Source organism: Neptuniibacter marinus (genome assembly GCF_001597725.1).
Taxonomy (GTDB): Bacteria; Pseudomonadota; Gammaproteobacteria; order Pseudomonadales; family Balneatricaceae; genus Neptuniibacter; species Neptuniibacter marinus.
This window is the reverse complement of record NZ_LUTR01000001.1, coordinates 346,029-403,699: the sequence shown is the minus strand read 5'-3', so window position 1 is coordinate 403,699 and position 57,671 is coordinate 346,029. Positions and strand designations below refer to the sequence as shown.

The following is a 57,671-nucleotide window of genomic DNA, read 5'->3' as shown; positions in this document are numbered from 1 at the left end:
ATGGGCGGTTTTGCATCAGGTCCGGGGGGCGCTGCTGCATGGTTGTTAGGTATCCCTCTTATTATTCATGAGCAGAATGCTGTCGCGGGGATGACAAATAAGGCTTTATCTCGATTTTCTAAACAGGTTCTGGAGGCATTTAAAGGTGCTTTTGGTCCATCTTTGAAAACAGAGTCGGTTGGTAATCCTGTAAGGGGCGCCATACTCGACATGTTGCCTCCTTCTGAGCGAATGGATAATCGTTGTGGGAAGATCAGATTACTGGTTGTTGGTGGTAGCTTAGGTGCAAAAGCGATCAATGATCTTTTACCCGAAGTGCTATCTGAGATTCCAGAGGAACAGCGACCTGATGTTTGGCATCAGACGGGTAAACGTAATATTGAAGAGACGTTGGAGCAATACAAAAAATTCAATATCTCTGGTTGTAAAGTCGAGCCGTTTATTGATGCAATGGATGAAGCTTATGCATGGGCTGATGTGGTGTTATGCCGAGCGGGTGCTTTGACTATAAGCGAACTCAGTATTGCGGGTGTTGCATCAATTCTGGTGCCTTTCCCTCATGCTGTGGATGATCATCAGACCAAAAATGCAGCCTTTTTAGCAGATAATGATGCGGCAATTTTGATACAGCAAAGTGATTTGAGTCGAGATGTTTTGAAACGTTTACTTACAGAGCAGCTAAATCAGCGTACTAGATTGATTGAAATGGCGAATAAAGCGCGCGCTCTTGGTAAACCAGAGGCGAGTGAGCAAGTGGCAATGGTTTGTCTTGAGGCGATAAAAAAATGAAAGAGCAAAATGCTTTTACACGATTTGAAATACCTGAAATGCGTCGAATTAGCCGTATACACTTTATCGGCATTGGCGGTGTGGGTATGTGTGGCATTGCAGAGGTGTTACTTAACCAAGGCTATCAAATTTCTGGTTCGGATTTGAAAATATCTGCTACGACGAACCGTCTTAAAAAATTAGGAATGTCTATTTTTATTGGTCACGGTGCAGAGAATGTGGCTGATGTTGATGTGGTTGTTGTATCGACTGCGGTTAATGAGGAAAACCCAGAAGTTAAAGAGGCCCGAGCGCAACGTATACCCATTGTTCGCCGTGCTGAAATGCTAGCTGAGTTGATGCGTTATCGCCATGGTATTGCTGTTGCTGGCACGCATGGTAAAACGACTACAACAAGCTTACTAGCTTCTGTTTTTGCTGAAGGGAAGTTGGATCCCACATTTGTCATTGGTGGGCGTTTAAATAGCGCTGGTACCAACGCAAAAATGGGCACAAGTCGTTATCTTGTAGCAGAAGCTGATGAAAGTGATGCATCCTTTTTACATCTACAGCCGATGGTTTCTATCGTTACTAATATAGATGCAGACCATATGGAAACTTATGGTAATGATTTCTCTATATTGAAGAAGACCTTCATTGAGTTTCTACATAATTTACCTTTTTATGGTTTGGCTGTTATGTGTGTGGATGATCCTGTTGTGCGTGAGATTTTGCCGGAGATTAGTCGTCCGATAATCACTTATGGCGTGTCAGACGATGCGGACTATCGTGCAGAAAATATTTGTCAAAAGGGCATGTATACCCGATTTACGGTAAAGCGCCCAGAAGGCTTTGCTGATCTGGATGTGTCGTTAAATATGCCGGGCCATCACAATATGTTAAACGCACTGGCCACTATAGCGGTTGCTACAGACGAAGGTATTTCTGATGAAGCCATTTGTAGTGCTTTAGCTAAATTTGAAGGTGTAGGTCGTCGATTCCAAATATTGGGTGATGTTGCAGTTAAGGGCGGAAATGCGATGTTGGTGGATGATTATGGGCATCATCCGCGTGAGGTCAGTGCAGTTATAAAAGCGATTCGTGAAGGATGGCCAGACAAACGATTGGTAATGATTAATCAGCCACATCGCTATAGCCGCACACGTGACCTTTATGAAGACTTTGTTGAAGTGTTATCTGAAGTTGATGTGTTGTTATTGCTGGAAGTTTATGCCGCAGGGGAAGCGCCCGTTGCTGGCGCCGACAGTAGAAGTCTATGCCGTAGTATTCGTCAACGTGGACGTATAGATCCCGTTTTTATTAGTGATAAAGATTTAGTGGCTGATGTTTTAAAGGGTATTTTGCAGCCAGGTGATCTGCTGCTAACACAAGGGGCTGGCGATATCACGGCGTTAGCACATCAATTAAATCAGTTGTCTTTAGTTGCTGAGGATTGATATAGATGAGTTTTGTGATCGATTCGCATTTGAGAGAGTCTTTTGGACGTGTTGCGGTAATTTATGGTGGTAACTCATCTGAGCGTGAAGTGTCTCTAAAAAGTGGTGCAGCAGTGCTTGCTGGGTTACAGCGTGCGGGTGTAGATGCGTTTGGGATCGATTTATATGGTCCATCTGCGGATTTGGAGCCATTGCGTCAGTTACAAGAGGAAGTATTTGATCGTGCTTTTCTTATTCTTCATGGCCCAGGTGGTGAAGATGGAACGCTTCAGGGCGCTTTAGAAATGTTGGGTAAGCCTTATACAGGCAGCGGGGTAGCTGCATCGGCTATAGGTATGGACAAGTTACGAACCAAGCAGCTTTGGTTAGGCGCCGGTTTACCAACGCCTCCCTTTGCTGTTTGCAGCGGAGAAGAGTCTTTCGAAGATGTCATCGAGCGTCTAGGTGTTCCTATCATTGTAAAGCCTGCGCATGAGGGCTCGAGCATAGGAATGAGTAAGGTTGATAGTGTATCGGGCTTAACGGAAGCACTAAAAACGGCCGCAAAATTTGACCGTACTGTTATTGCTGAACGGTGGATGAGCGGTGATGAATATACAGTGGCTGTTTTAGATGGTGAAGCGCTATCCCCAATATTATTAGTCACTAATCATGAGTTTTATGATTTTGATGCGAAATACGTAGCTAACGATACAGAGTATCGATTTGATCATGGTTTAAGTATCGAGAAAGAGAAAGCGCTGCGTGAGCTCGCGGAAAAAGCATTTGCTGCCGTAGGATGTGCCGGTTGGGGGCGTGTAGATGTGATGCAAGATGAACATGGTGATTTTCAGCTGCTTGAGGTTAATACGGCCCCAGGCATGACCGATCATAGCTTAGTGCCTATGGCAGCTAAACAGCAGGGTGTTTCGTTCGAGCAGTTAGTTGTTGAAATTTTAAAGACGGCTCATTGAGATGAAGTTTTTTGACTTTTTTAAGTCTAAAAAAAGTGTGCAGAGTGAAGATGAACCTGTTTTAGCGCCTCGTGGGGCTAGCCGTGAGGCGGTGAGCTCTAGTGTTAATAAGGACTCTAAGATAGATGTTGATTTAGATGGCTGGTGGAAACCCTTTTGGACGATCTCATCGTTGATTATTTTTATCGGTGTTGTATGGGGTGTTAGTCATAATGTGTGGAAATGGTTAGATCAACCTGTAGAGCAGATTGTTGTAATTGGTAATGCTCAGCATTTAGATCGGAAAGATTTGGCAGAAGATATTGCTGCCCGGTTAAAGCAGGGCTTGCTTAGTGCTGATATCGGGGTGATACAGGAGCTGGTTCGAGAATATCCTTGGGTGCGTGTAGCAGCTATTAAGCGTGACTGGCCAAATCAGTTGATTGTTGAAATTGAAGAAGAGGTACCTGTTGCACGTTGGGGTGAGCGGGGCTTATTAAATCATCAAGGTGATATTTTTTGGCCGGAGTTGAAAGAGGAGTATCGTTCTCTCCCACGATTAAGTGGGCCGGCCCCGGAAACAGAACGAGTTATGGCTCAATTTCATGATTTTAATCAGATGTTGAGGCAGGTTGGATTGAATGTGGTAAGCCTTAATTTAGAAGCTCGAGGTGCGTGGACATTTGAGCTTGATAATCAAATTAAGGTGATAGTGGGACGTGAAGCAATTGATGAGCGTTTGCGGCGGTTTTTGGATCTTTATCAGCTGAGGTTGTTAGAGCAAGTTGATGAGATAGAAGCAATTGATATCCGTTATACCCATGGTGTTGCGGTTAAGTGGCGAGAAAAAGCCGAAGATGAAAATGCAGGGTAATAGAAATGAATAATTCGATGGATAACAACATGATTGTTGCCTTGGATATCGGTACATCTAAGGTGTTATGCCTAGTAGGTGAGATCGGTGTTGATGGCGCCATCGAAATAATAGGTATAGGTTCTCATGCCTCAAGAGGCCTTAAAAAAGGCGTTGTTGTAAACATAGAGTCGACAGTTAGCTCAATCCAGCGTGCAGTTGAGGAAGCTGAATTGATGGCTGGGTGTAAAATTCATTCAGTAACTGTCGGGATTGCAGGTAGTCATATAAGCAGTTTGAACTCGCACGGTATTGTTGCTGTACGTGATCGAGAAGTAACTGAATATGATCTGGAACGTGTAATCGATGCTGCAAGAGCTGTAGCGATTCCCGCAGACCAGAAGATCTTACATATATTGCCTCAAGAGTATGAGATTGATAGCTCTGAGGGCATTAAAGAACCCTTAGGGATGTCAGGTGTTCGATTAGAAGCCAAAGTCCATTTGGTGACGGGATCAGTGAATGCTGCACAAAATATTGAGAAGTGCGTACGTCGTTGTGGTTTAGAGGTTGATAGCTTAGTGCTTGAGCAATTGGCATCAAGTTACTCGGTATTAACTGAGGATGAGAAAGAGCTCGGCGTTTGTATGATTGATATAGGTGGCGGTACGTCCGATATATCAATTTTTACCGGCGGGTCGATTCGACATACCACTGTTATACCTATTGCTGGGGATCAGGTTACTAACGACATCGCTATGGCGCTACGTACCCCGACTCAGCATGCGGAAGAGATTAAGATTAAATATGCCTGTGCGCTTGCGCAGCTCGCGACGGGTAGCGAAACAGTCAAAGTTCCAGGTGTTGGGGATCGCCCTGCAAGAGATCTATCCAGGCAGGCATTAGCTGAGGTTGTTGAACCGCGCTATGAAGAGTTGTTTACACTTATTCAGGCGGAATTACGCCGTAGCGGATTCGAAGATTTGGTGGCGGCGGGCATCGTATTAACCGGCGGTACATCAAAAATGGAGGGAGCTATTGAGTTGGCAGAAGAGATCTTCCATATGCCGGTACGTTTAGCGACCCCTCATGGTGTGAGGGGGATGGCAGATATTCTTAGCAGCCCGATTTATGCTACTGGGATAGGGTTATTGCAATACGCACAGCATGATCATGTGGACGGTAGTGTAGAGACGATCAATCAAGATGTAGCTACGGTTCCACGGATAGGTGTTTTGGACAAAATGAAAGCTTGGTTTAAAAGTAATTATTAAACCAACTTAACTCGATTTTAATGTTTTGGCGGCTGATGATAATCAGTGGCGAATTAGGTGATAGTGCTTGGCTTGAGCACTCAAGGAGCTAACAATGTTTGAACTGTTAGATAGCGTTCCACAAAATGCAGTAATCAAAGTGATTGGTGTTGGTGGCGGTGGCGGCAATGCTGTCAAACACATGGAAAGTGGTGATTTGGAAGGGGTTGAATTTGTATGTGCGAATACAGACGCACAAGCGCTTTCCTCAATGTCTTCTCAAACTGTTATTCAGTTAGGTAATACGCTGACAAAAGGCTTAGGGGCTGGTGCTAATCCTGAAGTGGGGCGCCAAGCGGCAATGGAGGATCGGGACCGTATTGGTGAGATGCTGAAAGGCGCGGATATGGTCTTTATTACAGCAGGAATGGGAGGGGGTACAGGTACAGGTGCGGCACCTATTGTAGCTGAAGTTGCTAAAGATATGGGCATTTTAACGGTCGCTGTTGTAACTAAGCCGTTTCCGTTTGAAGGCCGTAAGCGTATGGCTATAGCTGCCGATGGCATTAAAGAGCTGCGTGATAGTGTTGATTCGTTGATCATTATCCCTAATGAAAAACTAATGCAGGTTCTAGGGCGTAATTGTAGTTTGTTAAATGCATTTGAATCAGCAAACGATGTGCTTAGAGGTGCAGTACAAGGTATATCTGACCTCATTACCCGTCCAGGCATGATCAATGTGGATTTTGCAGATGTGCGTACTGTTATGTCTGAAATGGGCATGGCGATGATGGGAACGGGTCATGCTAGAGGTGAACATCGTGCTGCAGAAGCGGCAGAAAAAGCGATTAAGAGTCCTCTGCTAGATAATGTTGATCTTCGTGGTGCGAGCGGTATTTTAGTAAATATCACTGCTGGCATGGATCTGAGCTTAGGCGAGTTTACTGAAGTAGGTAATCAGATTGAAGAGTATGCCTCTGAGAATGCAACTATAGTCATTGGTACGGTTATTGAGCCAGAGATGTCAGATGAGCTGAAAGTCACTGTAGTTGCTACCGGCTTAGATAAACCGCAAGAAGCTGTGCGTCCTGTGCAAGATAATATGAAAAAAGTGGACGGAAGTTTGAACTTAGAGCAGATTGACTTGCCTACCATTCTCCGTAGAAGAAAGAATGAAGCGCTGGATGGTCCTGCAGAGTTTGCCGAAGACGCATTGAAGCAAACGGGTACAGAAGGCGATGCTGGTTATTTAGATATACCTACATTCTTAAGAAAGCAGGCAGACTAAACTGCATAAGCGTAGAGTGGTCAAGGATTCATCTTTCTAAAAGGTGAATTTTTTGTTAGTATTGCGCGCTAGGATGGCCCTTTTATTTTTGGCAGATGGCATGATTAAGCAGAGAACGTTAAAAAACAGTATTAAAGCAACAGGTATCGGTTTACATACAGGTCAGAAAGTTTACCTGACACTTAAGCCGGCGCCCGTGAATACAGGTATAGTATTCCGTCGTGTAGATCTTGATCCAGTGGTTGAGATTTTAGCGCACGCACACAACGTTGCTGACACAACGCTGTCTACAAACTTAGCCAAAGATGGTGCACGTATTGCGACCGTTGAGCATCTGCTTTCTGCAATGGCTGGTTTAGGTATTGATAATGCGTATGTGGAGTTAAGTGCCGAAGAAGTACCTATTATGGACGGTAGTGCTGCTCCATTTGTATTTCTTATTCAATCGGCAGGCCTCGAAGAGCAGAATGCGGCGAAAGAGTTTATTCGCATCACTAAAGAGGTTACTGTTGAATCGGACGGTAAGTCGGCCACATTTAAACCGTTTGATGGCTTCAAAGTCGGTTTTAAAATTGAGTTTGATCACCCTGCATTTGAAGGACGTAAGATGGAGTCATCGTTGGACTTCTCTAGTACCTCTTTTGTGAAAGAGGTGAGCCGTGCCCGTACCTTTGGTTTTATGAGTGATTATGAGTACCTTCGTTCACAAAACCTTGCTCTAGGCGGTAGTTTTGATAACGCAATAGTTGTTGATGATTATCGTATTCTTAATGAAGATGGTCTTCGTTATGATGATGAGTTTGTTAAACACAAAGTGCTTGATGCCGTTGGGGATTTATATCTGTTAGGAAAAAGCCTAATTGGTGAATTCTACGGTGATAAATCAGGACACTATTTGAATAATCGTTTACTACGTGAACTCTTAGCTAATGAAGAAGCGTGGGAAATTGTCACTTTCGAAAATAATGAAGAAAGTGCACCGATCTCCTACCAGAAGCCTGTTTTAGCTGTTTAAACTTCTAATTTTTTTGAAAACCGAACTCTATGTTCGGTTTTTTTTTTGCATTTTTATGTAAGGTTTTTATTTATTCGCCCTTTTAGATTCAATTTCTGCCCCAAATAAAGGTAGAATGCTGAGTTAATTTTTTTCCTCCTCCGAAGAGTTGAGGATCGTTTTAGACTTCATAGGTATAAGTCAAGATATGCTGACAGGATTGTTAAAGAAAGTTTTTGGTAGTAAGAATGATCGTGAACTAAAACGCATGGGTAAAATCGTTAAGGCGATTAATGCATTAGAAGTCGATCTTGAAAAACTAACAGATGAAGAACTGGCAGCCAAAACGGTTGAGTTTCGTCAGCGTCTTGAGGAAGGTTCTAGCCTTGATCAATTGTTGCCAGAAGCTTTTGCTGTTGTTCGTGAAGCGTCCAAACGTGTTATGGGTATGCGCCACTTCGATGTTCAGTTAATCGGTGGTATGGCTTTACACGATGGTAAAGTAGCAGAGATGCGCACGGGTGAAGGTAAAACACTGGTGGCAACTTTAGCTGTATATTTGAACGCATTAAGCAGTTTGGGTGTGCATGTTGTGACGGTAAACGACTATCTTGCTAGTCGTGATGCTGAATGGATGCGTCCATTATATGAAGCATTAGGTTTGACAGTCGGTGTTGCGCTTTCTGGACAGGATCCAGCTACAAAACGTGCTGCTTATGCGGCTGATATTACCTATGGAACCAATAACGAATTCGGTTTTGATTACCTTCGCGACAATATGGCATTTAGTCTTGATGAGAAGGTGCAGAGAGATTTTAACTTTGCGGTTGTGGATGAGGTTGATTCGATTCTTATTGATGAAGCTCGGACGCCGTTGATTATCTCTGGTCCTGCCGAAGATAGTTCACAGATGTATGTCACGATTAATCAATTGATTCCAAAGCTTAAAAAGTTTGATGGTGAGATTGATCCGCAGGATGAGTCGCAAGATATTAGTGAGCACTTTGCGGTTGATGAGAAAAATCGTACTGTTGAATTAACAGAGGCAGGCCATGCCGCTGTTGAAGAGTTGCTTACAGAAAAAGGTCTGCTGAATGAAGGGGAAAGTCTTTATGCCCCTCATAATCTCAACTTACTGCATCATGTCTTGGCGGGTTTACGTGCCCACTACTTGTTCCAGAAAGATGTGGATTATATTGTCCAAAACAATGAAGTCGTCATTGTTGATGAGCATACCGGCCGTATTATGCAAGGTCGCCGTTGGTCTGAAGGCTTGCATCAGGCGGTAGAAGCTAAAGAGGGCGTGTCTGTACAAAATGAAAGTCAGACATTCGCATCTACAACGTTTCAGAACTATTTCCGCTTATATACAAAACTGTCAGGTATGACCGGTACAGCTGATACCGAAGCGTTTGAGCTTCGTCAGATTTATGGCCTAGATGTTGTGGTCATTCCTACTAATAAGCCTGTTTCGCGTAAAGATGAAAACGATCTTATCTACATGAGTGTAGAAGAGAAGTATGAAGCGATCGTTAAAGAGATTCGTGCTTGCCAAGAGGCTCTGCGTCCAGTCCTAGTGGGAACGGCGTCTGTAGAGTCTTCTGAGCTTATTTCTACACTGTTGAAGAAAGAGAAAATCGTTCATAACGTACTGAACGCTAAAAATCATGGTGGTGAGGCCTCGATTATTGCTCAGGCCGGTCGTCCAGGTGCTGTGACTATAGCAACCAATATGGCAGGCCGTGGTACAGACATTGTTCTAGGCGGCAAGTTAGAAGCCGAGTTAGCTGAACTTGATAACCCAACGGATGAGCAGATTGCAGAAGTGACTGCAGCTTGGGAAAAACGTCATCAGCAAGTTCTTGAAAATGGCGGCCTACATATTATTGGTACAGAGCGTCATGAATCACGTCGTATTGATAATCAACTACGTGGTCGTGCAGGTCGTCAGGGTGATCCAGGTTCTTCTCGTTTCTTCCTATCGTTGGAAGATGACCTTATGCGTATCTTTGCGTCAGATCGTGTTCGCCAGCTCATGCAGGCGCTAGGTATGGAACGTGGTGAGGCGATCGAGCACAAGATGGTGAGTAACGCTATCGAAAAAGCACAACGGAAAGTTGAGGGACGTAACTTTGATATTCGTAAATCGCTTCTTGAATATGATGATGTTGCTAATGATCAGCGTACAGTTATTTATGATCAGCGTAATGAAATTATGGCAACGGATGATATATCTGAAACCATTGATGCTGTTCGTGAAGAGGTTGTTGCGAACAAGTTTAGTGAATTTGTTCCCCCTCAAAGTTTGGAAGAGCAGTGGGATATAGCAGGTCTCGAGCGCTCGCTTGAAGCTGATTTCTCAGTAAAACTGCCGGTTCAGGAATGGCTTGATCAAGACGATAGCTTACATGAAGAAACGCTTTATCAAAAAGTTCAGGACGAGATCTTAGCGGTTTATAAACAGAAAGAGCAGCAGGTGGGTGAGTCCACTATGCGTAACTTTGAAAAGCAGGTAATGCTGCAAGTTCTTGATACGCTGTGGAAAGAGCATCTGCAAACTATGGATCACCTACGACAAGGTATTCACTTACGCGGTTATGCTCAAAAGAATCCTAAACAAGAATATAAGCGCGAATCTTTCCATCTATTTCAGGAGCTATTGGATAATATTAAACGTGATGTTATTCGTATTATCTGCCATGTACAGGTACAGCAGCCTGAAGAGATTGAAGCGATGGAGCGGCTGCGCCGTGAGCAAGCTGAAAGTCAGCAGATGGATTTTACTCATGATCAAAGCTCCGCAATGGCTGATGATAGTGATGATGCTGAAGCGGTAGATGAGCAAGGTGAAACTTTTGTCAGGGATGGGCGAAAAGTAGGTCGAAATGAACCTTGTCCTTGTGGCTCAGGTAAAAAATATAAGCAGTGTCACGGTAAACTATCTACATAATTTAGATACAGTTTTAATACAGTTAAGAGAGCAGCCTGTTGGCTGCTTTCTGCGCTAAGGAGATTATAAAATGGCCGTAGGTCCAGCTACATTCCCAGCTAAAATGCACAATGTAAGTGGTTTTGAATTAGGTACAGCGTCTGCGGGTATTAAAACCCCAGGACGTAAAGATGTTGTGCTAATGCGAGTTTGTGAGGGTGCCAGTGTCGTCGGTGTTTTTACTAAAAATTCTTTTTGTGCAGCGCCTGTCTCCATCTGTAAAGAACACCTAAGTAAAACAGCGGCTCGCTATCTTATAGTCAATACAGGTAATGCTAACGCAGGAACTGGAGAGGAAGGTTGGAATGATGCTGTAGCTACTTGTTCTGCGGTAGCTGAGCTCTGTGATGTAGATATAGCAGCAGTGCTACCATTTTCTACAGGTGTTATTGGTGAAAAGTTACCGGTCGAGAAACTTATTTCTGCTTTGCCTAAAGCAAAAGCCGTTTTATCAGAAAATGGCTGGCTAGATGCCGCAGAAGGTATTTTAACGACAGATACGCGCCTTAAAGGGGCTTCGCAGCAGTACACTTATAAAGGCAAAACCGTCACGTTAACTGGCATATCTAAAGGCTCTGGCATGATTAAGCCGAATATGGCAACCATGTTGGGTTATGTAGCGACTGATGCGGGTGTTGAACCTGAATTGCTGCAAAAATTATTGATAGAAGCGACAGACTGTTCATTTAACCGTATTACCGTTGATGGTGATACGTCGACCAATGATTCTTGTATGTTGGTGGCAACAGGAAAGTCTGGCGTTGTTGTCTCTGAGAGTGATCAAGAGGGGCTTTCAGCTTTTAAACAAGCATTAACTGCCGTAATGCAAGAACTCGCTCATGCGATCATTAGAGACGGTGAAGGTGCAACTAAGTTTGTGACAGTTGAGGTAGAGTCGGCTGCGAGTCAAGATGAAGCGCTACGTACGGCTTTTGATATTGCTCATTCGCCCTTAGTTAAAACAGCACTGTTTGCTTCTGATCCGAATTGGGGCCGTATTTTGGCTGTTGTAGGTCGTGCAGGTATTGAAAATTTAGATTTGAATGCACTGCAGATCTTTTTGGGTGATGTTTGCATAGTGAGCAACGGCGGTCGTGATGCGGGTTATACCGAAGAGGCGGGGCAGGCTGTAATGGATGCTGAGGAGATATTGATTAGAGTTGTACTTAATCGCGGAGATATCACCGAAAGGGTTTGGACAACGGATCTATCTCACGACTATGTCAGCATTAATGCGGATTACCGCAGCTAAGTTGCCTTATTGGTTGCTCACTATCAGTTATTAAACGAGTGTTATGAATAGATGAAGCGTAAATTGATTCATGTTGCCGCGGCGGTTATTAAAAACTCAGCAGGCGAAGTTTTAATAGCAAGACGCTCGGAAGATCAGCATCAGGGTGGCTTGTGGGAGTTTCCCGGTGGTAAAGTGGAGCAGGGTGAAAGTGCGCTGACGGCCTTATCTCGAGAGTTGAATGAGGAGATAGGTATCGAGGTAAAAGAGGCTAGACCGCTGATAAAAGTACCCTATCATTACAGTGATAAATCGGTTTTGTTGGATGTGTTTGAAGTAAGTGCGTTCGATGGGGAGGCTTGGGGAAAAGAGGGGCAACCGATACGTTGGGTCGCTAAAGGCGAGCTTGATAGTTTTGCCTTTCCAGCAGCAAATAAGCCTATTCTTAATGCATGCCTTTTACCTAAGCTTATCGCGATAACCCCTAATTTATCTAATGTAGATACAGTGGTTCACTTTGTTGAACAGGCTTTATCTAACGGCGCTGAAGGGATTATGCTGAGAAACCATGATCTCGCTGTGGATACGTTTGATATCGTATATAAACGTATTAAAAAGTTGTTAGCAGGACGGTCGATACCGCTTATCGTGAATAGCTCAATTGAGGTTGCTGAGGCTTTAAATGCTGATGCTTTACATCTTAGTTCATTGCGGCTAACGGAGCTTAAGCAGCGAAATCAATTTAGCGGACGATGGTTAAGTGCCTCATGTCATAATCCTGAGCAGATGGCGATGGCGGTCGATAAAGGGCTAGACTTTGTTACTTTATCACCTGTATTAAAAACCCAATCCCACCCTCAAGCGGTTCCCTTAGGCTGGGAACTGTTCCAACAGATGGTCAGTGATTGCTCTATTCCTGTGTATGCCCTTGGTGGGGTAGATAGTCGCTTGCTTGATAAGGCTGTTAGTAATGGTGCTCAGGGGGTCGCAGGTATTAGTGCATGGTCTCAGGACCTTGAGGAATAGGTCCATCTCGGTCTACATGCTCTTCATTTTCACCACTGCTATAGTCGCTAGCAGATTTTGATTCAGGAATTTGATACTCCTCATTTGCCCAAGCGCCTAAGTCGATCAGTTTGCAGCGTTCACTGCAAAAAGGTCTAAATGGGTTGTCAGTACTCCATGTCTGCTTTTTTTGACAAGTAGGGCATTTTACTTGGGGCTTAGTCATGATTATGAGCCTGTTTAGCAAGCGTAAGTAATTTAGAATGTAAGGCGCTAACTTTCGTTTCAAGAGTTGCTAAGTCCGCGCTATTATCAATGATCGTATCAGCTTTTGCTATCTTTTGGTCTCTAGGCATCTGTGTTTGGATGATAGATTTTACTTGTTTTACGTTGTTTTTATCGCGAGCAACCGTGCGCTCGATCTGTATTGCCTCAGGTACATCAACAACCACGATATGATCGGTGAGTTGATGCTGATCTGTTTCAAGTAGCAGGGGAGAGGCGAGTACTGCATAGTTAGATCGGGTGTTTCCCAGTTGTTGAATAATACGTGCTCGGATCACCGGGTGAAGTAGTTGCTCTAACCATCTTCGCTCTTCAGGATCACTAAAAATTTTTGCTCTCAGTGCTGCACGGTTTAGCTCACCTGAGTCTGTGAGTATTTGTGAACCAAAGTGCTGTGCGATTTTCTGAAGGGCTTCTTCTTTTGGTGCTACTACTTCTCGCGCGACTATATCGGCATCAATAACGTTAATTCCGAACTGCTCTAATTGACGAGTAACAGCGCTTTTTCCTGAGCCTATTCCGCCTGTTATACCGACTATAAACATCTATAAACCAGCAAATTGAAGGTAGAGACCGGTAATATTATCGCCCCAGATAAGGGCAACCCAACCGGCAATGGCGAGATAAGGGCCAAACGGCATAGGTGCTTGTTGTTCATGCTTTTTCGCTGCGATCATCGCGATGCCTAATATAGCACCAACCAAAGAGCTCAATAGAATAATAAGGGGTAACTGTGCCCATCCAGCCCAAGCTCCGAGAGCGGCCAGTAATTTAAAATCACCGTATCCCATACCCTCTTTGCCTGTTAATAATTTAAACGCCCAATAAACACTCCATAAACTTAAGTAGCCAGCAATAGCACCATATACAGCGCTTTCCAGAGAGGTGAATAAGCTGAAGCTATTTACGAATAAGCCTAACCACAGTAAAGGTAGTGTAATGCGGTCAGGTAATAATTGATGATCAATATCGATAAAGATTAGGCAGATTAACCCCCAGGTCAGCAGTGTCAGGCTGAGGCTGACTAGGTTTACACCATAGATATAAACAATAATAGCCCCTGCTATCGCGGTTAATAGCTCAATAACGGGGTAACGAAAAGGGATATGTAAACCGCAGGAAGCACATTTGGCTCTTAGGTATAGGTAACTAATTACAGGAATATTTTCGTACCATCTAATTTTATGCCCACATTGTGGGCAGGTGGAGGCGGGCGCTGAAAGGTTAAATGCTTCCTGTTGTTCGGTATTTTCTGCCTCATGTTCAGCTAACCATTCCCGTTCCATCATAATAGGTAGGCGGTGAATAACCACATTTAAAAAACTGCCGACGCAGAGGGATACAATAAAAGCGCAGGCTATAGCCCACGCTGGATCGATATTAAGGATCATTAGTAATCTTCTAAATGATTCGTTTACTAGGGCGCTTTTTGTAATATTTCCATCAAAAAACGTTATCTAAACCACATTACCTAGCTGGAATATAGGTAAGTACATGGCGATAACTAAGCCACCAACTAATACCCCGAGCACAGCCATGATAAGAGGTTCTAGTAAGCTAGAAAGATTATCAACCGCGTTATCAACCAGCTCTTCATAGAAATCGGCCACTTTCTCTAGCATCATCTCCAGTGAGCCTGCTTCCTCACCGATGGCGATCATTTGCACGGTCATATTAGGGAAAATCCCTGTCATGGTCACCGCATCTTTTAGTGATTGCCCTGTTGATACCCCATTTCTGATCTGGAGTATGGCATCTCGGTAGAGTGCGTTACCCGAGGCTCCTGCAGCAGAGTCCAGTGCATTAACTAAAGGCACACCGGCAGCAAAGGTTGTAGCTAAGGTTCTAGAAAAGCGGGCAATTGAGGCATTGTGTAAAATTTGGCCAATCACTGGGATTTTAAGCATCGCTTTATCTACTGCATCCCTAAATCTCTTTGACTTGGTTTGGGCTTTATTAAAAGCATAACCGGCGAAGCCTATAGCGATCAGTACAATCCACCACCACTCTTGAGCGACTTCGGATAGATGAATAACAAAGAGAGTAAAGGCAGGGAGGTCGGCACCAAAGCTATCAAATACTGATTCAAATTGCGGCACCACTTTTACCAGCAATATAGCGGATACGACAATACCTACGATGATAACGGCGGTGGGGTAAGTTAAGGCTTTTTTGATTTTGGCCTTTAAGCTTTCCAGTTTCTCTTTGTAGGTGGCAATACGATCGAGCATCTGTTCTAAGGCACCCGATTGTTCGCCCGCGCTTACAAGGCTACAGTAGAGGTCGTCGAAATGCTCAGGATATTTGGTTAAGGCGGTGGAAAAATCAAGCCCCCCATTTACATCGTTTTTAATGCCGTAAATAATATCTTTAAGCTTGTCTTTCTCGACACCACCGGCGGTAATGTCTAGGCCTTGTAGTAGAGGAACACCGGATTTAAGCATAGTAGCCACTTGGCGAGTAAAAAAGGCAATGTCTACTGGTTTTATAGGTTTGCTTTTAGCACTAAAAAGCCCAGCCCCTCTCTCCTTAGCTACTTTGGAGGGTAATATACCCTGTTTACGTAGTTGAGCTTTAGCCATTGCAATATTGCTGGCATCAACTTTCCCTTTACTGGCATTGCCGCTTTTATCTTTTCCCTGCCAGGTAAATGTATGTAACTTGGCTTCTTTGGCCATAGCAAATATATCCTGTTATTAAACCTTAATGACGCGATTCATCTCTTCGAGGCTAGTCACACCTTCGGCAACTTTCTTCAGACCTGAACGTCTTAAGCTTTGGAATCCTTGAGTGTTGGCGACCTTTAGTATATCCAGAGAGTTTCCGTTTTGCATAATGACCTCAGCAATCTCTGGGGACATAGCAAGCATCTCGTAGATACCAACCCTACCTTTATAACCTCTGTTACACTTATTGCAACCCTCATGATTTGCTTCGAAGAGGGTCATATTCTTGATCTCTTCGTCGGTAAAGCCCTCTTCACGTAGGGTAACTTCAGGTAGTGTAATGGGTTGTTTACAGCTTTCGCAGAGGCGTCGGCCCAATCGTTGGGCGATAATTAAACTCACTGAAGTGGCAATATTAAAGGCGGGTACGCCCATGTTTCTTAGTCGGGTTAGGGTTTCTGGGGCGCTGTTTGTGTGTAGCGTGGAGAGCACCATATGGCCGGTTTGTGCGGCTTTAATCGCAATTTCTGCGGTTTCAAGATCTCGAATCTCACCCACCATCACTACATCAGGGTCTTGGCGGAGGAAGGCGCGTAGCGCTTCCGCAAAGGTAAGGCCTACTTTTGAGCTTACATGAACTTGGTTGATGCCTTCTAGGTTAATCTCTACAGGGTCTTCAGCCGTAGATATATTGCGCTCTTCAGTATTAAGTATATTTAGACCTGTATAAAGACTAACGGTTTTACCACTTCCGGTAGGGCCTGTGACGAGTACCATGCCTTGTGGTTTATGTAAGGTGGAAAGGTACATCTCTTTTTGGAAATCAGCGAACCCTAAAGCCTCAACCCCCATTTGAGCACTGCTCGGGTCTAATATACGCAGTACGATCTTTTCTCCCCAAAGGGTCGGTAGGGTGTTAACACGAAAATCGATCGCTCTATTTTTGGAGATCTTCATCTTAATACGCCCATCCTGGGGGACGCGGCGTTCAGAGATATCCATTTGGGCCATAACTTTTAAACGAGCAGATAAGCGGGAGGCTAAATTAGACGGCGGTTTCGCAATCTCTTGTAAAATTCCATCAATACGGCTTCGTATACGATAAGTTTTTTCGTAGGGTTCAAAGTGTATATCTGAGGCGCCGTTCTTAATGGAATCCAGCAATATTTTATTTACAAAGCGAACAATGGGGGCATCATTGGCAGCATCTTCTGCGGATTCTTCTTGTGGCGCATTATTTAGCGAATCATCAATCTCTAAATTATCAAGGTCGCTATCTTCTAAGTCATCTAAGGCTGAATCTTGATTGTCGAGGAAGGACTCTATCGCTTTGGTAAGCTTGTCTTCTTCAACAATAATCGCTTCAGTGGTGATACCACTTTGAAACTTAAATTCGTCTAATGCTTGAATATTGGTGGGATCGGATATAGCTACAAATAAACGGTTATCCCTTTTTTGTAGCGGGAGTGCGTGATGCTTACTGATCAGCGAGTCATTAATTAGCCCTTGGGGAAGCGTGGCCATGTCCATGGCATCCAAATCTAATAGTGGAATACCAAACTCTTCTGATGCTGCTGCGGCGGCTCTATAGGCGCTAACAAGGCGTTGTTCAATAACATAAGCGATAAAGGTTTGCTGTTTCTCTCGGCACTGCAACGCCGCATCAGCGGCCACCTCTGCAGAGCAAACACCTTCATTAACTAACCGTTTTGCTAGTCCGCTTAATGGTTGGCTCGGCTGCAAAATAAAACCCCTTACTATCGTTCCATGAATTGACACATATCATACAGATAAAATAGCATTTGCATCATCGTTTGAAAATGCGCACTATAAGGTTTATAAGATAAAACTGATTTGGTAACTGGCGTGTCATAAAAAATACGCTACAATCAAAGGACTTGGTTGATCCCAAGGATTTTTTTTCGCTGGAGATAAAATAATGAAAATGAACAAACAAGCACAAGGTTTTACCCTAATCGAATTGATGATCGTTGTGGCGATCATCGGTATTTTGGCTGCTATCGCACTGCCTGCTTACCAGACCTATACTGCCAAAGCGCGTTACTCAGAAGTAATTAATGCCACTGGTGGTGTGAAAACGGCGGTTGAAGTATGCGCTCAAACTGAGGGTAGCTTAGAAAATTGCAACACTACTAACAATAATACGGTAAATAAAGCTGTTGCGGGTGCTGATGTAGGACAGTTTGTTGCTTCTGTTGGTGTATCAACTTCAGGTACTGGCTCGTCTGCGACGGCAAGCATTACGGCACAGGCAATCCCAGGAAGTGGTTTGAACGGGGCAGACTACGTTCTAGATGCTGAATTTGATAATGGTGCCGTTCGTTGGGAAGTAAATAGTGGTTCTGGGTGTGTAAGTGAAGGCTTGTGTGACTAATCACTTTGTAGTGTAAAGTTAGCATCAAGAAAAAAGGCGCAAACTATTTGCGCCTTTTTTGCATCTTATTTATTGATAAGTAGAAACGCTGTAAATGAAACGAATAATCATCATTATTTTGATCGCCGCTTGTGTCGGTGTTACCTGGTATATCTCTAATTTAACGGAGCCTCTGTCGCCGCAAACTAAAAGCGCAGTAGAAAATGCATTGCTGGAGTTGGAAGAGTTTCCTGCCCGTCCTGTTTGGTGGCAAGATGACTCAGTGTTGGCGATTGGTGTGGTTGCTGGTCAAACAAATCCGCATCATGCGGCTGATAAAGTCTGTAAAGTTTTAGCGGCTAAGGGCGTCAGCTCTGTATCTGTTGAAGTGTACGATATAGTTAAAATTCAGAAAGAGGACGAGTGGCGTAAGTTAGCATCAAGTGCATGCCGGTAACTTTTGACTTTTTTGAAAACAGGTTCAAAGAAAAGAATAGCTAAAGCTGAAGAGAGGAAAGGCTAAAGATAGGGCACTTTAGCCTTTTTATTGCCCAACGATTTTTAATGGCTACTAATAAAATTAATGTGCTTAGTGTTCAATTAATCGCATTGACAGATCAACCGCTTGGCAGTGCTTAGTTAACGCACCAATTGAGATATAATCGACACCCGTTTCAGCGATAGGGCGCAATGTCTTATCAGTAATATTGCCTGATGCTTCTAATTTGGCTTTTCCTTTTGTTAGTTCTACCGCTTTGCACATCTCATCGAGTGAAAAATTATCCAGCATTACAATATCTGCACCAGCGTCTAGGGCTTGTTTAAGCTCTACCATAGATTCAACTTCGATCTCTACTGGCTTATCAGGTTCATTATTTTGTGCGGTCTGTATCGCTTCTTTTATGCCGCCGCAGGCCATAATGTGGTTTTCTTTGATTAGAAAAGCATCAAAAAGCCCGATGCGGTGATTAAAACAGCCACCACAAGTCACTGCATATTTCTGTGCAAAGCGTAGTCCCGGCAGGGTTTTGCGTGTGTCGAGTAGTTTTACGTGGGTGCCTATCACTTTATCGGCATAAAACTTACTAATGGTTGCGGTGCCAGAGAGTGTTTGTAGAAAATTTAAAGCCGCGCGTTCTGCGGTGAGCAGGTTACGAGCGGAGCCTTTTGCGTAAAACAATACCTGATCACGTTGTACTAGATCACCATCATCCACTTGCCATTCTAATGTTAAGTTAGGATCAACTTGTTTAAATACTTCATTAACCCAATCGACACCGCAGACAACAGCTTCTTGGCGACTGATAATGCGAGCGGTAGCGGTTTGCTCTTCAGGAATAAGTTGGGCCGTAATATCACCGTTACCAATATCTTCATTAAGTGCATAAGTTACGGCGTCTGGAATAAGGTGCTGTATGTCGGCACGGTTCAACATAATAGGTTCCTGATGAGAATAAGGTCAAAGAGGGCTGGCCTCTGTTATTATTGGATAACGATGATTAATAGGTCGCTAATTCTAACGAATCTAAGTAATAGCGGATAGAGGATGATGGTTGTAAAAAACGAAAATGGTTGGTTGTTTGGTGTGAATCGGGTGTTGTCGCCTAATTTTAATGAAAGGCCTGAAGGCGAGAGTGTTTCACTTTTAGTTCTTCACAATATTAGTTTACCGCCGGGACAGTATGGTGGCGGATATATAGAGCAGTTTTTTACCAACCAGTTGCCTATAAATGATGATCCGTTTTTCCAAGAGATTAAAGATCTACAAGTATCATCCCACCTTTTAATAGAGCGCACGGGACGGGTTGTTCAATTTGTGCCTTTGCATAAAAGGGCGTGGCATGCGGGTGTTTCTTGTTATGAGAATGTTGAAAATTGTAATGATTTTTCCATAGGTGTTGAGCTTGAAGGTACAGATTCTGAGCTTTATACGGCAGAGCAATATACGCAATTAGTCGAGCTTACTTTAGCTATTCAAGCTAAGTTCCCAGCTATTATGGATGACAGAATCGTTGGTCATTCTGATATCGCTCCGGGTAGAAAAACAGATCCTGGGCCAGCTTTTGATTGGGATTGTTTTTTCACTCAGTTAAAAAATAGAAAATTAGACGGGGAATAGTCGGGAAAGCAGGGCGGGTACGGCATTTTCAACTCTTAAAATTCGCTCGCCAATATGGATGGCGTTAAATCCGCAGTTATTAAGTTTTTCGACCTCATAAGGGATAAATCCGCCTTCGGGGCCGATCGCTAATGTTGTTTTTATTGCTGCACTTTGAGGGCAGGGAGTGGCGTTATAAGGGTGGGCGATCAGCGCTCTTGTGCCTTGTGCCAAAGAGGGAAGCTCATCCTCGATAAATGGTTTAAAGCGTTTTCTTAAATGAACATTGGGCATCACTGTATCGCCTGCTTGTTCCAGCCCTAGTTGTAAATTTTCTATGATCTGTTTTTCTAAAATAGGGCTGCCCCAGTAGCTTTTATCAACACGATAAGAATTGATAAGGTAAAGCTCCTTAACTCCCATAGATGCTACTGTTTGTAATATACGTTTCAGCATTTTTGGTCGAGGCAGGGCTAAAAGAAGAGTTAAAGGCAGTGGATGTGGTGGTGTTTGGTCTAATGTTATTTGTAACCTGATAGCACTGTCTGATAATTCAAGTACAGTACCTTTGCCTATTAGCCCATTTAGCATGCCAATCTTTAATTGCGAGCCGATTTCGGGTTTATGGATCGTCTTAATATGTTGGAAACGCCTGTCATCGAGTTTTACTTGCCCTTCCGCAATTAAATCATCTTCTGTGAGGAGTATTAGGTTCATATATACCGTTGTGTGAGTTTGGTCGTAGGGTTGGATAGTTTATCGAGCAACATTAATAGATGCGACCATTAATCCAGATCAATGATTAGTTATTTAATCTTAATGAGAATGTTTATCGGTAGCATTATCTTTTGTGTTGTGGTAATTTAAGCTCCTCAAATTAAAGCTTCTCTATTTGTTTGTCCTTGTAAGGGGTTTACTGTGAAATTTACACGCGTTGTTTCTACAATGGCTATGGCCGCTGTTTTTGCTACAGGGTTTTTGCCTTTATCTGTATCGGCCGATGATAATCTTGTTAATGTTTACTCTGCACGTAAAGAAGCGCTTATAAAGCCTTTGTTTGATCGTTTCACTGCTGAAACAGGCATTGCTGTTAATTTAGTAACAGGTAAAGCTGACGCACTTTTAAAACGCTTAGAAGTTGAAGGTGATGCTACACCAGCCGATCTTTTTGTCACGGTTGATGCAGGGCGTTTGTATAGAGCGAAAGATGCGGGTGTTCTTCAAGTAGCGACGAGTGAAACCTTAGATAAGCTAATTCCTGCACATTTAAAAGATGTTGATGGTTATTGGTATGGTATGTCGCAACGTGCACGGACGGTGTTTTATGTTAAAGGTAAAGTAGATCCTGCTGAATTAACATCTTATGAGGACCTTGCTGATCCTAAGTGGAAAGGACGTATCTGCATTCGTTCATCAAGTAATATCTATAACCAATCACTCGTTGCATCCATGATTGATGCCAATGGCGTAGATGCGACTGAAACTTGGGCTAAAGGGCTTGTAGCTAATTTTGCTAAGCCACCTGCAGGTGGTGATACGGATCAATTAAGAGCAGCAGCTTCAGGTGTTTGTGATCTGGCAATTGCTAATACTTACTATTACGCACGATTAGTTCACAGTAATAAAGAGAGTGATAACGAAGTCGCGGCTAAATTAGGCACTGCATGGTTAAATCAGGATGGTCGTGGCGCACATGTTAATGTGAGCGGTGTTGGTGTGACTAAATACGCTTCTAATGTGGAAAGTGCCATTAAACTGATGGAGTTTATGGCTTCTGATGAGTCTCAAGTTTGGTATGGTGCTGAAAACAACGAATACCCAGTTGTTGAAGGTGTTGAGGTTTCACCCGTTTTGAAAGGCTTAGGTGAATTTAAAGCGGATGACATTGAACTAAGTAAGTTGGGAACTAATAACCGCGCTGCTGTTGAGCTTATGGACCGTGCTGGTTGGAAATAGCTCTAATTACTACCATTTCATATTCTAATAAGTGTTAGAATGATGCTTTTAACGCCCGCAGATTTATATGCGGGCGTTTTCTGTTTTTCTGAACGGGATAAATGTTTGTAGTGACTCCCTTAAAATCTCCTTATCGAGTAAACTGGCTGACATCTAGTTCGTTTGTGATCGCTGTATTATTAGCCCTGCCTATCTTTGTGATTGCGGGGTTTGTTTTTAGTGGTTCTGCCGATGTTTTTACGCACTTGTATCATACGGTGCTGTTCGATTATGTCAGTAATTCCCTATTATTAATGCTTGGGGTGGGTTTTGGGGTTTTATTGCTTGGGATCCCTACCGCTTGGTTGACAAGCGTTTGTGATTTTCCGGGACGTAGGATTTTTGCTTGGGCATTATTACTTCCCTTAGCTGTACCGGCTTATATCATTGCTTATACCTATACTGGGCTTCTAGATTTTGCTGGTCCGGTTCAAATGGCCATACGAGAGCTCACAGGCCTAGGCTATGGCGAGTATTGGTTTTTTGAAATCCGATCATTGGCTGGGGCTATCTTGATGTTAGCACTAGTGCTTTATCCTTATGTTTATCTGTTAAGTCGCGCTGCTTTTTTGGAGCAATCGGCCAGTACGCTAGAGGTTAGTCGGACGCTAGGTTATAACCAATGGCAAGGTTTGTTTAAGCTAGCACTGCCTCTTGCTCGTCCAGCGATTATTGCCGGTTTAACCTTAGCATTGATGGAGACCTTAGCTGATTATGGTACCGTGCAATATTTTGGTGTAAATACATTTACGACCGGTATATTTAGAACTTTTTATGGGTTTGGTGACGCTGTTGCGGCGGCCCAGTTGGCTGTTTGTCTTTTGAGTTTTGTCGCTTTATTAGTACTGGTTGAAAAATACTCCAGACGAAAATCCCGTTATCACTCATCTGCAGAATTTAAAGCTAAAGCAAAATTAATCTATTTATCCGGCTGGAAAGCCGCAGTAGCATTTTTGATCTGCTTGTTGCCTATAGTATTTGGATTCTTGATACCTGCAGGGCAGTTGGCTTTTTGGTGCTTAACCCAAGCAGATCTTTCCGATGGCTCTTTCTTTCAATTAGCGTGGAACTCGTTTTACCTTGCTTTTTTAGCTGCCATCATTGCTGTGAGCTTTGCGTTAATTTTGGCTTATGCCTCTCGTTTGAACCCTAAAAAGGTGGTGAGGTTTTCAGTTGCTACGGCGGGGTTGGGATATGCGCTACCGGGAACTATTATTGCTATCGGGGTGATAATTCCATTTGCTTGGATGGACCATCAGTTAATTGCAATGGCAAAGAAATGGTTCAGTGTTGATATTGGTTTAGTGTTATCGGGCACTTTAGTGGCGCTTTTATTTGCTTATACGGTACGTTTTTTGGCGGTATCTTTAGGTGCCGTCCAGAGTGGCCTTGATAAAATAAAGCCGAGTATTGATGGTGCTGCACGTACGCTTGGTTACACACCTATGCAGGTTTTAAAACAGATACATGTTCCCTTGATGAAGAGTTCTGTTTTGACCGCCTTACTTATCGTTTTTGTTGATGTGCTTAAAGAGTTACCAGCTACATTGATTCTGAGGCCTTTTAATTTTAATACCTTAGCTGTTAGGGCATTTGAACTGGCATCTGATGAGCGTTTGATTGATGCAGCTCCTGCATCGTTGTTGATTGTGGCGGTTGGATTGATACCTGTGATTTTATTAAGCCGTTCTATCGCAAAAGGGCGGGCGGGAAGTTGATTGAGATGAAGATAGAAAAACATCTAAATGTTGAGAACGTTACTCTTGCTTATGGTGAGGAGGATGTTGTACATAATGCGTCTTTATCACTTGAAAAAGGTGAAATTGGCTGTCTTTTGGGGCCAAGTGGCTGCGGTAAATCAACCTTGCTTCGAGCGATTGCAGGGTTTGAACCTGTGAAGTCTGGACGTATTTTTATGCGTGGACAGGTGCTGTCTGATGCGCAAAATATATTGCCAACTGAGCAGCGAAATATTGGTATGGTCTTCCAAGATATCGCGCTTTTTCCGCATTTAACTATCGAAGAAAATATTGTTTTTGGTATTAAAAAATGGTCAAAAAAAGATCAAGTTATTAGAGTTCAGGAACTTCTGAATTTGATCGGATTGCCTGATATTGCTGAACGCTACCCACACTCTCTTTCCGGAGGTCAACAACAGCGTGTTGCCTTAGCGCGGGCAATAGCACCTAAGCCTGATCTGTTGTTACTCGATGAGCCGTTTTCTGGTTTAGATGCGAATTTGCGAGAAACTCTAGTACCTGAAATTAGGGATATATTAAGAAAAGAGCAGATGAGTGCTATTTTGGTGACCCATGACCAGATGGAAGCCTTTGCGATGGCTGATAAAATTGCGGTTATGCAGCATGGCAGGATTCAACAATGCGGTTCTGCATTTAATATTTATCATGAACCTAAAAACCGTTTTGTCGCAGACTTTATAGGTTTAGGTGAATTTTTGCAGGCTTCTATTAAGGATGAATACTCAGTGGATTCGGCATTAGGCTGTTTGGTTGGTGATGAACCTTTAGGTTATGCACCAGGCACGCCGGTTGAGTTGCTTATTCGCCCTGATGATATACAACACTCTGAACAAAGCTCATTAACCGGTCGTATAGTGAGTAAATGGTTTAGAGGCTCTCATTACCTTTATCATGTAAAACTGGCCAATGGTGAGGTTTTACCTTGTATTACTGCTTGTCATCATGACCATGACGTAGGTGAGGATTTAGGTATCAGTATCGAGCTTGACCATCTTGTTGTTTTACCAATCTGTGATCCAGACACCGGGGTTTGCGATCTGCAAGAATCGGAAGTTGTTCAAACACAAGCTATTGCACGGTAGTTAATAGCTCCTCCTCCCGTTGGTTTTATAGTGACTAGGTATTTCTAGCAATATAATGTTCGATAAAAGGAGATTCAGTTATTTCGAGGGATAGAGTAGGATTGTGCGCTATTTTATTTCTTCGGTGACTTATGTCCGTTCGTATCAATCTGCTTGAAGGTGATATTCGACCAACCTTAATCAGAATGACATTCCCCATGATGCTTGGGATTGTTAGTTTGATGCTATTCAATCTTGCGGATCTTTATTTTGTCAGTCGATTAGGTACTGATGCGTTAGCTGCTTTAGGTTTTACTTTCCCTGTTTGTTTTACTGTTATCAGCTTAGCTATTGGCTTAGGGATAGGTACCTCGGCTATTTTGGCGCGCTTATTGGGCAAAGGGGAAAGTGAAGAAGCCCGCTCGCTTGCCACGGATAACTTATTGGCGATTGCTGTGATGATTGTGCTTGTTAGCTCATTACTGCAGTTGTTTATCGAACCTGTATTTTTAGCTATGGGCGCGCGCGACGCTTTAATGCCGCTTATTCAGACTTATATGAATGTGTGGTTAGTAGGGTCTGTTTTTCTGGTTATTAATATGGTTTGTAATGCCTGTATGCGCGCCACGGGTGATACTAAAACGCCTGCATTAATGATGGCTGCATCGTCGTTACTCAACTTTATACTTGATCCTCTGTTTATTTTTGGTCTGGGTTCTTTTGAAGGGTTTGGAATTCAAGGGGCGGCTATTGCTAGTGTCATCTCTTGGAGTTTAACGACTTTGGTGGCTATCTATCTGCTTTTTGCTCAAAAACGTCTATTGGTTTTTCAGCCATTTAATTTCATCCGTTGGAAGAGACACTCCTGTGCGGTTATGAAGATCGCGCTGCCAGCCTCCTTGTCTAATATGATGACGCCAATTGCACAAGCTGTCTTAACTTATATTGTGGCTCATCATGGCCCGGAAGCTGTAGCAGCCTTTGGGGTGGGTAACCGTATTGAATCTTTAGCCTTACTTGTATGCTTGGCGCTTTCTATGACGCTCCCCCCTTTTATTAGTCAAAATGTGGGCGCTGGTAAAGTGGAGCGAGTGAAATCTGCATATCGTATGGTGATTGGGTTTTCATTATTTTGGCAGTTTTTGGTATTTATTATCTTAATTTTATTGGCTGAAGAGGTTGCATCTTTGTTTAGTGATAATAATCAGGTCAAATCACTTATTATTTTATGGGTTTTTATTGTGCCATTTGGCTTTGCTTTTCAGGCAATAATCTTCCTTACCGCATCCAGTTTTAATGCATTGCACAAACCTTTTATGGCGATGAAAGTCAGCCTTGCGCGCTTGTTTATTTTTACTGTTCCGTTCGCTTGGATGGGTTCTCAACTGTTTGGTTTACAGGGGATGTTTGTGTCTCTTGTGATGGCTAACTTATGTGTAGCTGTGATTGCTTGGTTATCCATGCGGGCTTACCTCAAGTCTTATTAATGCTGCATATGCGTTAAATTTTATTTGACTAGGATGTGATGTAACTCATTGTTCACAGGCGTGGAGTAAGCTAATGTTGTTCCACCAAAGTCATATTAATATCTATGAATGGATGGCATTATGATCGAGGTAAGGACGAGATGAATTATAAAATCATAATAAAAATAGATAACACCCAAACAAGCAAATATACGATATAAGGGGATGGAGCATGAGTCAGAAGATTGCACTCGTGACAGGTGGTACTGGTGGTTTAGGTACTGCAATTTGCCGCACATTGGCAGATAACGGTTTTCGCGTAGTTGCCGGCTATAACAGCGGTGGTGATCACAGTAAAGCGAAAGCATGGCAAGACAAACAGAAAGAAGACGGTTATGACATTTTAGTGTCTTATGGTGATGTTACAAACGCTGAATCTTGTGCGCAGTGTATCGCCACGGTTGAAGAGCTAGCTGGTGGTGCTGTTGATATTCTTATCAATAACGCGGGCATTACCCGTGATGGGCAGTTCAAGAAGATGAGTTGGGAACAGTGGGATGAAGTTATGAGTGCTAACTTAGACTCTATGTTCCATATGACCCGTTTAGTGATTAATGGCATGATTGATAAGGGCTGGGGGCGAGTTATTAATATCTCCTCTGTAAATGCTCAGAAAGGCCAATTTGGTCAGTGTAACTACTCAGCAGCTAAAGCTGGGATACATGGCTTCACTAAAGCACTTGCGCAAGAAGTAGCGCGTAAAGGCGTAACAGTAAATACGGTGTCTCCTGGTTATATTAAAACAGCTATGGTTGCTAAAATTGCCCAGGAAATTCAGGATCAGATCTGCGCCGGTATTCCGGTAGGTCGTTTTGGTACACCTGAAGAGATTGGTCGTATGTGTACTTTCTTATGTGATGAAGAGTCTGGTTACATCACAGGTGCAGATATGTCAGTCAATGGTGGTTTACATATGTCTTAATTGACTATGTTTAGCATTTAAAAAAAACCGCTATGTGCGGTTTTTTTGTGTTTTATGGCCAGCATAGTATTAATGATGAGTTTAAAAGATATGCTCAAGCTTGCTTTCAAATCTATCATTAAACTCTTCAATATGTGCAGCGAATGGGATGCATAACCATTCATGTTCCAACTGTTTTATTTCTGATAGGTTAAAAGCTTGTTTTTGTTCAGCAAGGGCTTGCTGTAAACGCTCCATCTGGTACTCCATACGTAATGCTTGATCACATAACGGGGAGGGTTGTGATGAGGCTATCTCTAAGCGGATACATATCTTTCTGAGTTTTTGTTCTTGATCACTCAGTATGGATTCCAAAACATCGGGGTTCTTAGCGATTGTAAGCAATGTGGTGAAGCGTTCAGCAATCTCGTGACTCATAGGGTGCATAGGGTGCTCTGATGTTGTCTCTTGCTCCCAAGCTTGCTGGATACTTTGTAGTTGTTCTATCGCGCATTGATCTAATATGGCGTGTTCTAATTGATCACAGATTCTCGCTTTACGTTCAAGCGCTATGTAAGGTTCTGTTTCAAATGTTTGCAACTCTTCTTGTAGCTGTTGTAAAGCATCTGTAGCTGATTGAACGGTTTCTTGATTAAAGGCTGGAACTAAAGAGTTTTGGCTTTCTAGCTCGGTAATTAGGGACTGGGCTTGATCTATAGCTGCTTCTAAAGACTTTACGCTGCAACCAGAACTGATCATATCTTTCAGTTGCTGGCAGGCATCATCTAACAATGGTTGGATCGAGTTTGAAGCCGCGTTAGGTTGTTTGCCCTCGTAAAAAGCTTCAAAGATTTGGCTACAATTTTCTCGGAATTGGTTCCAAAGCTTTCGTTCCTGATTGCGTGGTGCTGGCCCAATCGTTTTCCACTGTTGCTGAAGAGATTTAACTGTGTCAGTGGCTTCGGCAAAGTTGTTTGAGTTGAGAAGACGCGTAGTTTCATCAATTAAACTTTGTTTTTTAATAATATTCCCAGCACGGAAGTTTTTGAGCGCCTCTTCGCAGCCTGATAAGATCTGATCTAAGGTTGCTTGAAGCTTTTTCCCCGGTGCGCGATCAACTGGAGAATATGTGCGCCAATCTTGTTTAGCTTGGCGGATCTGATCTTCATATAGCTTCCACTCTTCAGCACAGTCTCCTTCTGGAGGCGTTAGCTTATCTAACTTTTTGCATATAAGTTCGCGTTGTTTAAGATTGGTAATGCGAAGCTCTTTCTGTTCTGAAAAGTGTTGGTCGCAAGGCGCATAGGCGTCATCCGATGCTTTTTTAAAGCGTTTCCATAGCTGTTGCGAGTGTACTGAATCGGTTGCATCGAGTAACTTCCACTCTTTCTGTATTCTACGGACTTCGTTTGCGCGCTCTTGAACGGTGAGGTTAGATTTTGACAGAGTTTCCATCTCTTGGCATAAATTTTCTTTCTTAGGTTGAACCGCATAGGCTTGCCAATCTCGCATCTCTTGTAGTTCAGCGCTGAGTATTTTAGTTCTATGTGCCAAGTCGGCTGGTAGGTTGCCATTTAAGCGTTTATTGATCTGTTCAACTTTTTTAATATATTTGTCTGCGTTACGAATTTCACCCTGTTGAATCGATTCAGTAAGATTATCTAATAGTGTTTTGAGCTCATTATGTAATTGAGTTTGCTGATGATCTTTACGATCAATTTTGGTTTGGGCGGCAGCTAAAGCTGTTTCTAATTGGTGTAACTTGGTTGGTTTTTCATGCTGTGTTGGCCAGCTGAGTCGATTCAATAGCTGACGTGCTTGTTTTGCTTGTTTGTTAAGTGTTACAGGTTTTATATTTTCATCTGTAAGGCTAGAAAGAAACTTCTCGATCTGCTCCGAGGCCTTGTTGTAGATCGTGTAGCAAGCGATTAAATTACCAAGCTGAGATCTTATTTTATTAAAACTTTGTAGCTCTTGTTCGGAACTGAAAGATTTAAGCTCTTCCCATTGTTTGCCTATGTTGTGTAGTTGGTTTTCGACTTCAGCTAGACTGGATTCATCAAGAATATTTTCTGTGCTCTCTTTAAGTACGCAAAGCTCTGAATAAAGGTGGTGACTTTGATTTACTTTCTCTTGTTTGAGCGCTTCTTCTGCTTCCAGCTGTTTAATGCGCGCTTCTTCTGCTGCCAAAATAGCTTCACATTGCTGTTGATGAGTTTTGAATCTAGCATTTTGCTCAATACTCGTATGCTCTGACAACGTTTCGTATTCTTTGATTAGGGAGCATAATTTAGGAGTAAATAATGGGAAAAAGGCTTGATGGCTCAGTTGTTCTGTATTGTGAATAAGTTGCTCTATTGATGCTTGAATGCGTTGGGCTTCTGCCTTCTCATCTTCTATTGTTTGCAGCTTGTCTCTAGCTGCTTTGAAGACGCCTTTATCTTTGTTGCGTGAAGTTTTGCAGATTTTGTTCAGTGCTTCTTCACTGCTAATACGCTGTGTTGCTTGGATTCTATCCGCTGCACGCTGACTTTTTTCGGCAATAACTGAAAGGCTATAATCATCGTTTAACTGTTGAATTGCTTGCTCACGAATCTGTTCATTACTGCTATTTAAAGCAATATGAGTGAGGAAATTACACTCTGTAATAGTCTTTAGTGCACTGAGTTTTTCATCTAATGAACAGTCTGGGGAAGAGCCTAATATGAGCTGACTAATACGATGCAAGGATTGTTGCTGTATCGTATCAGATGTTGTTTTTTTACTGATTTTAATCAATAAGCTGAGGCTGTTTAGTTTCTCTATTGCTGCCAAGCGCACAAGCTCGTCATTATCTTCCAATGCTAACTGGGATAAGATGGTTTGTGATTGGGGATCAGTATCACGTAATTTTGCTATAGCTTTAATACGCTTGTCTGATTTGCTGTGTTGCCAACTGGGCTTAAAAAATCTTACTAACATAACGTCCTAAACATCTCTGGCAGAGGTGCATATTAAAAGATGGATATTTGATGGAGCTCCACCTGCCTTAAGGGCACATATTCTAACGTAGATTTGAAACGCTGACAGCGTTGACATTAACTGAAAAAGCCTAAGTTGCACGGTTTTCGATAAGTTTTATACTGTGATAGGGCTTAGAGCCCCAGAATACGTGGCTTTGAGGTTAAAAGCGACGTGTATGAAAATCTTTAATAATAATTAAGATAAAGGGTGATAATTCCGATCTTTTTGGGAATGGGTTTACATCGGCCTTGAAATTGTTTTAAGGCCGCTATCATACTTTGCCTAAAGGGGATCTTATCGTAAGTATTAAGTGAGTTAATACTAAGTTTTGACCTCTACTTCCCCATCCACATAAACCCAGAAACCATTTTCTTTTCTGAAATTAGATTTTTCATACAAAGTACCAGTTTGATCTTCAGTTTCAAACTGTGCTTCAAACTCGACCATTCCGATTTCGTCAGTTTTAGTGCCTTGATCAGTATCTAAAATCTTTAAACTGGTCCAGTTGGTACATTTAACTTGATCAGCTAAAATTTCTGCATCATTTGGCCCTCGGTTTTCAGGTGCCGTAGTATCAATTAAGTAATCGATAGCGCCTAATGAGAAAGCGCAATAACGAGAGCGCATAAGTGCTTCTGCCGTTGGGGCAGCTTTTTGGCCTTGAACGAGAGGCTCGCAGCAATAGGCAAATGGTTTGTTGGAACCACAAGGACATGGTTTCTGCGTCGCTTCCTGATGATGTGACATGGGTGAACCCTTAACAGTGAAATGTTAATCTGCATGATAGTGAGTTAATTAATGACATGTTAGTACTTATATAGCTTTAAATCTCGTGCTAACTATCAGATCTGTTGGTTTTTCAAGGATATTTATATGGCTAAGGCACCGTTGACATTTTTTTGGCACGATTATGAAACTTTTGGTGTAGATCCTAAACGTGATTGGCCTGTTCAGTTTGCAGGTATCCGCACAGATGAGAATCTCAATATCATTGAAGAACCCGTGATGTTTTACTGTAAGCCAAGTGAAGATCAGTTACCTCATCCCGAAGCGTGCTTAGTTACAGGCATTACTCCCCAAAAAGCGATGGAGGAGGGTGTGTGTGAGGCTGATTTTTTTTCTCAGATTATGGAGCAGTTAGGGCGGCCAGGCACTTGTGGTGTGGGCTATAACAGTATTCGTTTTGATGATGAAGTGACCCGCTACGGCTTGTATCGTAACTTTTATGATCCTTATGCTAGAGAGTGGCAAAATGGATGTTCCCGTTGGGACATTATCGATATGCTGCGATTGACTCGCTCCCTGAGACCGGAGGGGATTAATTGGCCCGTTTATGACGATGGCTCGCAGAGTCTTCGTTTAGAGGATCTGACTAAAGCAAATAATATAGATCATGGACACGCCCATGATGCTCTATCGGATGTGTATGCCACTATAGCTATGGCAAAGCTGGTACGTGAAAAACAGCCTAAGCTTTTTGATTACCTACAAAAGAATCGTTCAAAGCAGGCAATTCAAGCTCAACTGGATCCTATTAGTCATAAGCCAGTATTACACATCTCCTCACGTTATCCAGTCCAGCATGGTAACGCTGCTATTGTGGCGCCCTTAGCAACGCACCCTGTTAATAAAAATGGGGTGCTAGTTTGGGATCTTCGCTATAACCCCGAGCCTCTAATGAGCTTGCCTGTAGAGGAGATTCGTCGGCTTTTATATACCAAGCATACGGATTTGAATGAGAATGATCCTAAAATAGCGCTCAAGCAGGTGCATGTTAATAAGTGTCCAATTATTGCTCCCGCAGGGATGTTAAATAAGGAGGAAGCCGCAAAATTAGAGATCGACGGTGATACATGTCGTACTCATCTGCAAATGTTGAGAAATTTTACTGGTCTTTCCAGCAAGATTGCCGATATCTATAGTGAAAGTCCATTTGAAGCTGAAAGTGATCCCGATATGATGTTGTATAGCGGTGGATTTTTTTCACCAACGGATCGTAAATTAATGGATCAAGTGCGGATGGCAAGTCCGAGTGAACTAGCAGAGATCGATCTACCTTTTCAGGATGGCCGCTTGGAAGAGATGTTGCTGCGTTATAAAGCACGGAACTGCCCGTCGGTGTTGACTCACGAAGAACAGATGCAGTGGGAAAGCTATAGAAGAGGGAAACTGATCAAAGGCGAAAATGGTCATTTGACGATGGAACAGTTCTATAATCGTTTAAATGAACTCTATACAGAGCATAATCAGGACGAAACTAAGCAGCATATACTTGAAGAGTTGTCGGTTTATGCCGAGGCTATTTATCCGATGGAAGAGGAATTTGATGAAGCCTACTAAGTGGCTTATCCCTATTTTTTTGACGAGCATGAGTGTTTTTTCTCCATGGGGACATGCCAAGGAGGAGTTTTTCTCGACTCTAGAATATAAAGTTACGTCACCCAAGGGGGATTTTTACGGTACGGTTGATGGTGAAACCGCTTACCGTAATTGGCAGCGAGGGGCGTTTGATCGAGAGCAGATGGTTGAGATTCGCCCTAAAGAGTTACCGAGTGACCTTCCGCCTGCTGTCGTTGTGCATTTTGCTGAAAATAATGTGAATAATAGCGCTAAGGGCCAAGTTAAAGCACCGATTTTAACGGGTGAAGAAAAGGTTTTTATGCGTATAGCTAAAGATGAACAGCGGGCGCGGTGTGTTTTATTAGGGCAAAAGTGTGAGGCCTTTTTGAAGCCAGAAGATACAGATTCGGTTTACTATAGGCCGATTGAAATGCAGCAGAAAAACAGGAAAGTTATTACGTCTGAGGAAAAATAAGAGGACACTTAGTTGTAGTAGCTTAGTATCCTCTTATTCCAAGACTTTAAGCCTCCGGTACGTTTACATGTTGAGCTTTTAGTTGATTGAATAGTTCACTGGCTGTATTCGGTTTCTCTGGAGCATCTACGGTAAATTTATTACCTGTATTACTAACAATTAAACGTCGATTTTGAAGTGCGTCAAAGCACTTAATAAGATCATTTAACGTTATTTTCTTGACCGATTCAGCTAAACGCTCACGCGTATCAAAATTGGTTTCCTGCCGATCCAGTTCTCTCCAATAACGACTGGTTTGCGCCGACAGTTTATTATCTTTACGGGTGATACGAGAGATTACACTACGCTTAAATTGGGAGAGTTCTTGATCGCTAACCTTTAATAACTTCTGGTCCCATTCATCCATAAATTGATCGATATTCTTTTCTAAGATATTCGCACTTGCGATTGGAGATTGAACAATAAAGGCTATAGCGGGTGTTTTGTTCATTTGTAATGTAGTGGCAAAAACAATATAACCTAGCTGTTTTTCTGTTCTGATCTGGCTATAGAAAGGGGAGGCCAGTATCTCAGTTAATAAAGAGATTTCTGCTCTTGTTTTAATGCTGTTTGATTCCCCTTGTAGCAGCATAGAGATCGCTGAGTCGTTGTGATTAATAGTGAGACTTTCTTTTATCGCTGGGCCTTTAGGTATCTGTGTTACTTCAACCGAGGGAACGGCCTGAGGCTTTTCTTTTAGCAGTTTTTCTTTAATCAATGCACCCATTGATATTGCTGTGGCTTTATCCAAGTTTCCGTGTGTTAAAACCTTTAGTTGCGGCGCAGCGGTTAGTTTGGTCGCAAATGCTTTCAGTGTATCTAAATTTACGTTTTTCAGTGCCGTTGTTTGGCTGTGGTTATCCCATTGCGGTAGTAGGAGCTCGTATAGACGTCCAGTGGTTTGGTTATATGGCTTATCTTTACGTGCATTAGCTAAACTATCAGCGTATTTTTTCTTGAATATTTCAAAGCGTTCGGCTTGAAAGTCAGGTTTTTGAATCGCGTTGATAACACTGTTTAATAACAGACCTAATTTGTCGTTGTAGCCTGATAATCGAACAGTGAAACCTTTCATATGCGGGTATATTGTCGTACTTAATCCTGCAAGGTGAGCATCATAAAGTGTTTCATTAAGCTGCTCTTGTAATAGCTCGGTATAAAGTTTATTCATGGTCCAGTTTTCAGGACTGGCATTGGCGATCGGTGTTTGTAATGTGAAATAGAGGTCTGCTTGTGGGATGTTAAAACTGGTTTCTGTTTTATGCCACAGGCTAAAACCTTCGCTACTATCGATCTCTTGTGGAATAGTTGCCGTTGCTTGAGTGGTTAATAATTCTAAATCTTCGGCAATAAATGGATTAGGCGCTCTGACCGTCATCGCAGGGTCGATTTTATCAACCTGTAGTTGTGCCAACATGTCTTTCGTAAAAGGAATTTCAGTATAAGGAACATGGTAATAATGTTCTATTTTACCGGTTTGTTCTTTATTAGATTTTAAACTTAATAACATGTTTTCAGGGGTCAACCGATTTAAAAATGTCTGGATCAGTTCTGGATTAAAGTCAGCAAATAGGTAATTAGCTGAGATCGCCAATTCGGTTGGAAAGCGCTGCATCTGGCTCGCTAGACTGCTGACTAGATGAATCGGCTCAGCTTGTTCTTGGAAACGAAAAGCTATTTCACTGAGTTGTTTTTCTTCTTGATAAAGGGTTGCTTGAACCCCTTGTTGTTTAAGAAGTTCGATGTATTGGAAGACCGTTTGCGTTACTGCTAGGTATTGCTCTTCCCCTTTATCCGTTAGCTGAATATTGATCATCAAGCTGGATTCGGTAGGTAGATCGTGCCCTTGAGATGCGGAGAGTCCTGTAGCCCAACCCTTCTCCTTAAGGAAGGAAAGGAGACTTCCTTGGCCCTCATAACCCATTAAACTGCTAATGTAATAGATAGGTTTGGCTTTCCAATGGCTACGTGTCTCTGGGGTTGGAAATGTCAGCGTTAGGGAATGGATATCTTTAACGGTTTGAATGTTAATTTGTAGTGGCAGCTTAGACTGATCAAACAGCGGCACATCAGTTTTGAACTCAGTCACTTGCCTATTTTTTACCGGCGAGAATTTACTGCGAACGAGTGCTTCTAACTGGTCAAGAGGTTCCTTTCCTAGCACAACTAAGGTCATTACATTTGCTGAGTAATACTGATTGTAGAAGTCGATAAGTTCGTTGCGGATAGGGCGGGTTTTATCGTTATGTAAGGTCTCTAAATTACCGACCGCAAAATGGTTATAGCTATTTTCTTGATTCATTACCTGCTTGGTTGCGGCATAAATACGGCGATAATCATCTTTTATTTTAGCTTTGTATTCGGAATGGACCGCATGGCGCTCACGATCGACGTATTTCTCATTAAAAAGCGGAGCGATAAAAAATTGTGCGAAGCGATCAAGAGCCGGTTCTAAACTATCAGAGGTCACGTCAAAGAAGTAATTTGTATTCTCTTGTGATGTATAAGCGTTATGACCGCCGCCATGGGAACGGATATAGTTTTGGTATTCATCTGCTTCAGGATATTTTTCAGTGCCTAAGAACAGCATATGCTCTAAAAAGTGAGCAAGACCTGCACGATCTTTTGGATTTGCGCTTGAGCCAACAGCCACGTTCATAGATGCGGCCGCTTTATCAGTTTCAGGATCGGAGATAAGTAAGACTCTGAGCTGGTTGTTTAAGGTTAGAGCGGAATATTGTTTAGGATCAATTGGGCTCTTATCAACCTCTGCATAGAGATTTGTCGACAATAGAAGACAACTTATAAGGGCGAATAAAAAAGGGGCTTGTACTCGTTTAATTGAAGCTAACAACATATAACAACGCCTTATTTTGCTTACACTAAAGAAAAAACAGTTACAGATAAAATTAAGTGACCAAGAATAGCGGCTAGGGTTCCCAGTGGAAAGTAGGTTTTTATGCAGTTGAAGTGATCTCGATGGTATTAACTACTGCCAGTGTTACAATCATCACAACTATTATCGTTCAGTTTGCAGGAAGGATGCTATGAACAAAGAGAAGGTTATTTTCGCATTTTTCATCGTATTAGCGTTAACACTTAATTTTGGCTTTTTCATAGGAGATCTGACTGATCCCGAACATCATAATGTTTTTGAGTTTTTTGCGGCGCTTGTTGTAAGTTTAATCTGTACGGTCATTAAGTTTGGTGATCGCACTCATCTTGGTGCTCTAATGCTGGCAACCTCTTTGGTTGTTGATCTACAGCTTATTGTTGCTGCGGGTATTTGGGGATATGCAGAGCATATTAGTGGTACGGGAATGGATCCGTCTACGATGTCGAGCATTATTTCGCTGAGTGGCGGTGCATTACTCGCCAATATTATTTCAGTGGTCTTGCTGGTGGTCGAAACGGCTTTATTGCGTCGTTAATGGTGTTTACCTTTAATGGTGATGTTGAGTATTCACGATGAATAATGTGATCTACCTTTTTTTGCGGCGCTTAAAAACGCCGCTGATTACGATGATCGTGGTGTACTCCATATCGATCTTAGGCTTTGTATTAGTTCCAGGCCAAGATGATCAAGGCAATGTTTACCATATGGATTTTTTCCATGCGGTGTATTTTGTCTCCTTTATGGGCTCTACGATTGGTTTTGGTGAGATCCCTTATGCGTTTACCGCCGCCCAGCGCATGTGGACGTTATTCTGTATCTACGCAACGGTTATCTCTTGGTTATACGGCATAGGTACAGCATTAGCCCTGTTACAAGAACCTATATTTGGTCGTATGCTTCGCCGCCGCTCATTTACCTCCACTGTAAAAAAGATGAATGAGCCTTTCTATTTGGTCTGTGGTTATGGTGTGACAGGGCGGGTTGTTGTTCGTCAATTGGTTAAGCGAGATGTTCGAGTTGTGGTATTGGATATTGAACCCGATCGGATTGATGAGTTAGAAATGGACGACCTTCCCATCTCAGTGCCTGCTCTTTGCGCCGATGCTTCGCTGCCTGACCTCTTAGATGCGGCAGGATTGCAGCATGATAAATGTATAGGGGTGATGGCGCTGACGAATGATGATCACGTTAATCTATCTATAGCGATTGCCAGCAAGTTATTAAGTCCTGACCGTATGGTTATTAGCCGCACCGAATCGGATATAACAACCTCTAATTTACACTCGTTTGGGACCGATTTAGTGGTCGATCCGTTCCGCACTTATGCGCAATATCTCTCTTTAGCCGCGCATGAACCGTATATGCATCTGGTCTATGACTGGATACATAACCCTTTCCATCGACCACTATCAAGTGTGTATCAACGTACGAAAGGGCGTTGGATTATCTGTGGCCATGGACGGTTTGGGCGCGCACTCTATCGAGCGTTTGATGAGGGAGAGGTCGATCTGACGGTAGTGGATGTAGATGCAGTGAGTATCGAGGATATTCCACATCAGGTAACCGGTGTTGGCACGGAAGCGAGTACTTTGCTGGAAGCGGGAGTAATGGATGCGGTTGGTATTGTGGCGGGTACCCCTAATGATGCAGATAACCTATCGATTATCATGACCGCGCGCGAGCTGAATCCAAAGATTTTAACGGTTGTTAGGCAGAATATTCATGAAAATAGCTTGGTCTTTAAAAATAGTCGCGCTGATTTTGTGATGGAGCAGGGACGTATTATTGCTAACCGTGTTTTGGCTCATCTTAAATCGCCTTTAGTCCCTATTTTTATTGAAGAGATGCAAAACCGTTACGATGATGTATGGGCGCATACATTAATCAACCGTATGAGTAGTGTTGTTGGCCAGAATGAACTGGATTGCTGGGCTTTTGTTGTAGGCGAAGAGGAAACACCTGCTTTAATAGAGGCTTCACAGCAAGGAATTGAATTAAAGTTATCCCTGTTTTTTAAAGACCCTCACGATAGGAGGCGGAACCTACACGCGTTTCCTTTAATGCTTCGTCGTGGCGAGTTGGTCGATATGTTACCGGGTGAATTGGATATTATTCAGCCGGGGGACGAAATCTTAGTCTGTGGGCTAAATAAGGCAAACAAGCGTATGCAATGGACGGTGAATAATTATAACGTGTTGCACTACATTTTAACGGGGAACGATGCGAATAATAATTTATTATCTCGGTTTCTACTAAAATATTTTTAATGGTGTGAGGCGTTTCTTCTGGCTTATTTTCTTCTTGTTTTAACCACGCTTTTTTGGGCGGGTAACTTCGTGTTGGCCCGTGCCTTTTCGGTTGATATTTCCCCTGTCACTTTAGCGTTTATTAGGTGGTGCTGTGCGCTGCTGATTCTATTGCCTTTTGCTGTGCCTGCAATCTATCGTCATCGCGGTATTATTCTTAAGCATTGGCCTATACTTGTGTTTCTAGGTGCTTTAAGTGTTGGTAGTTTCAATACCTTAGCTTACATAGGTCTGCAATCGACAACTGCCTTAAATGGCACTTTAATGCAATCAACTATGCCGATTATGATTCTATTATTAAGTACTATATTTCTACGTGAAGCGGCATCAATGAAGCAGTGGTTAGGAGTTGGTCTCTCATTGATGGGGGTCTTGCTACTTGTCTGTCAGGGGCAGTTATCGATTTTAAAAACCTTAAACTTCAATGTAGGTGATCTTTGGATCATAACCGCGATGTTCATTTGGGGAGGATATAGTGTCGCCCTGCGCTGGAAGCCAAAAGAGATGAGTGGCTTTGCCTTTTTCTCCGTGACCCTGGTTGTTGGGATCATCTGTTTAGCGCCTTTCTCTTGGTTGGAAGCACAAAATCAGCCGCCGATCGAATGGAATACAGGTCTCTATTTATTAATAGCGTATTTAGTGGTGTTTCCCTCTATACTGTCCTATCTATTTTGGAACTATGGGGTAGAGAAACTCAGTGCGCAGCGGGCGGGTTTATTTATTCATTTAGTCCCATTATGGGGAATGTTACTTTCTGTTATGTTTTTAGGAGAGGAGGTTCAAGCTTTTCATTTATGGGGTATGACATTAATATTTAGCGGGATCTATTTCGCTGTAATTTCCAGTAATTCATCATCAAAAAAACAACAAGCTTAGGAGTAACGATGCGGACATTTTTTATCACACTGATGGCGGTATTTTTTATTACGCTTCCACTCGCAGAAACGGCAGATGCAAAACGTTTAGGTGGAGGCTCATCTTTTGGTAAAAGTTTTTTTTCATCCAAAAAATCACAGCCAGCACCTGCTAAAAAACAACCTTCTGCAACTAATACACAGAATAAAGCAGCAGGAACAGCGCCTAAACGTAGTGGTTTTGGCGGTATGATGGCAGGGCTTTTAGCGGGTGGGATTTTTGGGGCTTTGTTGTTTGGTGGTGCTTTTGATGGCATTCAATTTATGGATCTGTTGTTGATCGCGGGTGTGATTTTTATTATTTATAAGATTATGTCTATGCGGAAACAATCGAGACCGCAGCAGTCAGCGTATACAAACGGTGCTCAACAATATGAGATAAACCCTCATACACAGCCTATGGAGCGAGAAGCTCGAGCTGAGCCTGAAGCTGAGTTCAAACCTATGCCTTCTTTTAGCTCCGGTTGGGGTGAATCAAACGAAATAAAAGTACCAAGTTGGTTTAATCAAACCGCTTTTCTTACCGGTGCTCAAGAGCATTTTGTGAATCTACAAAAAGCATGGGATGCTAATAATTGGGATGAGATTGAAACGTATACCTCGCCTGAAATGTTTGCCTTATTAAAGGCTGAGCGCGCTAAATCTCCAGAGCAACAAACAACGGAAGTTGTTTCAGTAATGGCGGAAGTGGCGAACTTTATTGAAGAAAAAGATGAAGCTATTGTGAGCATCAATTTTTATGGTTGGTTGAAAGAAAACACAGATGAGGCGACTGAGTTCAATGAAACTTGGCATCTATCTCGTGATATGCGCCAACCGGATGCGGATTGGTTTATCGTAGGTATCCAGCAGAACTAATCAATAGATATTTTTAATATGAAAAAGCCAAAGCATATGCTTTGGCTTTTTTGTATATAGTTTGCACTTTATTCTTCGTGATCTCGAATAAAGGTCCAGTTATCTCCCTCTGACATGCTTTCTGCAAAGCGATAACCTTCTATATCAAAGTTTTTAAGCAATTCAGGATCTTCAATCTGGTTTTGGATGATATAGCGGGTCATTAAGCCGCGTGCTTTTTTTGCATAAAAGCTAATCATCTTATATTGACCATTCTTCCAATCTTTAAAGGCTGGTGTAATGATTCGGCCTTCAATGCTTTTCTCTTTAGCTGCTTTGTAGTACTCGTTGGAGGCTAAATTTACTAGTACAGGGGTGTCGCTGCTGGCTAAAGCTTGGTTTAAATCATCGCAGATGGTTGTGCCCCAAAACTCATAGAGATTTTTCCCGCGGCTATTGGCCAGTTTTGTACCCATTTCAAGCCGATAGGGTTGCATAAGATCTAAGGGTTTTAAAACACCGTAGAGGCCGGACAAGATGCGGAGGTGATCTTGGGCAAACTGCAGATCTTCTTCGCTAAGGGATTCGGCATCGAGTCCAGTATACACATCGCCTTTAAAAGCTAAGATAGCTTGTTTGGCGTTGTCAAAATTAAACTCGGGTTGCCATGATTCATAACGAGCTACGTTTAAGCTAGCCAGCTTGTCACTCAGTTTCATTAACTCAGCAATATCTTGGACAGAAAGTTTCTTTAAGTCGTCGATCAGCTCCTGTGAGTGCTCAACAAAACGGGGCAGTGTATGACTACGGGTGATAGGTGCAGTTTCGTAATCAAGAGTTTTTGCGGGGGATACGACAATTAGCATAGGAATCAGTCTGTATTAAATAAAAATATTATTGAGATCATAACCTTCTACGCGAGTACAAAAAAGGCCATTTTTTACAAAGTCTTTTACAACGCTGCCAATTAGGTTCATTGCTTAACGCCACACTGCATCCAACTCATCGATTAGCTTAGAGAGGTTCTGCTGTATCGCGATTGGAAGCAGATTTTTTATTTTGATAAATAGTATGGGCTAATACGCATAATGCCGTACCGGTACAGACCAACAGAGCAGGTATGAGTGCATTATCAAATTTGCCAACTACCTTCATTATAGCTCCAGAGAAGAGTAGCCCACCAAATAGACATAAAATGCCTGACATTACTGAGGTAACTATGTTGTTTATAGTGTACTCAGTTTGACGGTATATATACCATCCAATGCTGGAAAGTACTGCGGCAAGGGTGATCCAAGAAGCGATTGATTCGGTCATAATTATCTCGAAAATATTATTATTGTCTGATGCTTTTTAGCACTTTACCTCAAGTGAGGTCATCACGACATTATATTGATAGCCCAATGGCTAGGGATTGGGCGAAATCAATAAAAATTTTCGGTATTATACTCAGCATCCAAATGGTTTAACGGCCATACTGCCAATAATAAGCCTATTTCAGGCAGATTCAGGTGTAAGAGACGATAATTAAATGGAAAAGAAAACGGTTCTAACGGGTATCACTACAACAGGCACACCGCATATTGGTAATTATTTAGGTGCAATAAAACCAGCTATTGATTTGAGCCGTGGTGACACCTACAACAATTTTTATTTTCTTGCGGATTACCATGCGTTAATTAAGTGTCATGATCCTGAGCGTGTTGCTCAATCTACACGTGAAATTGCCGCCACCTGGTTGGCTTTAGGTTTAGATACAGATAAGGCAACGTTTTATCGTCAAACTGATGTGCCTGAAATTACCGAGTTAACATGGATCTTAACCTGTATGTGTTCAAAAGGGCTGATGAACCGTGCTCATGCTTACAAAGCGTCTGTCGATGCGAATCGTGATGCCGGTAATCCGGATCTTGATGACGGCGTGACTATGGGGTTGTTTAGCTATCCAATATTGATGGCAGCGGATATTTTGATGTTCAATGCTGACCTTATTCCTGTAGGTAAAGATCAGATTCAGCATATAGAGATGGCACGTGATGTGGCTGGTCGTTTTAATCACACCTATCGCCCGCTCTTTACTCAGCCTGAAGCGGTTGTTGATGAGCAGACTCAGCTTATTCCTGGGCTAGATGGTCGTAAAATGTCGAAAAGCTACAACAACACAATTCCTTTATTCAGCTCTGCGGATGAGTTGTATAAATTGATCAAGCAGATCAAAACAGATACCCGTACACCGGGGGAACCGAAAGACCCTGATACCAGTACTATTTTTCAGCTGTATAGTTGCTTTGCGAATGAACAAGAACGTTTGGCGATGCGTCAGCAGTTTGAAAACGGTATTGGGTGGGGCGATGCGAAGAAAGAGTTGTTTGAGTTTTTAGATAGTAAGTTGTCTGCGCCACGTATTCTATATAACGAATTAATGAATGATCTTGGCAGTGTTGAAGAGGTTCTGCTTAAAGGAGCCGATAAAGCTCGTTCTGTAGCAACGCCAATGCTTGAGCAGGTTCGCATTGCTGCGGGTATCCGCCCATTAACTTATGTGGCAGAACAACTGTCGGAAGAAAAACAGAAAAAAGAGAAATCAGCTGAAGCGATTGCTCGTGCAGAAGAGGGGCGTCGTCGTGGCATTTTGATGCAGTTGAAACCGCTATTGGCGCGTGTTGAGTCTGCGGATGATAAAGCAACTGCTGCACAAGAGATTGTCGCTGACAAAATGGCTGAAGTAGAGAGCTTAAAGAAAAAAGCAAAACAGAAGGCACAGAATGAGCTGGACGTTTTACAGGAAGAGCTTGCAGCGTACCTTTAACTGCAGAAACAGAAAGAGGGAATATGTACACCACTATTATTAGCGGGCCAGGTTTAAAAGAGCACTTGTCTAAGGACTGGGTTGTTTTTGATTGCCGGTTTAATTTAGCGGACACTAGTGCAGGCGAAGCGGCCTACATAGCTGGACATATTCCCGGTGCTGTTTATCTTCATTTGGATAACGACCTTTCATCTAAAATCACCCCAGAAAGTGGCCGGCACCCACTTCCGGATATGGGGCAGTTAGTTTCGCGGCTAGCCAAAGCAGGAGTATCTAATAACTCTCAAGTTATTGTTTATGACGATTGTGGCGGTGCTATGGCTGCCCGTGCTTGGTGGTTGCTCGGTTGTTTAGGCCATAAAAAGTCGCTGTTTTAGATGGTGGCTATGCTGCATGGTTAAATGCGGGTGGCGAAGAAAGTCAATTTAGGGAGCCGGGTACAGAAGGCGACCTTTCTGGACAGTTTCAACCTGAATACATTTTAACGGTTGATCAGTTGCAAACCTAGCTGTCTCAAAACTCGATCAGTTTAGTGGATGCGCGGGGCGAAGAGCGTTTCCGTGGTGAGGTTGAACCTATTGACCCCGTTGCTGGCCATATTCCAGGTGCTGTTAATCGTCCTCTTACAGATAACCTTGACCAAGGTGTGTTCAAATCTCCAGATCGTTTGCGGGCTGAATGGCAATCGATAATAGGAGATCTGGCACCTTCGCATATTGTTCATATGTGTGGTTCTGGTATTACTGCATGCCATAATCAACTAGCGATGACGATTGCTGGCTTACAAGGTAGCCGTATTTATGCTGGGTCATGGAGTGAATGGATTCGTAACCCTGAACGGCCTGTGGCAACAGATTAGCTGTTCAAGTTGATTATTCGGCTTGTTCGACTAGCCCTCTTAACCAGCTGCAAGCTGGATCATGATGGCAATGGGCATGCCAATAGAGGCGGTGTTCTATCTCCGGTAACTGAATCTCTTTAGGTAGATTTTGATAGGTTAAGGTTCTCCCTTTAATGAGTTGCTGTGCGATCACTTCAGGCATAGTGACAATAAGGTCACTTTGTTCGCAGAAGTTAGCAGCTACTTCAAAACTCGGCAAAACAGCGGCCACATTGCGTGACTTATCTAAGCGTTGCAGGCTCTGATCAATAAAAGTGGTTCCTCTTCCCGTTAGGGCTGTGTAACCGTGATTAGAGGCTAGATAACGATCTAATGTTAGTATTTCCTTTGCGAGAGGATTTGAACATCTCATCAAGCACACCATCGGCGAACTTTTTGATAAAAACTTCATATAAAACTGATCTAACCCTTTATCTGGGGTTAAGCCACTCATTACAAAGTGAATCTGTCCTGATGCTAATAAGTCAAAAGGGTTTTCCGATTCTCCCAGTACCTCTAAGCGTAGATTCGGTGCTTGCTGATGTAGCTGTTTAAATAATGCAGGCATAAAGAGCTGAACCTCTAAAGGGCCAGCGTATATGCGGATTGTTTGTTGACATGAAGCGGGTTCAAACTGCTTATCTGTCAGCATTGATTCGATGTTATCAATAACACAGTTGAGATTGCTTGTAATTCTTTCAGCGCCCGCTGTCAGAATGTAACCCGACTGGGTGCGTGCCAGTAAGGGGTCATTAAATATTTCCCGTAGTTTCTTTAAATCCCTGCTAACTTTCGATTGGCTTAAATTCAGCCTTTGCGCAGCCCGCGTGACGTGCCTTTCTTCAAGTAGAGCTTGTAATACACGTAAAAGGCCCACATTCAAAGCAGCAATATTTACATTTTGCATAACCATTATTCCGATATCGCCTTTTATAAAGCTAACCAATTCACGTACTATCCCGCCGAAACAAAGCGTTAATCTTAATGTGATTGTAAATGATAATTGTTAATATTTGTACTGAAAATGGTATTTGAATGAACTCAAGCACAAATTCAAGCATAGAAAATCATGACATAGGCCCTAATGAGGGAGCTGTAGAGATTCCAGCTACAGAGGTGGTTGATGCATCGGTTCATTCTGAAATAGTCCAAAGTACAGGCGGTAAGGTTTCTTCCTTGGACGCTTCAGCTACTGAGGTGCTGAAAGAGGATGCAGCTAATGCAGATTCTTTGTTAGATATAGCCGAGGATGCGTCTCCCCTTGGTCTGTCGGGAAGTGAGGCGTCTGCCACTAATACTCTGTTGCCTGATGCTGGGTTAGACAAACTGGATCCATTAATACAGATGTTAGATGTAGGTGGGCCTGTTGTCTGGATCTTGATCATTTTATCTATAGTTTCTATCACCATTACCCTGCTAAAGCTGTGGCAGTTTGCTGTGCTACGACCTGAAAAAACTGATCTAGTTAATAAAGGTTTAGAACATTGGAAGGCGGGGAATGCCGCGTTTGCCATAAGTGCACTTGAGGGTGCTCGCCCAGTGCCCAGTATTGTTCGCTCTGCTATGTGTGGTTTGAGTGAGGGTAAAGATCCACACATGTTAAAAGAGGAGCTAACACGACGTGCACAGGGGTATGTTAATCAACTGACTGCGTTACTTCGTCCATTGGAATTAATAGCGAACTTGAGCCCTCTACTCGGTTTGATGGGTACTGTATTAGGCATGATTGTAGCTTTTCAGCAGATGGAAGCTGCTGGGAGTCAAGTTGATCCAGCGGTTCTATCTGGTGGTATTTGGCAAGCGCTGTTGACAACAGCTGCAGGTTTGGCTGTTGCTATTCCTGTTGCTGCAATACATAGCTGGCTTGAGCGTAAAGCTGAGCGCTCTGCTTGGTTGTTAGATGATGCGGTAACACAAGTATTTACCTTTTATTTTAATCCCTTAGTGGCTGTGCCTAGTGATACGAGAGCGGATGCTGGTTGTGTTGCTGAATAATATCGCCCCGAGGAAGAAAACTATAAGTATTACCCCATTGATCGATGTGGTTTTTATCTTGCTACTGTTTTTTATGTTGTCATCAACCTTCAGTCAAAAGAAACAGCTCGAAATAAAACATGCCACTTCAGGTGCTTCACAGGTTGAAGCTGAAGTGGTCCGGATTGTTTTACAGCCTGAAGGGACCGTTGAGGTTGGTGGCGCTCAATATATTGTAGGCGAGCAAAACTTTATCCAATTGCTCAATACTCTGGTTGAAAATGATAGCCATGTGAGTTTATCCGCTGGGGCGAATGTCAATATTCAAAAGGTTATCGAGTTAATCGATATGAGCTATCAGGCCGGCATTACTCAGCTGAATTTAAGTGAGTCTGTCGAATTATGATTTTAACAGATACTACTAAAAGGCAGAGTCGCCGCAAACGTCAGCTTGATGACAGTATGGTTCCGGCAATTAACATCGTTTTTTTATTGCTGATCTTCTTCATGATTGCCGGCCATATAGAGGCAAGAAATGCAGATTTACAGATTCCCGCTTCAAGCAGTGAAGGTGAGCTTGTTGCAAGAGATATAGAGATTCAGATCTTGCTGAATGGCGATCATTATCTCAATGGTCAAAAGATAGAGAAGCCATTACTCGAATCTTTGCAGGCGTTAGAGTCCTCAGCGGAGCCTATAGTGATCTCAGAGGAATCTATAGTGACCTGCCATATAGATCGTAATTTGCCTTTCTCGGCATTAGATCCGGTTTTAAGCGCTGTACGTCAACTAAAAATTAAGCGTTTGCAGATAGCGACTGAACATAAATGATGATAGCTAAAAAACAGGTATTACTCTGCCTAATAGTCGCGGTATTTATCCATATAGCGTTAATAACACCTTGGATATTAGGTAAAGATAGCGAAGGTGCAATCGCTGAAGGGCAGGATGGTTTGTTGGTAAGTGTTGGTATTGCCGGCAGTTTCACTGAAACTGCAGAAGTGCGTGATGAGATCGTTGAGAGCAATTTAGTCGAAGAAAAAAACAGCGATAAGCCTGATCTAGAAAAGGAACAAGAGCAAGAAGAAGTAGTTGAACCAGAGCCGGTTGTTGAAGCGAAGCAGGAGAAAATCGTTGAGCCAGAGCCAGTTGTTGAACCTGAGCAGGAAGAAACGATTGAACCTGTACCAACGCCGAAACCAAAAACAAAAAAAACGCTCAAGCAAGAACCGGTAAAACAGCCGGAGAAGAGACCTGATATAACAAAAAAACCTCAGCCTATAAGTGAACCCACTAACGATCTTAAGGCAAAAGAGGCAGATAGCAGCGCAAAATCAACACCGATTGCAACTAAGGCAACGGGTGTTGGAACGCGTGTAGAAACGGGTGGTAATCCAGCGGCAAGGCAGAGCTATTTAAGCAAAGTTTTGGTGCGCATTGCCCGGGTTAAACGTTACCCGCGCAGTGCTCGAAAAGATGGAGTCACCGGTACGGTAGTGGTTAGTTTTGTGATTCAGAAAAATGGTCGGGTAAAAAGTTCGAGAATCGTCACAAGTTCAGGTGATTCTCGATTGGATAAGGAAGCAACAGATATGCTGTTGCGAGCAAGTCCATTCCCTAGCATTCCTTCTGAGCTAGGTGAGGGCCCACTAGATTTAACACTACCGATTGAATTCTCATTGAACCCAACACGTAAGTTATTTTAAGGACAGACAATGTATCAAGCCAATACAAAAAAGCCCTCTAGCATAGAGCGAAATATAGGAAAGAAAAGCGCCTTTACCCCAGGCACTTTAGCCTTAGCAATTTCAGGTACCTTGATGGCTGGTGTAGCTACTGCAGAGGAAACAATCTCCCTCGATAAGCTGACTGTTGAAGAATCCGTCACACCAGATACTAATCCTTACGCGGTACCAGGCTCTCCTTACTTGGCTGAACGGCTATCAGACCCTCGCCGTACGCGTGACCTTGCGGAAACGCCGCAAACAATTACTGTACTTACTGCAACAGAGCTTGCTGATACTGGGCGCACAGACCTGCGCGAGATCCTTGATGGACAGCCGGGTATTACTGTAGGCACGGGTGAAAATGGTAACGCATTTGGTGACCGTTATGTGATTCGTGGTCATGAAGCCCGCAGTGATGTTTTTGTCGACGGTATGCGTGATCCTGGCATGACAATCCGTGAAAGCTTTGCAACTGAGCAGGTTGAGATTAGTAAAGGGCCAAGTTCTAGCTTTGCTGGCCGTGGTACTACTGGTGGTGCTGTGAACTCTGCAACTAAACGTGCAAGTTCTGAATATGATTTTACTAAGCTTTCAGCAGGTATAGGTACAGATAGTCATCATCGTGTATCTTTAGATACGAACCAAGTTATTAACTATGATACGGCAATTCGAGCTAACATCCTGCATGCAGAAGAGGATGTGCCCGATCGTGCGCCAGCTGATCGTCAGCGTAAAGGTGCAGCTTTCTCGATTACTCATCAACCAAGTGATGATTTAGAAATTACTGCTGATTATTACCACTTTGAAGGTAATGATAAACCGGATTTAGGTACCTACCTTGATACCTCAGGGGATGGACAACCGGTAGCTAATATCCCTGTGTATCTTCAAAATGAAGATTTTCTGGATTCCGAGGTTGATACAGCCACACTACGTATAGGTTATGAAGTTAATCCCGATACTCGTATTGTTAACTTAACCCGTTACGGCACAACTGATAACGGTTATGTAACAACCGGTGCACGTGGTACTACGGCTTATCCTACGCTTGCCGATGCAACAAACGGCACTAATGGATATAGTTCAGCTACTTTAAGTACCCACCAAGGTTGGCAGGAAGTTGAGTATTTTGCTAACCAGTTTAACCTGTTGATGGATCGTGAGCTGGGTGGTTTAAATCATGAGCTTGTATTTGGCCTAGAGTATACCGATCAGCAAGTACTTAATGGTGTGTATGATAATACGGCCACAGGAGCGTCGAACTGTTTTTCCTCTGGTCGTAGAGGCCCAGGTGCTGCATATTGCCTAAATGATGCTAGTGGTGCTGAAGTTTCGGATGTTAACTCATTGCTCCAGCGCGATATATCTAAAGGTGATTGGGATTCCGATTGGAATATAAAAACCATATCCCTTTCCATGATGGATACAGTGGACATAACGGATAAGTGGACCCTGTTTGGTGGCCTACGTTATGACTACTATGACTATAAAACTACGGCTAATTATGATCCGGGCACAGGTCGCGAGTTGACTGATTTCATCAATGAAGATGGTTTCTGGAATGGTCATGTTGGGGCAAGTTATAAAATCAACCCTAAAGCGAATGTTTATGCGAGTTTCTCAACGGCGACTAACCTCAATGGTGGTGAATCGGACGTAGGTACAAGTTGTGGTTATGGTGGTATCTGTGCCGAAGGCGCTAACCCTGTTTTAGGTAACCCTGAAAAAACAGACAGCTGGGAACTTGGTACTAAATGGCGCTTTAATGATGATAAATTACTAGCGACAGCAGCGCTCTTCCGTATTACAAAGAGTGATGTGATGGAGTCTTCAGATGGTAATTCGTATTCAACTGTCGGTACTTTAAATACAGGTAAAAACGAAGTAGAAGGTATTGAGCTTGGCATTGCCGGTAATCTTACCGATAAACTGAGTGTTCAGGCAGGTATCGCATTGATGAATGCTAAAGTGAAAGAATCTATTATCGAAGATAATGTAGGTAAAACGTTAGCTAACTTTGCTGATAAATCTGCCTCTTTACATCTTAGATATCAAGCGACTCAAGCTTTTGCTTTCGGCGGTACAGCAACTTACGAAAGTGTTCGTTATACAGGTCAGCCAGATACGGCGGCTAACGAAGAGAGAGGTGTTCCTGAATACACTGTATTAGATGCATTTGCGTCTTATAAAGTTAATCGCGATATGCTACTTAGATTAAACGTAAACAATCTTCTTGATGAGGATTATTATTTAGCGGCTTATCGTTCAGGTGCATTCACTTACATTGGTGATAAAAGGAATGTTCAGCTAACGATGGAATATAGCTTCTAAAGTTAGTATCCCCCCTTCGGATATTTCCTTTGGCAGGGCTACAATAGTAGCCCTGTTTTTTATAAGTGATGATATATGTACGAACCCAGAAAAATTCTAGAAACGCTTAACTATATACCCCCTGAGATTTTATCTGCTCAGGATTATGAGTTACTCGCACCGGACTTTATCTCCCAAGATCGCTTTGCTTATATCTCGGGAGGCAGTGGGCATGATGTCACTTTAACCAAAAATCAACAGGCCTTTGCAAAGCTCGCTTTTATTCCGCGTGTTCTACGCGATGTTGATCAAGGCTCTACAACAACTGAGTTGCTGGGACAGCGTTTTAAACACCCCATATTATTAGCCCCTGTTGCTTATCAAACCTTAGTTCATCCTCAAGGTGAGCAAGCAGCAGCTTATGCAGCCCAAGCGACGGATAGCTGCATAGTGGCGAGCACACTATCTTCCATGACCTTGGAACAGATAGCGGAAAAAGCTGGGTCAGAACGGTGGTTTCAGCTCTATTTTCAGCCGGATTTTAAAGATACCAAACACTTATTAAAGCGGGCTGTGGCCGCAGGTTATAGAGCTATAGTTGTGACTTTAGATGCCGCTATTCAGCAGCCCAGTATGCGAGCTCAGCGGGCTAGATTCACATTTCCTGCCGACCTTATTGCCGCCAATTTAGTTGATCAGATGGCAGCTAGTAGATCATCCTCTGCGGGAAATCAAAGTCATATTTTTCAAAGTTATATGCAAAACCTCCCTTCGCGAGAACAATTACAGTGGCTCCTTGAAAACAGCCCTGTACCTGTATTGATAAAAGGGGTTTTGCATAGTGAGGATGCCCTCGAATTAAAAGCCTTAGGCGCCGCCGGTATTATTGTATCTAACCATGGCGGTAGAACATTGGATGGTGTGCCTGCTAGCCTCTCCATGTTGCCTGCTATCCGTTCAGCGGTCGGTGATAGATTTCCATTGTTGTTAGATAGCGGTATTCGCTCTGGTGGAGATATATTTAAAGCCATTGCTTTAGGCGCTGATGCAGTGCTTATTGGGCGTTTACAGGTATATGCACTCAGTGTCGCCGGCGCTTTAGGTGTTGCGCATATGATCAAGTTGTTAAGAGAAGAGCTTGAGCTCACTATGGCGATGACTGGTTGCGCCACGATCAATGACATTAGGCTGGCCGATCTTACGACGGAATCATCAAATTTAAGCCGGAGAAATGAATGTTAATTACCATTCCAGAGTTGCTGTCTAAGGCTGAAGTAGAGCAGATCAGAACACATCTAGAGAGCGCTAATTGGCAAGCGGGCAGTCAAACTGCGGGTAGTATCGCGCGTAAGGTAAAAAAGAACCAGCAGCTAGATGATAGTAAAGAGCCGGCTATCAGCTTAGGGCATCATATTGTGCGTGCCTTATCGCAGCACCCGACCTTTATTTCGGCTGCGTTGCCGGACAAAATCTACCCGCCTAAGTTTAACCGTTATAGCGAGAATGAGACTTATGGTGCCCACGTAGATGCGGCGTTAATGCAGGTACCTGAGACCAACCAAACTCTACGAACCGACCTTTCTGCAACGATTTTTCTTGCTGAACCTGATGAGTATGAGGGAGGCGAGCTTAGCATTGAAACGCAATATGGCGCACAAACCGTAAAGCTCGCAGCGGGTGATATGGTGCTTTATCCTTCCACCAGTTTACATCAGGTCACGCCGGTCACTAAAGGTGTGCGGGTCGCTTCATTCTTCTGGATTCAAAGCTTAGTGAGCGATATCCAGCAACGGGAGACGTTGTTTAACCTAGATCAAACGGTTCAACAACTCACCGTCGAGCTCGGCCAAACCCATAGTGAAGTGGTTAATCTGAGTGGGATTTATCACAACTTGCTACGCCAATGGGCAAAACCTTCTTAACTTTTTGATTTTCTTATAGGCGATTTAATAATGCGATTTAAATATAGCTTACTTGCTACGGCCTTAGCGCTACCTCTACTTTCAACTGCTAGTCTGGCGGCAGATCTCATGGTTTATTCATCACGTAATGCCAGTTATATAAAACCTCTATTAAATGAATATGCATTAGAAACTGGCGTAGCCGTCAACTATCTTGTTAGCCCTGCAGTGGAGCTGATTTCACGTCTAGAAAATGAAGCGCAAAGTACGCAAGCAGAGATTAAAAAAGCTGATCTGATGATCGCTTCAGGAGCTGAGTATTTCTGGATGGCGTCAGAGAAAGGGTTGTTAGCGTCGGTTCAATCAAGCACTCTTTCAGAGAACGTACCTGCCCATCTTACATCACCAAAACAGGATTGGTTTGGCTTTGCCAGTAGAGCTCGTACAATTGTTTACAACCCAGCCAAAGTTAAGGCGAGTGAGCTAAGCAGTTACAGTGATTTAGCATCTCCTAAATGGAAAGCTAAACTCTGCTTGCTCACTTCTCAGTCAGCTTATACTCAAGCCTTCGTCGCGATGTTAGCTAATCATGAAGGGGAAGAAAAAACTGCTCAGATTATGCGCGGTTGGGTGGATAATTTAGCCGTGGCGCCTTTCGGCGATGATATACAGGTGCTTGATGCGATTAACCAAGGTCGTTGTGATGTAGGTATTGTGAACTCTTATTACTTTATACGGTTCAAAAGACAGGAGCCGGATACCAAACTAAAACTCTTTTGGACGGATCAAAAGGGGATGGGCACTCATGTGAATATTACGGGCGCGGCGGTCGTCGCCAATACGCCTAATCAAGCTCAAGCGATCGACTTTTTAGAGTGGTTAACCACTAAAGAGCCGCAAGCTACTTATGCCAAGTTAAGCATGGAATACCCAGCTAATCCAGATGTTTACCCTGCAAGGGAAGTGGCGAGGCTCGGAAAATTTAAGATGGATACAACCAATCTATCTAATATAGGTATGCATCTACACACAGCCCAAAAACTAGCAAAAGCAGCAGGCTACCCATAACAGGCTTTGGACAGTCTTACTGCACATCATAAAAGCCCATTCTGGGCTTTTATTTGTTTTAGCGAGAGAGTATTTAATTCCTGCTTTATCTGCAAGTGATTGCTATAGCGCTGGGCAGCGTAAGTAAACGACCTCTGCGGTACATCTCCCAGATTGTTTGTTATCAGATTTTATACGTAGGTTAATGAGAACCGTGGGGCTTTCTACTGCGCCAACAGGAACCTCATTCACATTAGCGATCATCATTTGATGTCCCTTGAGTGGTGTGCGGGATATGCTGTGGCGGCGGTAAGAGTGATCCGATCACAATGCTTAGAGGCTTGAGTATTGTTTGTGGATACAAGTTTCCAACCGAGTTGCTGCGTATAGTCAACGGTTGCTGTAACTCGGGCAATTGGTTTATCAAGTTTTTCCGCTATCGACTTTTTAAAGTTATTGTAGGCTCCGTAGCAGAGAGTTGTATGGCGATTGTTGTGTATATTGTATGGCGATTGTTGTGTATATTTATATCTTTAGAGCACGCCGCGAGGCACTTTTTGTCGCATTTTTATTATCTACCGACCCATAGGAACCGCTGGTATCTAGAGCTAAGCACCCGCCACGAAATTGTTCTACTTGCTCTGGACTCATGCCTGCATGAGACAAGTCTAATCAGGGTCAGGCACTTTTGAAGAAAGATTTTTGGATTCATTCCATAAAAAAAGCTTTTAGGAATTTTCAGTAGCTAAGTACTGTGATTAAAGGGTTGTAGGCGATTATTTTATGTTTTGGAGACAATGGTTATCTCCAGCAAGTCAGCTGCTTTTTGTCGTCAACTTGAATAGGGGGGTGAGGGTTTAGGCTGCTTGCCTTGACCGTCGTTTTCGAGCAAATCTTTTCGCGTAAACTTTTTCAAACTGAGTGATATTATCGAACCAGTTTTCATTATTGAGCTTCAGCCTTTCTAATATGGGGGGTAATGATGCCGCGATTGCTCCCCGGCCATCGTTTTTAACCATTCGTCCCGTTATATCAATTAGAGTTAAGTAATCTTTAAAGTCGAGTAAAATACCTTGTTGCTCGTTTTGTTTAGTCGTTTTGTTTAGTCGTTTTGGTAAATTGAAGTAGAGCTTTGAGTGGAATTTTAAAGTCCTGTAAGGCGAGTTGTACTTTATGGTCGATAATTGCTGAATGTAAATTGAATTGAGGAGCGATGCGTTCTTTGATGCTGGTGTGTTCTGAGTCTTCAGGCGTGTTTGCCATCTCTGAGCGTATGGGATTGAGGTCAACGTAAGCCATGCAAGACAGCAGTGCTTCTTCTGTTAATAGGGCTTGGGATTTAAAGCGAGACTCCCAAAAGTGACCCGTACATTTATCCTCTAGGTTCGCTTGGCGAGCAATCGGCTCGTTTAGGCATTTCATAAACCAACTAAGGCTGGTTAACCGTGTTCGGTAGACTGCTATTATCTCGGTTACACTATTTAACTGAGTCTTGCTCAGAGTCTCGCCTGATGCCCATTGCTGGATTAGTAAAGGGCCTTTAAAGAGGCACTGCCAGCGTTTAACTACCTCGGCATCAGACCATGTATCAGCCACACTTGGATTGAGTTTTAGTACGAGGTGGTGATGGTTGGACATAATGGCATAGGCGCAGATATCGATAGTGAAGAGGGAGGATAAAATGCGTATACGGTCTTCAATCCATTGACGACGGTGCTCGTAGCTTTTACCGGTTGAGTAGTCAACGCCACATAAGTACGAGCGGCGAACACAGCGAGAAACGACATGGTAATAGGGAGTATCTTGTATAGATACGAGTTCCTTTCGTGGGCGAGTCATCGGTAAATCCTTTTATCGATGGGTAGCTAAATTGAATAGTTTCTGTTGAATCTATCTTAGGAGGCGGATTATTTATTGTCAATTTAAGAATGCCTGTCCTAAGAGGTTTATGTCCTAAGAGGTTTCGAAAAGTGCCTGTCATAAGAGGTTTCGCTGATAGATTCTACTAATGCGCTCATGGAGTTTTTTGCTTGGAGGGTTATCGAGCTTCATTTAATTGCCAATTATATTGATCATCAAAAATGCTTTGTACCTTTGATAGTTGATGCTTGAGAGGTTCTTTAGCGTATTGTTCTAGGTGTTTAATTACCTGAGTGTCATCGCCTCCAAAATCCTCTTTAAACCAGTTGTAAATACTTGATACTATCAACGTACCGTCTTTGATTTCTACGCCTCTTGGATGGTTGATAAAAGCAGTTGCTGCTTGTTCTAGCTGTTGTTCCATGTTTTCTGCTGTATAAGCTTGTGTGCTTAAATTTGGGCAGCCAAGGGATGCGCAGTTAACGGCATAATGGGTTCTAGGATCTTTCCAAATAGGGCGAAGAATTCGATGCTCTATATCGTTGAGACTTAATGATTGCTGCTCAACACTAATCAGTTCTTTCTTCCATGGCCCTCGGGTGAATAAGCCTGAGAGTTTGATATTCATAATAGATTTGACGGGGTAGTGGTCGAGTACCACATCAACGGTCAGTGCATTGTATAAGTTTATCCAGTAAGCCCGCTGTTGATTACGATTATATTGGCTAATGGGTAGGGCCGTGAGTGTGGCAATATAGCTTTTTAGGGCCTGTTTATCCGCTGCTGTTACGCTCGCATATTTGAGGGTATTAATACCCTTGACGGCGGTATTGCTGTTGCTATTTGTTTCTATATAGGTTGAAAGAAAATGATTCCATGGATTATGACTAATGACCATCTTGCTCTTCGGATCATTTTGTAACCAGTATTCCCAGAGCTCTGACTTTGGTGCGGCATAAGTGTTTATGGAAAGTGTGAAGGTTAGGGATAATAGGCATAGTAGCGCTGTTTTTATGAGTCTCATGAGGTGAACTCTTCTATTTAACTATTCATTTGTACTTAAGACTCCAGTTTGATAACAAAATTCAAAGATTTTTAATGGTTTTTTTATTGTCTGTCACGAGGCAGTAGCTGTTATTAGTGAATTAATCCATGATCTTTAATGTGACTTGGTGGTATTGGTTTTATACTTAAGCGAAGTTGTTTTGATAAAGAGGTGAGTAATGGCGTTGTATCAAAAGGGGATAGTGGCTGAGGCGAACCGTTCAGCACTTTTTTTAACGTTAAATCAAACGCGCAACGAAGGTGCTAAGCAGCGTGTTAAGCAGGTCTTAGCGGATGTTACAGCGCTTGAGGAAAAGTATAACCAGTTAGAACCTGAGGCTGAGTTGTGTTTAGTGGCGGCGATAGGCAGTAGTTATTGGTCACAAATCATCGATACTGGGGCGCCGGCGGAGTTAGCTGCGTTTCCTAGTTTTGAAAATGGTGAGAATGTTGCACCTAATACGCCAGTGGATCTGCTTTTTCATATACGCTCAGAAAGGAAAGATCTCAATTTCCAGCTAGCGCGGGAACTCTGTGCTGAGTTAGGGAATGCGGTTCAGGTAGTTGAGGAGGTCGATGGGTTTAGATATTTTGATATGCGCGACTTCACAGGTTTTGTCGATGGAACTGAAAACCCACAAGGTGATGATCGAATAGGGGTTGCCGTTGTTGGAGAGGAAGATCAAAACTTTGCGGGTGGTTCCTATATTCATCTGCAGCGCTATGTTCACAATATGGCCTATTGGAATAAGCAGCCGGTAAAAAAGCAGGAAGAGACATACGGTAGAACGAAAGAGGATAATGTGGAGTTCGCCTCTACAGATAAGGCACTTACGGCTCACACTAAAAGGACGTCCTTAAAAGACAGCGATGGAAACTCTATTGAGATTCTTCGCCATAGCATGCCCTATGGTGATACACAGGAGTGTGGGCTTCTTTTTGCGAGTTACTGCTGTACGCCGAAAAACTTTACGCTCATGTTAAAAAGTATGGTGGAAGGGGATGGTGAAGGTCATACCGATCACCTGTTAAAATATACCCGAGCGGTAACTGGGCAGGCATTCTTTGCGCCTTCACGTGTGTTTTTAGAAAATATCAACGGATAGAGTATTTAGGAGATTGTAGTTTTACTACATTCTATTTATTAATCTGTCTGTTTTTTGTTCTATTTCTTGCAATTTGTAGGATTTGTACTAGGGTGTCAGTATAAAAACTACAATGTGGGTCAGAGAATAAAATGCAGACGGATATACATGTTCGCACTATCGCTATTTTAGCGGTAGATGGCGAGAATTATGAAGTAAATGGGTGCTATCAGGGACAGCAGCGTAGAGCGAAGTGGTACAACGTATTTAAAAGTAGTGACCATGAAGTGCATGCGGATCATTTAGAGGTGTTCCCTTCCCATGCGGATATTAGAAAATTGCTTAATTAGGTAGTTGTTAGTAATTAAGCGATCGTAGGTATCTTTGAAAGGATAGTAAAAAGCCGGATCTGTTATCTCATCCGGCTTTTTTGTGTCTGTAAGTGTGCTACGTCCGTTTTATTTATTGAACCGATTCGTTATCGCTGAACATGCCTTCAAATAGAGCAGAAGATAGGTAACGTTCGCCAGAGTCCGGTAGAATAACGACTATGTTTTTATTGGCGTGTTCTGGTTGTTCTGCCACACGCATAGCTGCACAAACCGCTGCGCCGCAAGAGATGCCTGCCATAATGCCTTCTTTTTCCATTAACAGTTTAGCGGTTGCAATTGCATCTTCATTACTGACTTGTTCGACCTGATCAATTAACGCCAAATCTAAATTTTTAGGCACAAAGCCAGCGCCAATCCCTTGGATTTTGTGGGGAGAGGGTTTTACGGTTTCGCCAT

53 protein-coding genes (2 of these 53 cut by a window edge) are annotated in these 57,671 nt (G+C 42.9%); 37 read left to right on the top strand and 16 right to left on the bottom strand.

Annotation, left to right across the window (positions count from 1 at the left end):
- From murG to A3774_RS01755, 10 genes are all read left to right on the top strand, one after another.
- On the top strand, positions 1-789 hold the 3' portion of the coding sequence (murG, locus tag A3774_RS01800; protein ID WP_067862405.1) for an undecaprenyldiphospho-muramoylpentapeptide beta-N-acetylglucosaminyltransferase. Its footprint begins 306 nt before the window's first position; the window shows 789 of its 1,095 coding nt (coding positions 307-1,095); the start codon falls outside the window, past its left edge; the stop codon is at positions 787-789.
- Positions 786-2,225, top strand: a complete 1,440-nt coding sequence (gene murC / locus A3774_RS01795) for a UDP-N-acetylmuramate--L-alanine ligase (RefSeq protein ID WP_067862403.1) — start codon at positions 786-788, stop codon at positions 2,223-2,225. Before murG ends, murC begins: the two co-directional genes overlap by 4 nt.
- Before the next feature lie 5 nt (positions 2,226-2,230).
- Complete coding sequence (locus tag A3774_RS01790) at positions 2,231-3,178, top strand: D-alanine--D-alanine ligase (protein ID WP_067862400.1); 948 nt, start codon at positions 2,231-2,233, stop codon at positions 3,176-3,178.
- Between the two features lies 1 nt (position 3,179).
- Positions 3,180-4,031 carry a cell division protein FtsQ/DivIB gene (locus tag A3774_RS01785; RefSeq protein ID WP_067862398.1) on the top strand — a complete coding sequence of 284 codons (852 nt, stop codon included), beginning with the start codon at positions 3,180-3,182 and terminating at the stop codon, positions 4,029-4,031.
- 5 nt (positions 4,032-4,036) lie between these two features.
- Positions 4,037-5,284 carry a cell division protein FtsA gene (ftsA, locus tag A3774_RS01780; RefSeq protein ID WP_067862396.1) on the top strand — a complete coding sequence of 416 codons (1,248 nt, stop codon included), beginning with the start codon at positions 4,037-4,039 and terminating at the stop codon, positions 5,282-5,284.
- 94 nt (positions 5,285-5,378) lie between these two features.
- On the top strand, positions 5,379-6,551 hold the full coding sequence (ftsZ, locus tag A3774_RS01775; RefSeq protein ID WP_067862394.1) for a cell division protein FtsZ: 1,173 nt from the start codon (positions 5,379-5,381) through the stop codon (positions 6,549-6,551).
- A gap of 100 nt (positions 6,552-6,651) precedes the next feature.
- Complete coding sequence (gene lpxC, locus A3774_RS01770) at positions 6,652-7,566, top strand: UDP-3-O-acyl-N-acetylglucosamine deacetylase (RefSeq protein ID WP_067862461.1); 915 nt, start codon at positions 6,652-6,654, stop codon at positions 7,564-7,566.
- A 187-nt stretch (positions 7,567-7,753) separates the two neighbouring features.
- Complete coding sequence (gene secA, locus A3774_RS01765) at positions 7,754-10,495, top strand: preprotein translocase subunit SecA (protein ID WP_067862392.1); 2,742 nt, start codon at positions 7,754-7,756, stop codon at positions 10,493-10,495.
- Between the two features lie 70 nt (positions 10,496-10,565).
- Positions 10,566-11,786 carry a bifunctional glutamate N-acetyltransferase/amino-acid acetyltransferase ArgJ gene (gene argJ / locus A3774_RS01760; protein WP_067862390.1) on the top strand — a complete coding sequence of 407 codons (1,221 nt, stop codon included), beginning with the start codon at positions 10,566-10,568 and terminating at the stop codon, positions 11,784-11,786.
- A 51-nt stretch (positions 11,787-11,837) separates the two neighbouring features.
- Positions 11,838-12,791, top strand: coding sequence for a Nudix family hydrolase (locus A3774_RS01755; protein WP_067862387.1), 954 nt, complete (start codon positions 11,838-11,840; stop codon positions 12,789-12,791).
- Here A3774_RS01755 and yacG read toward each other — a convergent pair.
- The 5 genes from yacG to pilB all read right to left on the bottom strand — a co-directional run bounded on the left by yacG (position 12,760) and on the right by pilB (position 17,464).
- Positions 12,760-12,996 carry a DNA gyrase inhibitor YacG gene (gene yacG, locus A3774_RS01750; RefSeq protein ID WP_067862385.1) on the bottom strand — a complete coding sequence of 79 codons (237 nt, stop codon included), beginning with the start codon at positions 12,994-12,996 and terminating at the stop codon, positions 12,760-12,762. The genes A3774_RS01755 and yacG overlap by 32 nt on opposite strands.
- Complete coding sequence (coaE, locus tag A3774_RS01745; RefSeq protein ID WP_067862384.1) at positions 12,989-13,600, bottom strand: dephospho-CoA kinase; 612 nt, start codon at positions 13,598-13,600, stop codon at positions 12,989-12,991. The genes yacG and coaE overlap by 8 nt, the downstream gene beginning before the upstream one ends.
- Positions 13,601-14,446, bottom strand: coding sequence for a prepilin peptidase (locus tag A3774_RS01740; protein WP_067862383.1), 846 nt, complete (start codon positions 14,444-14,446; stop codon positions 13,601-13,603).
- A gap of 66 nt (positions 14,447-14,512) precedes the next feature.
- A complete protein-coding gene (locus A3774_RS01735; protein WP_067862381.1) occupies positions 14,513-15,733 on the bottom strand; it encodes a type II secretion system F family protein in 1,221 nt (406 codons plus the stop codon).
- An 18-nt stretch (positions 15,734-15,751) separates the two neighbouring features.
- Entirely contained in the window at positions 15,752-17,464 is a 1,713-nt protein-coding gene (gene pilB, locus A3774_RS01730; RefSeq protein ID WP_067862379.1) for a type IV-A pilus assembly ATPase PilB, read from the bottom strand.
- A 196-nt stretch (positions 17,465-17,660) separates the two neighbouring features.
- Between pilB and A3774_RS01725 the strand changes: the two genes are divergently transcribed.
- Entirely contained in the window at positions 17,661-18,116 is a 456-nt protein-coding gene (locus A3774_RS01725; RefSeq protein WP_082792319.1) for a pilin, read from the top strand.
- A gap of 94 nt (positions 18,117-18,210) precedes the next feature.
- Positions 18,211-18,552: a hypothetical protein gene (locus A3774_RS01720; protein ID WP_067862377.1), complete on the top strand. Its 342-nt coding sequence runs from the start codon at positions 18,211-18,213 to the stop codon at positions 18,550-18,552.
- A 132-nt stretch (positions 18,553-18,684) separates the two neighbouring features.
- Here the strand turns inward: A3774_RS01720 and nadC are convergent, their stop codons facing one another.
- Positions 18,685-19,530, bottom strand: a complete 846-nt coding sequence (gene nadC / locus A3774_RS01715; RefSeq protein WP_067862375.1) for a carboxylating nicotinate-nucleotide diphosphorylase — start codon at positions 19,528-19,530, stop codon at positions 18,685-18,687.
- A gap of 111 nt (positions 19,531-19,641) precedes the next feature.
- On the opposite strand from nadC, the gene ampD reads away from it, so the two are divergent.
- Positions 19,642-20,214, top strand: a complete 573-nt coding sequence (ampD, locus tag A3774_RS01710; protein WP_456264836.1) for a 1,6-anhydro-N-acetylmuramyl-L-alanine amidase AmpD — start codon at positions 19,642-19,644, stop codon at positions 20,212-20,214.
- Here the strand turns inward: ampD and A3774_RS01705 are convergent.
- Positions 20,200-20,910 carry a 16S rRNA (uracil(1498)-N(3))-methyltransferase gene (locus tag A3774_RS01705; RefSeq protein WP_067862372.1) on the bottom strand — a complete coding sequence of 237 codons (711 nt, stop codon included), beginning with the start codon at positions 20,908-20,910 and terminating at the stop codon, positions 20,200-20,202. The two genes, ampD and A3774_RS01705, sit on opposite strands and share 15 nt — an antisense overlap.
- Positions 20,911-21,111: 201 nt before the next feature.
- Here A3774_RS01705 and A3774_RS01700 point away from each other — a divergent pair, with 201 nt between their 5' ends.
- The 5 genes from A3774_RS01700 (at position 21,112) to phbB (ending at position 27,457) form a co-directional block, all read left to right on the top strand.
- Positions 21,112-22,149 carry a Fe(3+) ABC transporter substrate-binding protein gene (locus A3774_RS01700; protein ID WP_231867910.1) on the top strand — a complete coding sequence of 346 codons (1,038 nt, stop codon included), beginning with the start codon at positions 21,112-21,114 and terminating at the stop codon, positions 22,147-22,149.
- Between the two features lie 101 nt (positions 22,150-22,250).
- On the top strand, positions 22,251-23,906 hold the full coding sequence (locus tag A3774_RS01695) for an ABC transporter permease (protein ID WP_067862370.1): 1,656 nt from the start codon (positions 22,251-22,253) through the stop codon (positions 23,904-23,906).
- A gap of 5 nt (positions 23,907-23,911) precedes the next feature.
- Positions 23,912-25,030 carry an ABC transporter ATP-binding protein gene (locus A3774_RS01690; RefSeq protein WP_067862453.1) on the top strand — a complete coding sequence of 373 codons (1,119 nt, stop codon included), beginning with the start codon at positions 23,912-23,914 and terminating at the stop codon, positions 25,028-25,030.
- 131 nt (positions 25,031-25,161) lie between these two features.
- Positions 25,162-26,496, top strand: coding sequence for an MATE family efflux transporter (locus A3774_RS01685; RefSeq protein ID WP_067862368.1), 1,335 nt, complete (start codon positions 25,162-25,164; stop codon positions 26,494-26,496).
- Between the two features lie 211 nt (positions 26,497-26,707).
- Positions 26,708-27,457, top strand: a complete 750-nt coding sequence (phbB, locus tag A3774_RS01680; protein ID WP_067862365.1) for an acetoacetyl-CoA reductase — start codon at positions 26,708-26,710, stop codon at positions 27,455-27,457.
- A gap of 81 nt (positions 27,458-27,538) precedes the next feature.
- Here phbB and A3774_RS01675 read toward each other — a convergent pair whose 3' ends face one another.
- Together A3774_RS01675 and A3774_RS01670 are read right to left on the bottom strand one after the other, a co-directional pair.
- Positions 27,539-30,397 carry a DUF349 domain-containing protein gene (locus A3774_RS01675; RefSeq protein ID WP_067862363.1) on the bottom strand — a complete coding sequence of 953 codons (2,859 nt, stop codon included), beginning with the start codon at positions 30,395-30,397 and terminating at the stop codon, positions 27,539-27,541.
- Between the two features lie 363 nt (positions 30,398-30,760).
- A complete protein-coding gene (locus tag A3774_RS01670) occupies positions 30,761-31,186 on the bottom strand; it encodes a YchJ family protein (protein WP_067862362.1) in 426 nt (141 codons plus the stop codon).
- 126 nt (positions 31,187-31,312) lie between these two features.
- Between A3774_RS01670 and sbcB the strand changes: the two genes are divergently transcribed.
- Both sbcB and A3774_RS01660 read left to right on the top strand, forming a co-directional pair.
- On the top strand, positions 31,313-32,779 hold the full coding sequence (gene sbcB / locus A3774_RS01665) for an exodeoxyribonuclease I (RefSeq protein WP_067862359.1): 1,467 nt from the start codon (positions 31,313-31,315) through the stop codon (positions 32,777-32,779).
- Complete coding sequence (locus A3774_RS01660) at positions 32,766-33,254, top strand: hypothetical protein (RefSeq protein WP_067862357.1); 489 nt, start codon at positions 32,766-32,768, stop codon at positions 33,252-33,254. The genes sbcB and A3774_RS01660 overlap by 14 nt, the downstream gene beginning before the upstream one ends.
- Positions 33,255-33,300: 46 nt before the next feature.
- Here A3774_RS01660 and A3774_RS01655 read toward each other — a convergent pair whose 3' ends face one another.
- A complete protein-coding gene (locus tag A3774_RS01655; RefSeq protein WP_067862355.1) occupies positions 33,301-36,150 on the bottom strand; it encodes an insulinase family protein in 2,850 nt (949 codons plus the stop codon).
- Between the two features lie 190 nt (positions 36,151-36,340).
- On the opposite strand from A3774_RS01655, the gene A3774_RS01650 reads away from it, so the two are divergent.
- Genes A3774_RS01650 through A3774_RS01635 form a run of 4 tightly spaced genes read left to right on the top strand, consistent with a single transcriptional unit; the run spans position 36,341 to position 40,267 of the window.
- The gene (locus A3774_RS01650) at positions 36,341-36,724 is read left to right on the top strand and encodes a DUF6394 family protein (RefSeq protein ID WP_067862353.1); all 384 of its coding nucleotides are present in this window, start codon (positions 36,341-36,343) and stop codon (positions 36,722-36,724) included.
- A gap of 37 nt (positions 36,725-36,761) precedes the next feature.
- A complete protein-coding gene (locus tag A3774_RS01645) occupies positions 36,762-38,456 on the top strand; it encodes a potassium channel family protein (RefSeq protein ID WP_067862351.1) in 1,695 nt (564 codons plus the stop codon).
- A gap of 18 nt (positions 38,457-38,474) precedes the next feature.
- Positions 38,475-39,371, top strand: a complete 897-nt coding sequence (locus A3774_RS01640) for a DMT family transporter (protein WP_067862349.1) — start codon at positions 38,475-38,477, stop codon at positions 39,369-39,371.
- Positions 39,372-39,379: 8 nt separating this feature from the next.
- The gene (locus A3774_RS01635) at positions 39,380-40,267 is read left to right on the top strand and encodes a Tim44 domain-containing protein (protein ID WP_067862347.1); all 888 of its coding nucleotides are present in this window, start codon (positions 39,380-39,382) and stop codon (positions 40,265-40,267) included.
- 68 nt (positions 40,268-40,335) lie between these two features.
- Here A3774_RS01635 and yaaA read toward each other — a convergent pair whose 3' ends face one another.
- The gene (yaaA, locus tag A3774_RS01630) at positions 40,336-41,112 is read right to left on the bottom strand and encodes a peroxide stress protein YaaA (RefSeq protein ID WP_067862345.1); all 777 of its coding nucleotides are present in this window, start codon (positions 41,110-41,112) and stop codon (positions 40,336-40,338) included.
- A gap of 148 nt (positions 41,113-41,260) precedes the next feature.
- Complete coding sequence (locus A3774_RS01625; RefSeq protein ID WP_067862343.1) at positions 41,261-41,563, bottom strand: hypothetical protein; 303 nt, start codon at positions 41,561-41,563, stop codon at positions 41,261-41,263.
- Positions 41,564-41,777: 214 nt separating this feature from the next.
- On the opposite strand from A3774_RS01625, the gene A3774_RS01620 reads away from it, so the two are divergent.
- The 3 genes from A3774_RS01620 (at position 41,778) to A3774_RS16920 (ending at position 43,914) form a co-directional block, all read left to right on the top strand.
- Positions 41,778-43,055, top strand: a complete 1,278-nt coding sequence (locus A3774_RS01620) for a tryptophan--tRNA ligase (protein WP_067862341.1) — start codon at positions 41,778-41,780, stop codon at positions 43,053-43,055.
- 23 nt (positions 43,056-43,078) lie between these two features.
- A complete protein-coding gene (locus tag A3774_RS16925) occupies positions 43,079-43,432 on the top strand; it encodes a sulfurtransferase (RefSeq protein WP_231867908.1) in 354 nt (117 codons plus the stop codon).
- A gap of 155 nt (positions 43,433-43,587) precedes the next feature.
- Positions 43,588-43,914 (top strand): sulfurtransferase, encoded by a 327-nt coding sequence (locus A3774_RS16920; protein WP_231867907.1) that lies wholly within the window; start codon positions 43,588-43,590, stop codon positions 43,912-43,914.
- A gap of 13 nt (positions 43,915-43,927) precedes the next feature.
- On the opposite strand, the gene A3774_RS01610 is transcribed toward A3774_RS16920, so the two are convergent.
- The gene (locus A3774_RS01610) at positions 43,928-44,842 is read right to left on the bottom strand and encodes a LysR family transcriptional regulator (protein ID WP_075107884.1); all 915 of its coding nucleotides are present in this window, start codon (positions 44,840-44,842) and stop codon (positions 43,928-43,930) included.
- Positions 44,843-45,279: 437 nt separating this feature from the next.
- Here A3774_RS01610 and A3774_RS01605 point away from each other — a divergent pair, with 437 nt between their 5' ends.
- From A3774_RS01605 to A3774_RS01570, 8 genes are all read left to right on the top strand, one after another.
- Complete coding sequence (locus A3774_RS01605) at positions 45,280-45,930, top strand: MotA/TolQ/ExbB proton channel family protein (protein WP_197467991.1); 651 nt, start codon at positions 45,280-45,282, stop codon at positions 45,928-45,930.
- Complete coding sequence (locus A3774_RS01600) at positions 45,908-46,315, top strand: ExbD/TolR family protein (RefSeq protein ID WP_067862337.1); 408 nt, start codon at positions 45,908-45,910, stop codon at positions 46,313-46,315. Before A3774_RS01605 ends, A3774_RS01600 begins: the two co-directional genes overlap by 23 nt.
- Positions 46,312-46,740, top strand: coding sequence for an ExbD/TolR family protein (locus A3774_RS01595; RefSeq protein WP_067862335.1), 429 nt, complete (start codon positions 46,312-46,314; stop codon positions 46,738-46,740). Before A3774_RS01600 ends, A3774_RS01595 begins: the two co-directional genes overlap by 4 nt.
- Positions 46,737-47,615 (top strand): energy transducer TonB, encoded by an 879-nt coding sequence (locus A3774_RS01590; protein WP_067862333.1) that lies wholly within the window; start codon positions 46,737-46,739, stop codon positions 47,613-47,615. The genes A3774_RS01595 and A3774_RS01590 overlap by 4 nt, the downstream gene beginning before the upstream one ends.
- A 9-nt stretch (positions 47,616-47,624) precedes the next feature.
- The gene (locus A3774_RS01585) at positions 47,625-49,967 is read left to right on the top strand and encodes a TonB-dependent receptor (RefSeq protein WP_082792317.1); all 2,343 of its coding nucleotides are present in this window, start codon (positions 47,625-47,627) and stop codon (positions 49,965-49,967) included.
- A gap of 75 nt (positions 49,968-50,042) precedes the next feature.
- Complete coding sequence (locus A3774_RS01580) at positions 50,043-51,188, top strand: alpha-hydroxy acid oxidase (RefSeq protein WP_067862331.1); 1,146 nt, start codon at positions 50,043-50,045, stop codon at positions 51,186-51,188.
- Entirely contained in the window at positions 51,182-51,868 is a 687-nt protein-coding gene (locus tag A3774_RS01575; RefSeq protein WP_067862329.1) for a Fe2+-dependent dioxygenase, read from the top strand. Before A3774_RS01580 ends, A3774_RS01575 begins: the two co-directional genes overlap by 7 nt.
- A 30-nt stretch (positions 51,869-51,898) precedes the next feature.
- Positions 51,899-52,915, top strand: a complete 1,017-nt coding sequence (locus A3774_RS01570) for an extracellular solute-binding protein (protein ID WP_067862326.1) — start codon at positions 51,899-51,901, stop codon at positions 52,913-52,915.
- A 1,068-nt stretch (positions 52,916-53,983) separates the two neighbouring features.
- Here the strand turns inward: A3774_RS01570 and A3774_RS01565 are convergent.
- Complete coding sequence (locus tag A3774_RS01565) at positions 53,984-54,733, bottom strand: transposase (RefSeq protein ID WP_197467988.1); 750 nt, start codon at positions 54,731-54,733, stop codon at positions 53,984-53,986.
- Between the two features lie 199 nt (positions 54,734-54,932).
- Positions 54,933-55,778, bottom strand: coding sequence for a DUF547 domain-containing protein (locus tag A3774_RS01560; RefSeq protein WP_067862324.1), 846 nt, complete (start codon positions 55,776-55,778; stop codon positions 54,933-54,935).
- Between the two features lie 199 nt (positions 55,779-55,977).
- Between A3774_RS01560 and A3774_RS01555 the strand changes: the two genes are divergently transcribed.
- Together A3774_RS01555 and A3774_RS01550 are read left to right on the top strand one after the other, a co-directional pair.
- Complete coding sequence (locus A3774_RS01555) at positions 55,978-56,904, top strand: Dyp-type peroxidase (RefSeq protein ID WP_067862322.1); 927 nt, start codon at positions 55,978-55,980, stop codon at positions 56,902-56,904.
- Positions 56,905-57,035: 131 nt separating this feature from the next.
- Positions 57,036-57,233: a hypothetical protein gene (locus A3774_RS01550; RefSeq protein WP_067862320.1), complete on the top strand. Its 198-nt coding sequence runs from the start codon at positions 57,036-57,038 to the stop codon at positions 57,231-57,233.
- A gap of 112 nt (positions 57,234-57,345) precedes the next feature.
- Here A3774_RS01550 and cysK read toward each other — a convergent pair whose 3' ends face one another.
- On the bottom strand, positions 57,346-57,671 hold the 3' end of the coding sequence (gene cysK, locus A3774_RS01545) for a cysteine synthase A (protein ID WP_067862318.1). It continues 643 nt past the right edge of the window; only the last 326 of its 969 coding nucleotides appear in the window; its start codon lies beyond the right edge, outside the window; its stop codon occupies positions 57,346-57,348.

Coding starts and splice junctions, on each gene's coding strand:
- murC (WP_067862403.1), top strand. CDS start 786: ATGAAAGAGCAAAATGCTTTTACACGATTTGAAATACCTGAAATGCGT.
- A3774_RS01790 (WP_067862400.1), top strand. CDS start 2,231: ATGAGTTTTGTGATCGATTCGCATTTGAGAGAGTCTTTTGGACGTGTT.
- A3774_RS01785 (WP_067862398.1), top strand. CDS start 3,180: ATGAAGTTTTTTGACTTTTTTAAGTCTAAAAAAAGTGTGCAGAGTGAA.
- ftsA (WP_067862396.1), top strand. CDS start 4,037: ATGAATAATTCGATGGATAACAACATGATTGTTGCCTTGGATATCGGT.
- ftsZ (WP_067862394.1), top strand. CDS start 5,379: ATGTTTGAACTGTTAGATAGCGTTCCACAAAATGCAGTAATCAAAGTG.
- lpxC (WP_067862461.1), top strand. CDS start 6,652: ATGATTAAGCAGAGAACGTTAAAAAACAGTATTAAAGCAACAGGTATC.
- secA (WP_067862392.1), top strand. CDS start 7,754: ATGCTGACAGGATTGTTAAAGAAAGTTTTTGGTAGTAAGAATGATCGT.
- argJ (WP_067862390.1), top strand. CDS start 10,566: ATGGCCGTAGGTCCAGCTACATTCCCAGCTAAAATGCACAATGTAAGT.
- A3774_RS01755 (WP_067862387.1), top strand. CDS start 11,838: ATGAAGCGTAAATTGATTCATGTTGCCGCGGCGGTTATTAAAAACTCA.
- yacG (WP_067862385.1), bottom strand. CDS start 12,996: ATGACTAAGCCCCAAGTAAAATGCCCTACTTGTCAAAAAAAGCAGACA.
- coaE (WP_067862384.1), bottom strand. CDS start 13,600: ATGTTTATAGTCGGTATAACAGGCGGAATAGGCTCAGGAAAAAGCGCT.
- A3774_RS01740 (WP_067862383.1), bottom strand. CDS start 14,446: ATGATCCTTAATATCGATCCAGCGTGGGCTATAGCCTGCGCTTTTATT.
- A3774_RS01735 (WP_067862381.1), bottom strand. CDS start 15,733: ATGGCCAAAGAAGCCAAGTTACATACATTTACCTGGCAGGGAAAAGAT.
- A3774_RS01725 (WP_082792319.1), top strand. CDS start 17,661: ATGAAAATGAACAAACAAGCACAAGGTTTTACCCTAATCGAATTGATG.
- A3774_RS01720 (WP_067862377.1), top strand. CDS start 18,211: ATGAAACGAATAATCATCATTATTTTGATCGCCGCTTGTGTCGGTGTT.
- nadC (WP_067862375.1), bottom strand. CDS start 19,530: ATGTTGAACCGTGCCGACATACAGCACCTTATTCCAGACGCCGTAACT.
- ampD (WP_456264836.1), top strand. CDS start 19,642: ATGATGGTTGTAAAAAACGAAAATGGTTGGTTGTTTGGTGTGAATCGG.
- A3774_RS01705 (WP_067862372.1), bottom strand. CDS start 20,910: ATGAACCTAATACTCCTCACAGAAGATGATTTAATTGCGGAAGGGCAA.
- A3774_RS01695 (WP_067862370.1), top strand. CDS start 22,251: ATGTTTGTAGTGACTCCCTTAAAATCTCCTTATCGAGTAAACTGGCTG.
- A3774_RS01690 (WP_067862453.1), top strand. CDS start 23,912: ATGAAGATAGAAAAACATCTAAATGTTGAGAACGTTACTCTTGCTTAT.
- A3774_RS01685 (WP_067862368.1), top strand. CDS start 25,162: ATGTCCGTTCGTATCAATCTGCTTGAAGGTGATATTCGACCAACCTTA.
- phbB (WP_067862365.1), top strand. CDS start 26,708: ATGAGTCAGAAGATTGCACTCGTGACAGGTGGTACTGGTGGTTTAGGT.
- A3774_RS01675 (WP_067862363.1), bottom strand. CDS start 30,397: ATGTTAGTAAGATTTTTTAAGCCCAGTTGGCAACACAGCAAATCAGAC.
- A3774_RS01670 (WP_067862362.1), bottom strand. CDS start 31,186: ATGTCACATCATCAGGAAGCGACGCAGAAACCATGTCCTTGTGGTTCC.
- sbcB (WP_067862359.1), top strand. CDS start 31,313: ATGGCTAAGGCACCGTTGACATTTTTTTGGCACGATTATGAAACTTTT.
- A3774_RS01660 (WP_067862357.1), top strand. CDS start 32,766: ATGAAGCCTACTAAGTGGCTTATCCCTATTTTTTTGACGAGCATGAGT.
- A3774_RS01655 (WP_067862355.1), bottom strand. CDS start 36,150: ATGTTGTTAGCTTCAATTAAACGAGTACAAGCCCCTTTTTTATTCGCC.
- A3774_RS01650 (WP_067862353.1), top strand. CDS start 36,341: ATGAACAAAGAGAAGGTTATTTTCGCATTTTTCATCGTATTAGCGTTA.
- A3774_RS01645 (WP_067862351.1), top strand. CDS start 36,762: ATGAATAATGTGATCTACCTTTTTTTGCGGCGCTTAAAAACGCCGCTG.
- A3774_RS01635 (WP_067862347.1), top strand. CDS start 39,380: ATGCGGACATTTTTTATCACACTGATGGCGGTATTTTTTATTACGCTT.
- yaaA (WP_067862345.1), bottom strand. CDS start 41,112: ATGCTAATTGTCGTATCCCCCGCAAAAACTCTTGATTACGAAACTGCA.
- A3774_RS01625 (WP_067862343.1), bottom strand. CDS start 41,563: ATGACCGAATCAATCGCTTCTTGGATCACCCTTGCCGCAGTACTTTCC.
- A3774_RS01620 (WP_067862341.1), top strand. CDS start 41,778: ATGGAAAAGAAAACGGTTCTAACGGGTATCACTACAACAGGCACACCG.
- A3774_RS16925 (WP_231867908.1), top strand. CDS start 43,079: ATGTACACCACTATTATTAGCGGGCCAGGTTTAAAAGAGCACTTGTCT.
- A3774_RS01610 (WP_075107884.1), bottom strand. CDS start 44,842: ATGCAAAATGTAAATATTGCTGCTTTGAATGTGGGCCTTTTACGTGTA.
- A3774_RS01605 (WP_197467991.1), top strand. CDS start 45,280: ATGTTAGATGTAGGTGGGCCTGTTGTCTGGATCTTGATCATTTTATCT.
- A3774_RS01600 (WP_067862337.1), top strand. CDS start 45,908: ATGCTGGTTGTGTTGCTGAATAATATCGCCCCGAGGAAGAAAACTATA.
- A3774_RS01595 (WP_067862335.1), top strand. CDS start 46,312: ATGATTTTAACAGATACTACTAAAAGGCAGAGTCGCCGCAAACGTCAG.
- A3774_RS01590 (WP_067862333.1), top strand. CDS start 46,737: ATGATGATAGCTAAAAAACAGGTATTACTCTGCCTAATAGTCGCGGTA.
- A3774_RS01585 (WP_082792317.1), top strand. CDS start 47,625: ATGTATCAAGCCAATACAAAAAAGCCCTCTAGCATAGAGCGAAATATA.
- A3774_RS01580 (WP_067862331.1), top strand. CDS start 50,043: ATGTACGAACCCAGAAAAATTCTAGAAACGCTTAACTATATACCCCCT.
- A3774_RS01575 (WP_067862329.1), top strand. CDS start 51,182: ATGTTAATTACCATTCCAGAGTTGCTGTCTAAGGCTGAAGTAGAGCAG.
- A3774_RS01570 (WP_067862326.1), top strand. CDS start 51,899: ATGCGATTTAAATATAGCTTACTTGCTACGGCCTTAGCGCTACCTCTA.
- A3774_RS01565 (WP_197467988.1), bottom strand. CDS start 54,733: ATGACTCGCCCACGAAAGGAACTCGTATCTATACAAGATACTCCCTAT.
- A3774_RS01560 (WP_067862324.1), bottom strand. CDS start 55,778: ATGAGACTCATAAAAACAGCGCTACTATGCCTATTATCCCTAACCTTC.
- A3774_RS01555 (WP_067862322.1), top strand. CDS start 55,978: ATGGCGTTGTATCAAAAGGGGATAGTGGCTGAGGCGAACCGTTCAGCA.
- A3774_RS01550 (WP_067862320.1), top strand. CDS start 57,036: ATGCAGACGGATATACATGTTCGCACTATCGCTATTTTAGCGGTAGAT.